The organism is Streptomyces sp. NPDC025651, assembly GCF_055558735.1.
The window spans coordinates 114,748-171,573 of sequence record NZ_JBVHLZ010000001.1; the positions used below are offsets into that span (position 1 = coordinate 114,748).

At 71.3% G+C, this 56,826-nt stretch carries 51 protein-coding genes and 1 tRNA gene (2 of these 52 cut by a window edge); 31 read left to right on the forward strand and 21 right to left on the reverse strand.

What is annotated here, in order from left to right:
• From ACZ4D5_RS00425 to ACZ4D5_RS00465, 9 genes are all read left to right on the forward strand, one after another.
• Positions 1–41: the final stretch of a hypothetical protein gene (locus ACZ4D5_RS00425; protein WP_467771454.1), read on the forward strand. 1,006 nt of this gene lie to the left of the window's left edge; the window shows 41 of its 1,047 coding nt (coding positions 1,007–1,047); its start codon lies beyond the left edge, outside the window; its stop codon occupies positions 39–41.
• A gap of 285 nt (positions 42–326) precedes the next feature.
• The gene (locus ACZ4D5_RS00430; RefSeq protein WP_467770099.1) at positions 327–1,670 is read left to right on the forward strand and encodes a nitrate/nitrite transporter; all 1,344 of its coding nucleotides are present in this window, start codon (positions 327–329) and stop codon (positions 1,668–1,670) included.
• 154 nt (positions 1,671–1,824) lie between these two features.
• Entirely contained in the window at positions 1,825–2,988 is a 1,164-nt protein-coding gene (locus ACZ4D5_RS00435; RefSeq protein WP_467770100.1) for a uroporphyrinogen-III synthase, read from the forward strand.
• A 317-nt stretch (positions 2,989–3,305) separates the two neighbouring features.
• Complete coding sequence (locus tag ACZ4D5_RS00440) at positions 3,306–3,902, forward strand: CGNR zinc finger domain-containing protein (protein WP_467770101.1); 597 nt, start codon at positions 3,306–3,308, stop codon at positions 3,900–3,902.
• 141 nt (positions 3,903–4,043) lie between these two features.
• Complete coding sequence (locus ACZ4D5_RS00445) at positions 4,044–4,625, forward strand: sigma-70 family RNA polymerase sigma factor (protein ID WP_467770102.1); 582 nt, start codon at positions 4,044–4,046, stop codon at positions 4,623–4,625.
• Positions 4,622–5,419: a zf-HC2 domain-containing protein gene (locus tag ACZ4D5_RS00450; protein ID WP_467770103.1), complete on the forward strand. Its 798-nt coding sequence runs from the start codon at positions 4,622–4,624 to the stop codon at positions 5,417–5,419. The genes ACZ4D5_RS00445 and ACZ4D5_RS00450 overlap by 4 nt, the downstream gene beginning before the upstream one ends.
• Before the next feature lie 99 nt (positions 5,420–5,518).
• Complete coding sequence (locus ACZ4D5_RS00455) at positions 5,519–7,861, forward strand: HelD family protein (protein WP_467770104.1); 2,343 nt, start codon at positions 5,519–5,521, stop codon at positions 7,859–7,861.
• A gap of 355 nt (positions 7,862–8,216) precedes the next feature.
• Entirely contained in the window at positions 8,217–9,647 is a 1,431-nt protein-coding gene (locus tag ACZ4D5_RS00460) for an NAD-dependent malic enzyme (RefSeq protein ID WP_467770105.1), read from the forward strand.
• Positions 9,648–9,945: 298 nt separating this feature from the next.
• A complete protein-coding gene (locus ACZ4D5_RS00465) occupies positions 9,946–10,227 on the forward strand; it encodes an HU family DNA-binding protein (protein WP_030680681.1) in 282 nt (93 codons plus the stop codon).
• An 89-nt stretch (positions 10,228–10,316) separates the two neighbouring features.
• On the opposite strand, the gene murA is transcribed toward ACZ4D5_RS00465, so the two are convergent.
• On the reverse strand, positions 10,317–11,666 hold the full coding sequence (murA, locus tag ACZ4D5_RS00470; protein WP_362339822.1) for a UDP-N-acetylglucosamine 1-carboxyvinyltransferase: 1,350 nt from the start codon (positions 11,664–11,666) through the stop codon (positions 10,317–10,319).
• Between the two features lie 253 nt (positions 11,667–11,919).
• Between murA and ACZ4D5_RS00475 the strand changes: the two genes are divergently transcribed.
• Complete coding sequence (locus tag ACZ4D5_RS00475) at positions 11,920–12,513, forward strand: YqgE/AlgH family protein (RefSeq protein WP_467770106.1); 594 nt, start codon at positions 11,920–11,922, stop codon at positions 12,511–12,513.
• A 9-nt stretch (positions 12,514–12,522) separates the two neighbouring features.
• Here ACZ4D5_RS00475 and ACZ4D5_RS00480 read toward each other — a convergent pair whose 3' ends face one another.
• The gene (locus ACZ4D5_RS00480; protein ID WP_467770107.1) at positions 12,523–13,647 is read right to left on the reverse strand and encodes a LysR family transcriptional regulator; all 1,125 of its coding nucleotides are present in this window, start codon (positions 13,645–13,647) and stop codon (positions 12,523–12,525) included.
• Between the two features lie 128 nt (positions 13,648–13,775).
• On the opposite strand from ACZ4D5_RS00480, the gene ACZ4D5_RS00485 reads away from it, so the two are divergent.
• From ACZ4D5_RS00485 to ACZ4D5_RS00515, 7 genes are all read left to right on the forward strand, one after another.
• Entirely contained in the window at positions 13,776–14,951 is a 1,176-nt protein-coding gene (locus tag ACZ4D5_RS00485) for an MFS transporter (RefSeq protein WP_467770108.1), read from the forward strand.
• Positions 14,952–14,966: 15 nt separating this feature from the next.
• Positions 14,967–15,266 (forward strand): DUF3039 domain-containing protein, encoded by a 300-nt coding sequence (locus tag ACZ4D5_RS00490; protein WP_079036916.1) that lies wholly within the window; start codon positions 14,967–14,969, stop codon positions 15,264–15,266.
• Between the two features lie 99 nt (positions 15,267–15,365).
• On the forward strand, positions 15,366–16,991 hold the full coding sequence (locus ACZ4D5_RS00495; protein WP_467770109.1) for a beta-N-acetylhexosaminidase: 1,626 nt from the start codon (positions 15,366–15,368) through the stop codon (positions 16,989–16,991).
• Positions 16,992–17,289: 298 nt separating this feature from the next.
• Positions 17,290–18,195, forward strand: a complete 906-nt coding sequence (locus ACZ4D5_RS00500; RefSeq protein WP_467770110.1) for an FAD binding domain-containing protein — start codon at positions 17,290–17,292, stop codon at positions 18,193–18,195.
• A complete protein-coding gene (locus ACZ4D5_RS00505) occupies positions 18,192–20,198 on the forward strand; it encodes a (2Fe-2S)-binding protein (RefSeq protein ID WP_467770111.1) in 2,007 nt (668 codons plus the stop codon). The genes ACZ4D5_RS00500 and ACZ4D5_RS00505 overlap by 4 nt, the downstream gene beginning before the upstream one ends.
• Positions 20,195–22,516: a xanthine dehydrogenase family protein molybdopterin-binding subunit gene (locus ACZ4D5_RS00510; protein WP_467770112.1), complete on the forward strand. Its 2,322-nt coding sequence runs from the start codon at positions 20,195–20,197 to the stop codon at positions 22,514–22,516. The genes ACZ4D5_RS00505 and ACZ4D5_RS00510 overlap by 4 nt, the downstream gene beginning before the upstream one ends.
• A gap of 42 nt (positions 22,517–22,558) precedes the next feature.
• Positions 22,559–23,101 (forward strand): AAA family ATPase, encoded by a 543-nt coding sequence (locus tag ACZ4D5_RS00515; RefSeq protein ID WP_467770113.1) that lies wholly within the window; start codon positions 22,559–22,561, stop codon positions 23,099–23,101.
• Between the two features lie 63 nt (positions 23,102–23,164).
• Here ACZ4D5_RS00515 and ACZ4D5_RS00520 read toward each other — a convergent pair whose 3' ends face one another.
• From ACZ4D5_RS00520 to ACZ4D5_RS00535, 4 genes are all read right to left on the reverse strand, one after another.
• Positions 23,165–26,521, reverse strand: a complete 3,357-nt coding sequence (locus tag ACZ4D5_RS00520; protein ID WP_467770114.1) for a S8 family peptidase — start codon at positions 26,519–26,521, stop codon at positions 23,165–23,167.
• Between the two features lie 213 nt (positions 26,522–26,734).
• Entirely contained in the window at positions 26,735–27,391 is a 657-nt protein-coding gene (locus ACZ4D5_RS00525) for a hypothetical protein (protein WP_467770115.1), read from the reverse strand.
• A 123-nt stretch (positions 27,392–27,514) separates the two neighbouring features.
• Positions 27,515–27,586 (reverse strand) — tRNA-Cys (locus ACZ4D5_RS00530).
• A gap of 125 nt (positions 27,587–27,711) precedes the next feature.
• Positions 27,712–28,314, reverse strand: a complete 603-nt coding sequence (locus ACZ4D5_RS00535) for a hypothetical protein (protein WP_467770116.1) — start codon at positions 28,312–28,314, stop codon at positions 27,712–27,714.
• 191 nt (positions 28,315–28,505) lie between these two features.
• Here ACZ4D5_RS00535 and ACZ4D5_RS00540 point away from each other — a divergent pair, with 191 nt between their 5' ends.
• The gene (locus tag ACZ4D5_RS00540; RefSeq protein WP_467771455.1) at positions 28,506–29,084 is read left to right on the forward strand and encodes a DinB family protein; all 579 of its coding nucleotides are present in this window, start codon (positions 28,506–28,508) and stop codon (positions 29,082–29,084) included.
• A gap of 50 nt (positions 29,085–29,134) precedes the next feature.
• On the opposite strand, the gene ACZ4D5_RS00545 is transcribed toward ACZ4D5_RS00540, so the two are convergent.
• From ACZ4D5_RS00545 to ACZ4D5_RS00555, 3 genes are all read right to left on the reverse strand, one after another.
• Complete coding sequence (locus ACZ4D5_RS00545) at positions 29,135–30,001, reverse strand: GNAT family N-acetyltransferase (protein WP_467770117.1); 867 nt, start codon at positions 29,999–30,001, stop codon at positions 29,135–29,137.
• 72 nt (positions 30,002–30,073) lie between these two features.
• Positions 30,074–30,322 (reverse strand): hypothetical protein, encoded by a 249-nt coding sequence (locus tag ACZ4D5_RS00550; protein ID WP_467770118.1) that lies wholly within the window; start codon positions 30,320–30,322, stop codon positions 30,074–30,076.
• Positions 30,323–30,346: 24 nt separating this feature from the next.
• Positions 30,347–30,784 carry an ATP-binding protein gene (locus ACZ4D5_RS00555; RefSeq protein WP_467770119.1) on the reverse strand — a complete coding sequence of 146 codons (438 nt, stop codon included), beginning with the start codon at positions 30,782–30,784 and terminating at the stop codon, positions 30,347–30,349.
• A 69-nt stretch (positions 30,785–30,853) separates the two neighbouring features.
• Here ACZ4D5_RS00555 and ACZ4D5_RS00560 point away from each other — a divergent pair, with 69 nt between their 5' ends.
• From ACZ4D5_RS00560 to ACZ4D5_RS00570, 3 genes are read left to right on the forward strand one after another with little or no spacing between them, the layout of a single operon-like run.
• Positions 30,854–31,606, forward strand: a complete 753-nt coding sequence (locus tag ACZ4D5_RS00560; protein WP_467770120.1) for a helix-turn-helix domain-containing protein — start codon at positions 30,854–30,856, stop codon at positions 31,604–31,606.
• Positions 31,603–31,875, forward strand: coding sequence for a DUF397 domain-containing protein (locus ACZ4D5_RS00565; RefSeq protein WP_467770121.1), 273 nt, complete (start codon positions 31,603–31,605; stop codon positions 31,873–31,875). Before ACZ4D5_RS00560 ends, ACZ4D5_RS00565 begins: the two co-directional genes overlap by 4 nt.
• Before the next feature lie 44 nt (positions 31,876–31,919).
• Positions 31,920–32,366 (forward strand): hypothetical protein, encoded by a 447-nt coding sequence (locus tag ACZ4D5_RS00570; protein ID WP_467770122.1) that lies wholly within the window; start codon positions 31,920–31,922, stop codon positions 32,364–32,366.
• Here ACZ4D5_RS00570 and ACZ4D5_RS00575 read toward each other — a convergent pair.
• Positions 32,327–32,992 (reverse strand): hypothetical protein, encoded by a 666-nt coding sequence (locus ACZ4D5_RS00575; protein ID WP_467770123.1) that lies wholly within the window; start codon positions 32,990–32,992, stop codon positions 32,327–32,329. The genes ACZ4D5_RS00570 and ACZ4D5_RS00575 overlap by 40 nt on opposite strands.
• A 180-nt stretch (positions 32,993–33,172) precedes the next feature.
• Between ACZ4D5_RS00575 and ACZ4D5_RS00580 the strand changes: the two genes are divergently transcribed.
• From ACZ4D5_RS00580 to ACZ4D5_RS00595, 4 genes are all read left to right on the forward strand, one after another.
• The gene (locus ACZ4D5_RS00580) at positions 33,173–34,651 is read left to right on the forward strand and encodes an MFS transporter (RefSeq protein ID WP_467770124.1); all 1,479 of its coding nucleotides are present in this window, start codon (positions 33,173–33,175) and stop codon (positions 34,649–34,651) included.
• Between the two features lie 111 nt (positions 34,652–34,762).
• Complete coding sequence (locus ACZ4D5_RS00585; RefSeq protein WP_467770125.1) at positions 34,763–36,562, forward strand: DEAD/DEAH box helicase; 1,800 nt, start codon at positions 34,763–34,765, stop codon at positions 36,560–36,562.
• Positions 36,563–36,886: 324 nt separating this feature from the next.
• Positions 36,887–37,528, forward strand: coding sequence for an IclR family transcriptional regulator (locus ACZ4D5_RS00590; protein ID WP_055702359.1), 642 nt, complete (start codon positions 36,887–36,889; stop codon positions 37,526–37,528).
• A 166-nt stretch (positions 37,529–37,694) separates the two neighbouring features.
• Positions 37,695–38,495: a S16 family serine protease gene (locus ACZ4D5_RS00595; RefSeq protein ID WP_467770126.1), complete on the forward strand. Its 801-nt coding sequence runs from the start codon at positions 37,695–37,697 to the stop codon at positions 38,493–38,495.
• Between the two features lie 148 nt (positions 38,496–38,643).
• On the opposite strand, the gene ACZ4D5_RS00600 is transcribed toward ACZ4D5_RS00595, so the two are convergent.
• The 6 genes from ACZ4D5_RS00600 to ACZ4D5_RS00625 form a co-directional block, all read right to left on the reverse strand.
• Positions 38,644–39,249 carry an ArsR/SmtB family transcription factor gene (locus tag ACZ4D5_RS00600; RefSeq protein WP_467770127.1) on the reverse strand — a complete coding sequence of 202 codons (606 nt, stop codon included), beginning with the start codon at positions 39,247–39,249 and terminating at the stop codon, positions 38,644–38,646.
• Positions 39,250–39,329: 80 nt separating this feature from the next.
• The gene (locus ACZ4D5_RS00605) at positions 39,330–40,298 is read right to left on the reverse strand and encodes a glycine betaine ABC transporter substrate-binding protein (RefSeq protein WP_467770128.1); all 969 of its coding nucleotides are present in this window, start codon (positions 40,296–40,298) and stop codon (positions 39,330–39,332) included.
• Positions 40,295–41,158, reverse strand: a complete 864-nt coding sequence (locus tag ACZ4D5_RS00610) for an ABC transporter permease (protein WP_467770129.1) — start codon at positions 41,156–41,158, stop codon at positions 40,295–40,297. Before ACZ4D5_RS00610 ends, ACZ4D5_RS00605 begins: the two co-directional genes overlap by 4 nt.
• The gene (locus tag ACZ4D5_RS00615) at positions 41,155–42,363 is read right to left on the reverse strand and encodes a betaine/proline/choline family ABC transporter ATP-binding protein (RefSeq protein WP_467771456.1); all 1,209 of its coding nucleotides are present in this window, start codon (positions 42,361–42,363) and stop codon (positions 41,155–41,157) included. The genes ACZ4D5_RS00610 and ACZ4D5_RS00615 overlap by 4 nt, the downstream gene beginning before the upstream one ends.
• A gap of 73 nt (positions 42,364–42,436) precedes the next feature.
• Positions 42,437–43,084: an ABC transporter permease gene (locus tag ACZ4D5_RS00620; protein ID WP_467771457.1), complete on the reverse strand. Its 648-nt coding sequence runs from the start codon at positions 43,082–43,084 to the stop codon at positions 42,437–42,439.
• Positions 43,085–43,129: 45 nt separating this feature from the next.
• Positions 43,130–43,600, reverse strand: a complete 471-nt coding sequence (locus ACZ4D5_RS00625) for an Lrp/AsnC family transcriptional regulator (protein WP_362339844.1) — start codon at positions 43,598–43,600, stop codon at positions 43,130–43,132.
• Between the two features lie 121 nt (positions 43,601–43,721).
• On the opposite strand from ACZ4D5_RS00625, the gene hppD reads away from it, so the two are divergent.
• Positions 43,722–44,870: a 4-hydroxyphenylpyruvate dioxygenase gene (gene hppD / locus ACZ4D5_RS00630; protein WP_467770130.1), complete on the forward strand. Its 1,149-nt coding sequence runs from the start codon at positions 43,722–43,724 to the stop codon at positions 44,868–44,870.
• Between the two features lie 61 nt (positions 44,871–44,931).
• Here hppD and ACZ4D5_RS00635 read toward each other — a convergent pair whose 3' ends face one another.
• Positions 44,932–46,455, reverse strand: a complete 1,524-nt coding sequence (locus ACZ4D5_RS00635) for a tetratricopeptide repeat protein (protein WP_467770131.1) — start codon at positions 46,453–46,455, stop codon at positions 44,932–44,934.
• Positions 46,456–46,563: 108 nt separating this feature from the next.
• Here ACZ4D5_RS00635 and ACZ4D5_RS00640 point away from each other — a divergent pair, with 108 nt between their 5' ends.
• Positions 46,564–47,934, forward strand: a complete 1,371-nt coding sequence (locus tag ACZ4D5_RS00640) for an FAD-binding oxidoreductase (protein ID WP_467770132.1) — start codon at positions 46,564–46,566, stop codon at positions 47,932–47,934.
• A 49-nt stretch (positions 47,935–47,983) separates the two neighbouring features.
• Here the strand turns inward: ACZ4D5_RS00640 and ACZ4D5_RS00645 are convergent, their stop codons facing one another.
• Positions 47,984–48,457: an SsgA family sporulation/cell division regulator gene (locus ACZ4D5_RS00645; protein ID WP_467770133.1), complete on the reverse strand. Its 474-nt coding sequence runs from the start codon at positions 48,455–48,457 to the stop codon at positions 47,984–47,986.
• A gap of 268 nt (positions 48,458–48,725) precedes the next feature.
• Between ACZ4D5_RS00645 and ACZ4D5_RS00650 the strand changes: the two genes are divergently transcribed.
• The gene (locus tag ACZ4D5_RS00650) at positions 48,726–50,285 is read left to right on the forward strand and encodes an RDD family protein (protein ID WP_467770134.1); all 1,560 of its coding nucleotides are present in this window, start codon (positions 48,726–48,728) and stop codon (positions 50,283–50,285) included.
• 67 nt (positions 50,286–50,352) lie between these two features.
• On the forward strand, positions 50,353–51,060 hold the full coding sequence (locus tag ACZ4D5_RS00655) for an RDD family protein (protein ID WP_467770135.1): 708 nt from the start codon (positions 50,353–50,355) through the stop codon (positions 51,058–51,060).
• 70 nt (positions 51,061–51,130) lie between these two features.
• Here the strand turns inward: ACZ4D5_RS00655 and ACZ4D5_RS00660 are convergent, their stop codons facing one another.
• The gene (locus ACZ4D5_RS00660; RefSeq protein ID WP_467770136.1) at positions 51,131–51,409 is read right to left on the reverse strand and encodes a hypothetical protein; all 279 of its coding nucleotides are present in this window, start codon (positions 51,407–51,409) and stop codon (positions 51,131–51,133) included.
• Between the two features lie 457 nt (positions 51,410–51,866).
• Here ACZ4D5_RS00660 and ACZ4D5_RS00665 point away from each other — a divergent pair, with 457 nt between their 5' ends.
• Together ACZ4D5_RS00665 and ACZ4D5_RS00670 are read left to right on the forward strand one after the other, a co-directional pair.
• Positions 51,867–54,287 carry an immune inhibitor A domain-containing protein gene (locus tag ACZ4D5_RS00665; protein ID WP_467770137.1) on the forward strand — a complete coding sequence of 807 codons (2,421 nt, stop codon included), beginning with the start codon at positions 51,867–51,869 and terminating at the stop codon, positions 54,285–54,287.
• A 147-nt stretch (positions 54,288–54,434) separates the two neighbouring features.
• Positions 54,435–54,770: a hypothetical protein gene (locus ACZ4D5_RS00670; RefSeq protein ID WP_467770138.1), complete on the forward strand. Its 336-nt coding sequence runs from the start codon at positions 54,435–54,437 to the stop codon at positions 54,768–54,770.
• 54 nt (positions 54,771–54,824) lie between these two features.
• On the opposite strand, the gene ACZ4D5_RS00675 is transcribed toward ACZ4D5_RS00670, so the two are convergent.
• Both ACZ4D5_RS00675 and ACZ4D5_RS00680 read right to left on the reverse strand, forming a co-directional pair.
• Positions 54,825–55,409, reverse strand: coding sequence for an isochorismatase family protein (locus ACZ4D5_RS00675; RefSeq protein WP_467770139.1), 585 nt, complete (start codon positions 55,407–55,409; stop codon positions 54,825–54,827).
• A 132-nt stretch (positions 55,410–55,541) separates the two neighbouring features.
• Positions 55,542–56,826: the 3' portion of a nicotinate phosphoribosyltransferase gene (locus ACZ4D5_RS00680; RefSeq protein ID WP_467770140.1), read on the reverse strand. Its footprint extends 44 nt past the window's final position; only the last 1,285 of its 1,329 coding nucleotides appear in the window; its start codon lies beyond the right edge, outside the window; its stop codon occupies positions 55,542–55,544.

Sequence of the window (56,826 nt, forward strand, 5' to 3'; positions counted from 1 at the left end):
AGCAGGTCGAAGTCGAGGAGATCCAGTCCGTCAACCGGTAGCCGAGAGCCTGGTCGAGGGCCGGATCCGAAGCAAGGTGCGGGAGTGGGAGGTCTGACCGGTGGAGGAGGTGCCCGCACCGGTCGGCAATGGCCCGAAGGGAACTGTCGGGCGTACGCGCCTTTTCCCGTAAGCCCGCACCCCCTCCCCGTCCCTCACCACCCCGCCCCACCCCGAGTGAGAGCAACGTTCCCCGTCGGTCACCGTGGGCCACAGGGCTGAAATGCGGTCTCCCTACCTTCTGGAGCGTCGGCCGTTGCGTGGCGACTACTCCGTGGAGGCGTGTGATGTGGATCGAGCGGTGGGAGCCGGAGGACGAGAGGTTCTGGAAGGAGGAGGGAGGGGAGCGGGTCGCCCGGCGGAATCTGGTGTTCTCGGTGCTCTCCGAGCACATCGGGTTCTCCGTGTGGAGCCTGTGGTCCGTCATGGTCCTGTTCATGGGACCCGAGTACGGGATCGACGCGGCGGGGAAGTTCTTCCTGGTGTCGATGGCGACCCTCGTGGGGGCCGTCGTGCGGGTGCCCTACACGTTCGCCGTCGCCCGGTTCGGGGGGCGCAACTGGACCGTCATCGCCGCCTCCCTCCTGCTGCTGCCCACCGTCGCCGCCTTCGTCGCCATGGAGCCGGGGACCTCGTACTCCACCTTCATGCTGTGCGCCCTGCTCACCGGCGTCGGCGGGGGCAACTTCGCGTCCAGCATGACCAACATCAACTCCTTCTTCCCGCTGAAGCGGAAGGGGTGGGCCCTCGGGCTCAACGCGGGGGGCGGCAACATCGGGGTGCCGGTGGTGCAGCTCGTCGGGCTCGCCGTCATCGGCGCGGGCGGCGGGCCGCGGGCCGTGCTCGGGATCTACATCCCCCTCGTCGTCGTGTCCGCGCTCTGCGCCGCCCGCTACATGGACAGCATCTCGTCCGTGCGCAACGACACGGGGGCGGTGAAGGCCGCCGTGCGGGACCCGCACACCTGGATCATGTCCCTTCTGTACGTGGGGACGTTCGGGTCGTTCATCGGGTACAGCTTCGCCTTCGGGCTCGTCCTGCAGACGCAGTTCGGCAGGACCCCGCTGGAGGCCGCCCAGCTCACCTTCATCGGCCCGCTGCTCGGCTCGCTGATCCGGCCCGTGGGCGGACGGCTCGCCGACCGGTTCGGCGGGGCGCGCATCACGCTGTGGAACTTCGCCGGGATGGGCGCCGCGACCGGCGTCGTCGTGGCCGCCTCCGTGCGGGAGTCGTTGCCGCTGTTCGTCTGCGCCTTCATCGCCCTGTTCGTGCTCACCGGGCTCGGCAACGGATCCACGTACAAGATGATCCCCGGCATCTTCCAGGCGAAGGCCGAGGCGAAGGGGCTGGCGGGGGAGGCGGCCGCGGCGTACGGGCGGCGGCTCTCCGGGGCCGCCATGGGGCTCATCGGGGCCGTCGGCGCGCTCGGCGGGCTCGGCATCAACCTCGCGCTGCGGCAGTCCTTCCAGACGGTCGGGTCGGGGACCGGGGCGTTCGTCTCCTTCCTCGCCTTCTACGCGGTGTGCTCGGCCGTGACCTGGGCCGTATACCTTCGCGGGCAGTCCGCCCCGCGTACCGCTCCCGGGGCGGACCCGCAGGAGAAGCCGCAGCTCAGCTACGCCGAGGTGTGAGGTCCGACGTAACACGGCGGACATCGGGATGATCCGGGTCTGTCACGCGCCGTTGACAGGCTCGGTCGTCCGCCGCCCATCAGGTCAGGAGCGGGACGAGAAGAGCGGACACGAAGAGCGGACACGAAGAGCGGTACGAGACGGGGACAGATCCATGAACGCCACTCCCACGCAGGCCCCGACGGCGGCAGCGGCGCACGGCCCCCTCGCCGGATTCACCGTCGGCGTGACCGCGGCCCGGCGCGCCGACGAGCTCGGCGCGCTGCTGCAGCGGCGCGGCGCGACCGTGCTGCACGCGCCCGCGCTGCGCATCGTGCCGCTCGCCGACGACAGCGAACTCCTCGCCGCGACAAAGGAGTTGATCGACCACGCCCCGGACGTCGTGGTCGCCACCACCGCCATCGGCTTCCGCGGCTGGATCGCGGCCGCCGACGGCTGGGGGCACGGCGAGGACCTGCTCCGCTGCCTGCGCGACGTCGAACTGCTCGCCCGTGGCCCGAAGGTGAAGGGTGCCGTGCGCGCCGCGGGGCTCACCGAGGAGTGGTCGCCCTCCTCCGAGTCCATGGCGGAGGTCCTCGACCGGCTGCTCGGCGAGGGTGTCGCGGGGCGGCGCGTCGCGCTGCAGCTGCACGGGGAGCCGCTGCCCGGCTTCGTCGAGGCTCTGCGGGCCGGGGGAGCGGAGGTCGTCGTGGTGCCCGTCTACCGGTGGCTTCCGCCGGAGGACCTCGCGCCCGTGGACCGGCTGCTCGACGCGACGGTCGGGCGGAGCGTCGACGCGCTGACGTTCACCAGCGCCCCCGCCGCCGCGTCCCTCCTCGCCAGGGCCGAGGAGAGGGGCATGAGCGCGGAGGTCATCGCCGCCCTGCGCCACGACGTGCTGCCCGCCTGCGTGGGGCCCGTCACCGCGCTGCCGCTGCAGTCGCTCGGCGTGGACACCGTGCAGCCGGAGCGGTTCCGCCTCGGCCCGCTCGTCCAGGTGCTCTGCCAGGAACTGCCGTCCCGCGCACGGGCGTTGCCCATCGCCGGGCGCCGTGTGGAGATCCGCGGCCACGCCGTCCTGGTCGACGACGAACTGCGGGCCGTGCCGCCCGCCGGCATGGCGCTCCTGCGGGCCCTGGCCCGCCGCCCCGGCTGGGTGGTGGCCCGCGCCGAACTGCTGCGCGCGCTGCCCGGCGCGGGCCGCGACGAGCACGCGGTGGAGACGGCGATGGCCCGCCTGCGCACGGCACTCGGCGCGCCCAAGCTGATCCAGACGGTGGTCAAGCGCGGCTACCGCCTCGCGATCGACCCGTCGGCGGAGGCGAAGTACGGGGACTGAGGCGACGCGCCGTCGATGTGCCGCACGGCCTCGGCGCAGACGTGGCCGTCGCTGCGGGCGAGCCCGGCATGACGGCGCCCCCGAAGGAGCACAGGAACCACTGGCCCTGACTGCCCGTCACCTGTCACTGCGTCAACTCGCCTGTCATGGGTAGGAGTCAACCGGCATGGCCGCCCCGCGGTCATGGCTCCACCTCGCACCCCCGTACGTGACCGTCTCTCCCGGTGGGAGGGGTTCCGGACCCGGCGGCAGAAGGGCACTGTAGGGGTACGCAACGGCACTCACTCACCGGTGACCCCCAAGGCGGTGACAGGCGCATGGCGTTGGGCGCGGCCCCGGCTCCGTACGAGCTGCGATTCGACTCCGGGCGGATCTGCCTGGACCTCGTGGCGACGAACCACCCCGTGGAACGGCTCGACTCCGTGGAGAGGCTGCGCGCCTGGCTCGCCGGTGCCGGCCTCGTCCCCGCGGGTGCGCGGCTGCCGGGGGTGGGCCCTCCCTGGCTTGCCGGATTCCGTGAACTGCGCGGCCACATAGCCCAGTTGGTACGCGGCGAGATCGAGGGCCGCCCCGCCGACGCCGTCGCCGCCCTCGACCGCGTCAACGCGCTGGCCGCCGCCGCGGCGCCCCCGGCCCCGTGCGCGGTGCGCGGCACCGACGGCACCCTGGTGCGCACCCTGCGCGGCGACCCGGGCTGCGCGGCGCTCGTCGCCGCCGTCGCCAGGGACGCCGTCGACCTGCTCACCGACCCCGTGGCGCGCGCCCTGCTCCGCCAGTGCGAGGGCGACAGCTGCCCGATCGTGTACCTCGACACGTCCCGCGGGCGGCGCCGCCGCTGGTGCTCCAGCGAGGTGTGCGGCAACCGCGAGCGGGTGGCGAGGCACCGCCGCAGGGCCGCGCTCTCCCGGACCTGAGCGAAGGAACGTACCTGCGGGGACGGAGGAACGTACCTGCGGGGACGGACGAACGTACCCGCGAACCGCCCCCGCGTTGAACACCGCCCGCCCCGCCTACGTACCTCCGGCATGAGACCCGCCGAAGCGCGGACAACGGAGGTGCGCGTGCGCAAGGATTCCGCCGTGGCCGATGAACGCCCGCAGCCGCCTCGACATCGCCTCGGTCAACCACCGGGCCCGGACGAGGAGTTGATCCGCGCGCTCTACCGCGAGCACGCGGGTCCGCTTCTCGCCTATGTGCTCCGCCTGGTGGCGGGAGACCGCCAGCGCGCCGAAGATGTCGTACAGGAAACGCTCATCCGTGCCTGGAAGAACGCCGGTCAGCTCAACCGGGCGACCGGTTCGGTACGCCCCTGGCTGGTGACGGTCGCCCGGCGCATCGTCATCGACGGCCACCGCAGCCGGCAGGCCCGGCCGCAGGAGGTCGATCCGTCGCCGCTGGAGGTCATCCCCGCGGAGGACGAGATAGACAAGGCACTGTGGCTGATGACGCTCTCGGACGCGCTGGAGGACCTGACTCCCGCGCACCGGGAGGTACTTGTGGAGACCTACTTCAAAGGGCGTACGGTCAACGAGGCGGCAGAGGCCCTCGGCATCCCCAGCGGCACGGTCCGTTCGCGGGTGTTCTACGCGCTTCGCTCGATGAAGCTGGCGCTCGAGGAGCGGGGGGTGACGGCATGACCGAGTCCTACGGCCGCCATGGCGCGCGGCAGGACGACGACACCATCCACGAGACCGTCGGCGCGTACGCCCTCGGCATCCTGGACGACGCGGAGGCCACCCGGTTCGAGGAACACCTCGCGGTGTGCGGGATCTGCCAGCACCAGCTGGACGAGTTCTCCGGCATGGAGCCGATGCTGGCCGCCCTCGCGGACCTGCCGGGTCCGGGCGGTGTCCCCGAGATCGGCGAACAGCTCACGGCCCGGCCGAGCCCCCGGCTCGCCGAGCGCCTCGTGGACGAGGTGTCGGTCGAGCGGGAGCAGAAGCGCAGGCGCGGCCTGTACCTGGTCGCGGCGGCGGCCGCCCTGATCATCGGCGGCCCGATCACGGTCCTCGCGGTGACCGACGACGGCGGCTCCAAGGAGGTGGCGGCCGACCCGCACCCCTCCAGCCCGGCCGAGGACGCCTTCTTCCATCACATGGAGGAGAAGTCGAAGGCCACGGACCCGGCGACGAAGGTCAGCGCCACGGTCGGCACGGAGAGCAAGGCCTGGGGCACCCACACCGTCCTGGAGCTGAAGAACGTCAAGGGCCCGCTCAAGTGCTCCCTGATCGCCGTCGGCAAGGACGGCAGCAAGGAGACGGTCAGCACCTGGTCGGTGCCCAAGTGGGGGTACGGCATCAAGGACAGCCCGAACAAATGGGCGCGCAGTCCGCTGTACGTCCACGGGGGCGCCGCGATGGACCGCAACGACATCGATCACTTCGAGGTGACGACGTTCGAGGGCGAGCGCCTGGTCAAGGTCGACGTGTAGCGCACAACAAGCGCACGACAAGTGCACAGCGGGGGCCCCTTTCGCCTAAGGTGGACGGCTGCTCGGTACGGGCAGCAGCACGGTGTGAAAGGGGCCTCGGTGGCCGACGTACGCGACCGCGAGATCAGCGTCGAACAGGAACATCTCGACCAGGTCTACCGACGCCTCGAGGAGAAGATCCACGAGGCCGAGTTCCTGATGAACGACGCGGCCAAGCGCTCCCAGGTCGGTACGCCCGGCGCGCTCGCCGAGCGCGACGCGCAGGTCTTCCGCGCCGGCGTCCATCTGAACCGGCTCAACAACGAGTTCGAGGACTTCCTCTTCGGCCGCATCGACCTGCTCCGGGGCAAGGACGGCAAGAAGGGTCCCGACGGCGCGTACACGGCGGTCGAGCCCGCGGAGGGCGCGGTCCGCGAGGACGAGAGCGGCAAGCACGCGGACATCGCGGAGACCCTGCACATCGGCCGCATCGGCGTCCTCGACGCGGACTACTCCCCGCTGGTCATCGACTGGCGCGCGCCCGCCGCCGCGCCCTTCTACCGCTCGACCCCGGTCGACCCGGGCCGGGTCGTGCGCCGCCGCGTCATCCGCTCCAAGGGCCGCAAGGTCCTCGGCGTCGAGGACGACCTGATGCGCCCGGAGCTCACCGCCTACCTCGACGGCGAGGCGCTGCCGGTGATCGGCGACGGCGCCCTGATGGCCGCGCTCGGCCAGGCCCGCAGCCACTCGATGCGGGACATCGTGGCGTCGATCCAGGCCGAGCAGGACATGGTGATCCGCGCGCCCGCCGCCTCGGTGACGTACGTGGAAGGCGGCCCCGGCACCGGCAAGACGGCGGTGGCGCTGCACCGTGCGGCCTACCTCCTCTACCAGGACCGCCGCCGGTACGCGGGCGGCATCCTCATCGTCTCCCCGACCCCGCTCCTGGTCGCCTACACCGAGGGCGTCCTGCCCTCCCTCGGCGAGGAGGGCCAGGTCGCGATCCGCGCGGTCGGCTCCCTGGTGGACGGGGTGGAGGCGACGGAGTACGACAGCCCGGCGGTGGCACGGGTCAAGGGCTCGTCGCGGATGCTGAAGGTGCTCCGCAAGGCGGCGAGGGGAGCGCTGGAAGGGGTGGCCTCCCCCCTCCCCGCCCCGCGGCAGGGGCAGCTGTCCTTCGGCGAGGAGGCCGAGGAGTCCGCACAGCCCCAGGCAACCCCCACCCGCCTCCGCGTCGTCGCCTTCGGCCGCCGTCTCGAACTGGACGCCGACCAGCTGAACCGCATCCGCCGCAACGCCCTCGGCGGCACCGCCCCCGTCAACCTCCTGCGCCCGCGCGCGAGGAAGCTCCTCCTGGACGCCCTGTGGTCCCAGTCGGGCGCGGCGGGCCGCCACACGGACCCGGAGCTCGCCGCCGAGCTCCGCTCCTCCTTCGACGACGACATCACCTCCGAGGACGACTTCATCCACTTCCTCGACGCCTGGTGGCCGGAGCTGACGCCCCGCGCCGTCCTCACGGCGATGGGCGACGAGAAGCGCCTGGGCCGCTGGGCCCGCCGCGTCCTGAACCCCGGTGAGGTCCGCAAGGTCGCCCGCTCGCTGCGGCGCGAGAACCTGTCCGTGCACGACGTGGCGCTCCTCGACGAGCTCCAGGCGATCCTCGGCACGCCGCACCGCCCCAAGAAGAAGCGGGAACTCGACCCCCTCGACCTGCTCACCGGCCTGGAGGAGCTGATGCCGCAGCGCGAGGAGTCCCAGCGCGAGCGCGCCGAACGCCTCGCGGCGGAGCGCACCGAGTACGCCCACGTCATCGTCGACGAGGCCCAGGACCTCACCCCCATGCAGTGGCGCATGGTCGGCCGCCGCGGCCGGCACGCCACCTGGACCGTGGTCGGCGACCCGGCCCAGTCCTCCTGGTCCGACCCGGACGAGGCGGCCGAGGCCCGCGACGAGGCCCTCGGCACCCGCCCGCGCCGCCGCTTCACGCTCACCGTCAACTACCGCAACCCCGCCGAGATCGCGGAGCTGGCCGCGAAGGTCCTCGCCCTGGCGATGCCGGGCGCGGAGTCCCCGTCGGCGGTCCGCTCCACCGGCGTGGAGCCCCGCTTCTCGGTCGTACGGGACAAGGACCTCGCCGCGTCGGTGCGCGAGGAGGCGGCGCGGCTCCTGGAGCGGGTCGACGGCACGGTCGGCGTCGTCGTGGCGATGAACCGCCGCGAGCAGGCGGCCCGCTGGCTCGCGGGGCTCGGGGAGCGCGTGGTGGCGCTCGGCAGCCTGGAGGCCAAGGGCCTGGAGTACGACGCGACGCTCGTCGTCTCGCCCGCGGAGATCGCGGACGAGTCCCCGGCCGGCCTGCGTGTCCTGTACGTGGCGCTGACGCGCGCGACCCAGCAGCTCACGGTCCTGTCGGGCGAGCGCGACGAGCCGGACGCGGACGGGGTGCCGGACCTGCTCCGGGACTGAACACTTTTGCTCGGTGAGACGGGAATTGCCTTACGGGGATCGTTTGTTACCTTGGATGTGGCACCGGCTCGATCCAAGCCCCCGGGCCCAACCTTCGTCGCTACGAGCGACCACTTGCCGCGAGGCGAGCATGGCGGGTCGGTGTCATGAACGTTGAAGAGGCCCACGTCACCAAGTGACGTGGGCCTCTTTCTGTTTCCCGTGACTTCTCGTATGGTGGAAACAAGTTTCCGAAACTGCAGCGCACTGGCCGATGAACAAAACGTTCTCAATCCGGGGCGACTACCACGTACTCGGTGGTAGGTGCGACCATCGGACGGCAAGAGCTACAAGGTGAAAGCAGAGGAAGTCGGCCATGGCAACGGCGCCCAGCGTCTCCTACTCGAACACGGTCCGGTTGGAGGTGCCCGCGAGCGGCACCGCGGTCTCCCAGATCACCACGGCCGTCGAGTCCCACGGAGGCTCGGTGACCGGCCTCGACGTCACGGCATCCGGCCACGAGAAGCTCCGGATCGACGTCACGATCGCGGCGACCTCCACGACGCACGCCGACGAGATCGTCGAGCAGCTGCGCACCATCGAGGGCGTCACCCTCGGCAAGGTCTCCGACCGTACGTTCCTGATGCACCTCGGCGGCAAGATCGAGATGGCGTCCAAGCACCCCATCAGGAACCGTGACGACCTCTCCATGATCTACACCCCGGGCGTCGCCCGGGTCTGCATGGCGATCGCCGAGAACCCCGAGGACGCCCGCCGCCTCACCATCAAGCGCAATTCCGTTGCGGTCGTAACGGACGGCTCGGCCGTGCTCGGCCTCGGCAACATCGGCCCGAAGGCCGCGCTGCCGGTGATGGAGGGCAAGGCCGCCCTCTTCAAGCGCTTCGCGGGCATCGACGCCTGGCCGATCTGCCTGGACACCCAGGACACCGACGCCATCGTCGAGATCGTCAAGGCCATCGCCCCCGGCTTCGCGGGCATCAACCTGGAGGACATTTCCGCGCCCCGCTGCTTCGAGATCGAGGCCCGCCTGCGCGAGGCCCTCGACATCCCCGTCTTCCACGACGACCAGCACGGCACCGCGATCGTCGTCCTGGCCGCCCTCACCAACGCCCTGCGCGTGGTGGGCAAGGGCATCGGGGACGTCCGCGTGGTCATGTCCGGCGCCGGCGCGGCCGGCACGGCCATCCTGAAGCTGCTGCTCGCCGCGGGCGTCAAGAACGCCGTCGTGGCCGACATCCACGGCGTCGTGCACGCCGACCGCGAGGACCTGGTGTCCCACGACGCCGACTCGCCGCTGCGCTGGATCGCCGACAACACCAACCCCGAGGGCCTCACCGGCACCCTCAAGGAGGCCGTCGTCGGCGCCGACGTCTTCATCGGCGTGTCGGCCCCGAACGTGCTGAACGGCGACGACGTCGCGGCCATGGCCGACGGCGCCATCGTGTTCGCGCTCGCGAACCCGGACCCCGAGGTCGACCCCGCAATCGCCCGCCAGACGGCGGCAGTTGTGGCCACCGGACGCTCGGACTTCCCGAACCAGATCAACAACGTCCTGGTCTTCCCCGGCGTCTTCCGCGGCCTGCTCGACGCCCAGTCGCGCACGGTCAACACGGAGATGATGCTGGCCGCCGCGGGCGCCCTCGCGGACGTCGTCGCGGAGGACGAGCTGAACCCGAACTACATCATCCCCAGCGTCTTCAACGACAAGGTCGCGGGCGCCGTGGCCGGTGCGGTGCGCACCGCGGCGAAGGCCGCGGGGGCCTCTGTGACGGGTCCCACGGCCTAGCGCCACGGCGCGTCGCCGGACGCGGGCCCGACGGGCCCCTCTAGGGTGGCTTGGCAGCAAGCCCCTCCAGCCCCTTCTTTTGAGGGGCGGCGGAAGCTTTTCGTGTGACCTCCAAGGGCGCCGGATTCGCTTTCCCGCCGCAGGTGGGGGCAGGATGCGTAATCGGGCGCGAGGGTCTGACGTCAGACCCGGGTCCGGGCACTGTCCAAGGGCCCTGGCAGCATCGTCTTCGCTGTGCCCATCATGCGGCTCTGCCGCGTGGCACGCCTCAACGGCAAAAGAACACGGGAGTACAAACATGAACCGCAGTGAGCTGGTGGCCGCGCTGGCCGACCGCGCCGAGGTGACCCGCAAGGACGCCGACGCCGTGCTGGCCGCGTTCGCCGAGACCGTCGGCGAGATCGTTGCCAAGGGCGACGAGAAGGTCACCATCCCCGGCTTCCTGACCTTCGAGCGCACCCACCGTGCCGCTCGCACCGCCCGTAACCCGCAGACCGGCGAGCCGATCAACATCCCGGCCGGTTTCAGCGTCAAGGTTTCGGCTGGTTCCAAGCTGAAGGAAGCGGCCAAGGGGAAGTAACCCGCTCGGGGCCGTGAGGCTCCGTTGGTACGCAGAAGGGGCGGCCACCCGGACCGGGTGGCCGCCCCTTCGTCATGTCCGCGTGCGGGCTAGCCGAGCGCCGCCTTGCCGGGGAGCTCGACCTTCGCGCCGAGCTCGACCAGCTTCTCCATGAAGTTCTCGTAACCGCGGTTGATCAGGTCGATGCCGTGGACGCGGGACGTGCCCTGCGCCGCGAGGGCCGCGATGAGGTACGAGAAGCCGCCGCGCAGGTCGGGGATGACCAGATCGGCGCCCTGCAGCTTCGTGGGGCCGCTGACGACCGCCGAGTGCAGGAAGTTGCGCTGGCCGAAGCGGCAGTCGGAGCCGCCCAGGCACTCGCGGTAGAGCTGGATGTGCGCGCCCATCTGGTTGAGCGCGGAGGTGAAGCCCAGACGGGACTCGTAGACCGTCTCGTGGACGATGGAGAGGCCCGCGGCCTGCGTCAGGGCGACGACCAGCGGCTGCTGCCAGTCGGTCTGGAAGCCCGGGTGCACGTCCGTCTCCAGGGCGATGGCGTTCAGCGAGCCGCCCGGGTGCCAGAAGCGGATGCCCTCGTCGTCGATCTCGAAGGCACCGCCCACCTTCCGGTAGGTGTTCAGGAACGTCATCATCGAGCGCTGCTGGGCGCCGCGGACGTAGATGTTGCCTTCGGTCGCCAGGGCCGCGGAAGCCCAGGAGGCGGCCTCCAGGCGGTCCGAGAGGGCGTGGTGGTTGTATCCGCCGAGGCTGTCGACACCGGTGATCCGTATGGTCCTGTCGGTGTCCATGGCGATGATCGCGCCCATTTTCTGCAGGACGCAGATCAGGTCCTCGATCTCCGGCTCGACCGCGGCGTTCGAGAGCTCGGTCACACCCTCGGCGAGCACGGCGGTGAGCAGGACCTGCTCGGTGGCGCCCACGGACGGGTACGGCAGGCGGATCTTGGTGCCGCGCAGGCGCTGCGGGGCCTCCAGGTACTGGCCGCCCTCGCGCTTCTCGATGGTCGCGCCGAACTGGCGGAGCACCTCGAAGTGGAAGTCGATGGGCCGGCCGCCGATGTCGCAGCCGCCGAGGCCGGGGATGAAGGCGTGCCCGAGGCGGTGCAGGAGCGGGCCGCAGAAGAGGATCGGGATGCGCGAGGAGCCGGCGTGGGCGTCGATGTCGGCCACGTTCGCACTCTCGACGTGCGACGGGTCCATGATGAGCTCGCCCGGCTCCTCACCGGGACGGACCGTCACGCCGTGCAGCTGCAGCAGGCCGCGTACGACGCGGACGTCCCGGATGTCGGGGACATTGCGCAGCCGGCTCGGAGCGCTGCCGAGCAGCGCGGCGACCATGGCCTTGGGCACGAGGTTCTTCGCGCCGCGGACACGGATCTCGCCCTCCAGCGGGGTGCCGCCGTGGACAAGCAGTACATCGTCAATGCCGGTGACGGTCATGAATCTCGCGTTCCGATTGGATGGACGGGGGGACCAAAGGGCAAGCGTAATGGCCGCGTACCCCCCTTCTGTAAGGCCAAGGGCGTGCAGAACACGTCATGAGTTCGCCACAACACGAACCGTGCGGAACTGGACACTCCGGGTCACCGCCGCGGATATGCGCTCCAGATGCGCTCATGCGCCCTGAACTGCGTTGGCTCACGTACGGCCATTACCTCCCCGCTCAGGGCGAAGATGCGGGATCATGTGGTTCATGACCGAGGTGTCCTCGCTCACAGGGCGGCTTCTCGTGGCGACACCGGCCCTGGCGGACCCGAACTTCGACCGTGCGGTGGTGCTGCTCCTCGACCACGACGAGGAGGGCTCGCTCGGCGTGGTCCTGAACCGCCCGACCCCGGTGGACGTCGCCGACATCCTGGAGGGCTGGGGCGAGCTGGCCGGCGCGCCCGGCGTCGTCTTCCAGGGCGGCCCCGTCTCCCTGGACTCGGCGCTCGGGGTCGCGGTGATCCCCGGCGAGGAGGCGGGCGCCTCCCGGCGGCGCCCGGGCAGGGGAGACCCCACCGGCTTTCGCCGGGTGCACGGCGCGATCGGCCTCGTCGACCTGGAGGCCCCGCCGGAGCTCCTCGCCTCGGTGCTCGGCTCGCTGCGGATCTTCGCCGGTTACTCGGGCTGGGGCCCCGGCCAGCTGGAGAGCGAACTGGGGGAAGGGGCCTGGTACGTGGTCGAGTCCGAGCCGGGGGACGTCTCCTCGCCGGATCCGGAGCGGCTGTGGCGTGCGGTGCTCAGGCGCCAGCGCAGTGAGCTGGCGATGGTGGCGACCTATCCGGACGACCCGTCGATGAACTGACGGGGCGGCTCAGCCCGGCTGGCCGCACTGTTTGAGGTAGCGCTCGGCCAGGGGGTGCGCGTCCCTGGCCGGGATCGCCAGGTGGACGGCGACGGGCGGGGCGTTCTTCAGGCGTACGTGGCGCAGGGACGGGTGCGCGTGCCTGCGGGCCACCGGCTCCGGGGCCACGCCCACTCCATGGCCGGCCGCGACGGCCTCCAGCCACTCGTCGAAGTTGTCGGCGGTGCAGGCGAGGCGAGGGCGGCGGGAGGAGGGCCACAGCTCGGGGCGGGTGGTGCCGGTGACGGTGTTCACGACCAGCGGCAGGTCGGCGAGTTCGGCCCAGTCCACCACGCGGCGCCCGGCGAGCTCGGCCGCGCCGCGGGCGACGACCGCGACGCGGGGCTCGTGCAGGAGCAGGCGGGTGCGCACCGCGCCGCCGGGCGGGACGTCGCCTCGTACGACCGCGACGTCGCAGGCCCCTGACGCCAGGCCCGCCAGCGGGCTGTCGCGCCGGACCAGGCGGACGCCCGCGCCGGTCGCCGCCTTGAAGGAGTTCGTGAGCGGGACGCAGGCCTCGGGCAGGACCGAGGTGAAGCCGAGCCGCAGCAGGGGAGGTTCGGCGCCCGCCGCGGTGCGCAGGGTGGTGTCGATGCGGGCCAGGAGCGGGGCGAGGTCGTCGCGCAGCCGCTGCCCCGCCTCGGTGAGCTCGACGTGCCGGGTGGTCCGTTCGAGGAGACGCGCCCCGAGGCTCTCCTCCAGGGCGCGCACGGTGCGGGTCAGCGCCGGCTGCCCGATCCGAAGCCGGTCGGCCGCGTGCGTGAAGCTCAACTCGTCGGCGACGGCGAGGAAGCCGCGCAGGTGCCGCAGCTCGACGCCGTCGAGAGCGGCGGGGGCCGCCGCGGGCGGGGGCGCGGTGCCGGCGTGGGCCCGGGGCGCAGGTGCCGACGCGGCCGGGGTCGGGAGCGCGGGCGGAGTCGTGGCCGTGGCCCGGGTCGCGGTCCCGGCGCCGGGAGTCGCTCTCCTGCGGCGGGCTGGTTCCGAGCCGCGGCGGGCGGGGCCCGCGTCGCGGTGGGTCGGCCCTGTGCCGCGCGGCGGTTCCGTGTGCCGGTCCGCCGTGTCCGGCGGCGGATTTCCATCCCGTACGTGATCCATGCCTCCCGAGCATAAATGGGCGCCGCGGGCATTTCCCCCGGGATCCGGAGGGTGCCTACGTTTCCTGCTCGTCCGGAACTCGTCGGGAAGCGGCGTGCGGAAGCGCGGAAGCAAGGGAGTTGGGTCGCGTGCGCAAAGTGTGGCTGTTGATGGTGGGGGCCTTCACGTTGGGGCTCGACGCCTATGTGATGGCCGGGCTGCTGCCGGTCGTCGCCAAGGACCTGGGGACCACCGTCTCGCTGGCGGGGCAGATGGTCACCGTCTTCACCCTCGCCTACGCGGTGAGCGCGCCGCTCGTCGCCGGGCTCCTCGCCGGAGTGCGGCCGCGGGTGCTGATCGTCGCCGCCCTTGCCGTCTTCACGCTCGGCAACGGACTCACCGCGCTCGCGCCGGGCCTCGCCGTCCTGCTGGTCTCGCGCGCGGTGGCGGGTGCGGGCGCCGGTGTCTACTCGGCGCTGTCCACGGCGGCCGCCGCGTCGCTGGCGGGACAGGAGCGGCGCGGCCGTGCGCTCGCGCTGGTGATGGGCGGGATGAGTTCGGGCACGGTGCTCGGTGTCCCGCTGGGCGTGCTGCTCGCCGACCACACGTCGTGGCGGGCCACGATGTGGCTGGTGACGGGCCTCGGCGCGGTCGCGCTCGTGGGCCTCGCGGTGGGGCTGCCCGAGGTTCCCGCGGGGCCCGCGGTCCCGGTGCGGGCGCGGCTCGGCGCGCTCACCGACAAGAAGGTGCTGCCCGTCGTGAGCGTCTCCTTCCTGGGGGCGGTGGCGAGCCTCGGCCTGTACACCTATCTCGCGCCGGTGCTCGACTCGTCGGGTGGCGTCGGCGAGAGCGAGGTCGCGCCGTACCTGTGGGCGTGGGGGATCGGCGGCGTGCTCGGCAGCGTGCTCGCGGGGCCGCTGGTGGACCGCACCGGCCGGGTGGTCGCGCTCGTCACGGGAATCATCTCGACCCTGGTCGTCGCGATCGGCCTGCTGCCGCTGCTCGGCGCCGCCGCCTTCCCCGCGCTCGTCGTCTGGGGCGCCGCGGGCTGGGCGTTCCAAGTCCCGCAGCAGCACCGGCTGCTCGCCCTGAACGCCGAGCGCGGCACCGTGGCCCTGGCGCTCAACAACTCCGCGCTCTACCTCGGCAGCGCGGTCGGCTCGGCCGTGGCGGGCCTCGCGCTCTCCGCCGGTCTCGCGCCCCGGCACCTGCCGTGGGCGGCCGCCGCCGTCGCGGCGCTCGGCCTCGTCCTGCACCTCCTCGGGCTCCGTGCCGCCAGGGAACCCGCGGGTGCGCGGGCCTGTGCCGGGGCACCGCGCGCGTAGGTACCCTTGGCCCTTATGAGCACTCTTGAGCCCGAGCCCGAGCGCGGGGCAGGTACGGGGACCCTCGTTGAGCCGACGCCTCAGGTGTCGCACGGTGACGGCGACCACGAGCGCTACGCGCACTACGTCCAGAAGGACAAGATCATGGCGAGCGCGCTCGACGGCACGCCCGTCGTGGCGCTCTGCGGCAAGGTGTGGGTCCCCGGCCGCGACCCGAAGAAGTACCCCGTCTGTCCCATGTGCAAGGAGATCTACGAGTCCATGGGCGCCGGCGGCGACAAGGACAAGGACGGCGGCAAGGGCGGCAAGAAGTAGCCCCTTTCGTCCCCTTGTGAGACCCCTTCGCCCGAGGGGCGTTGCGCCTGCCGCAACGCCCCTTTTGCGTTGCGCAATCGCATGGCAGCCTCTGGCCCCATGACCTTTGAGCAACTCATCCCGGCGCCCGCACGCGCCGAGGCCACGCAGGGCTCCTCCTTCGTCATCGACGCGTCCACCACCCTGGTCGCGGGTCCTGGCACCGAGTCCACCGCACGCTGGCTGCGTGCCACGCTCGGCGGCTCGCTCGGCCTGTCGCTGCACCCCGGCGACGAGGGGGCGGCCGGTGCCGTCTCCCTGCGCGTCGACGGCTCGTTGGAGCCGGAGGCGTACAAGCTCACCATCGACAGCGACCGCGTCGAGATCACCGGCGGCGCGGGCGCGGGCGTCTTCTGGGGCGCCCAGACACTGCGCCAGTTGCTCGGCCCCGACGCCTTCCGGCGTGCGCCGCTGCGACCGGACGCGGAGCACTCCGTCCCCGCCGGTGTCATCGAGGACGCGCCCCGCTTCGGCTGGCGCGGCATGATGCTCGACGTGTCACGGCACTTCATGCCGAAGGACGGGGTGCTGCGCTACCTCGACCTGCTCGCCGCGCACAAGCTCAACGTCTTCCACTTCCACATCACCGACGACCAGGGCTGGCGCGTGGAGATCAAGCGCCACCCGAAGCTCACCGAGGTCGGCTCCTGGCGGTCCCGCACCAGGTGGGGCCACCGCGCCTCCCCCCTGTGGACGGAGCACCCGCACGGCGGTTACTACACCCAGGACGACATCCGCGAGATCGTCGCGTACGCGGAGTCCCTGCACATCACCGTCGTCCCGGAGATCGACATCCCCGGGCACTCGCAGGCCGCCATCACCGCCTACCCGCACCTCGGCAACAGCGACGTCGTCGACACCGAGGCGATGACCGTCTGGGACTCCTGGGGCGTCAGCAAGAACATCCTGGCCCCGACCGAGGACGTACTCCGTTTCTACGAAGGGGTCTTCGAGGAGATCCTCGACCTCTTCCCGTCCACCTTCGTCCACGTCGGCGGCGACGAGGTCCCCAAGGACCAGTGGAAGGCCTCGCCGACCGCCCAGGCCCGCATCAAGGAGCTGGGCCTGGCCGACGAGGACGAGCTGCAGAGCTGGTTCATCCGGCACTTCGACACCTGGCTGACCGCGCGCGGGCGGCGGCTCGTCGGCTGGGACGAGATCCTGGAGGGCGGCCTCGCCGAGGGCGCCACCGTCTCCTCCTGGCGCGGCTACCGGGGCGGCATCGACGCGGCCAAGGCGGGCCACGACGTCGTCATGTGCCCCGAGCAGCAGGTGTACTTGAACTTCCGTGAGGACGGCGGGCCCGACGAGCCGATGCCCATCGCCTACGTCCGCACCCTGGAGGACGTCTACCGCTTCGAGCCCGTCCCCGCGGAGCTCACCGAGGAGGAGGCCGCGCACGTCATCGGCACCCAGGCCAACGTCTGGACCGAGGTGATGGAGAACCAGGACCGCGTCGATTACCAGGTGTTCCCGCGCCTCGCCGCCTTCGCCGAGGTGGCCTGGCGGGAGCTCCCGGCCCCCGCCGAGCGGGACTTCGCCGACTTCGACCGGCGAATGAGCGCGCATTACCCGCGACTTGACGCCCTCGGCGTCGACTACCGTCCGCCGAGCGGTCCTTTGCCGCGACACCGGCGACCGGGTGTGCTCGGACGCCCGATCGAGGGGGCGCCCCCAAACGTGTGAGGCGACCGCCCGGTGCGTGCTCCCGGCGGTCCACGCTGGGAGCGTGGGCCGCCGGGCGCGACCGGCGCCGTGCAGAGCGCGTGAAATCGGCATATCCCCCTGGTCTCCGGACGAATGCCTCCTAGCGGACCCCCGCGTCGGGGCCCGGGGAAGATGTGCCAGAGTTGCCACGTCCGGGTTGTGAGCACGTACCGTACGGCGGAACAGGCGTAACGGTGACACGTCGCGAACGGCGAGCACCTCATGTACGCGACGTACGTGAGGTACGCGGCCGGGCATCGGGAAGGGGCAGCCGGTTTTGACCACGCACGCGCCGCAGTCGGCACAGACACCGCACTCGGTGAAGCTGCCCGCCACGCTCGACGAGGCAGTGGCGGCACTCACCGCCATGCCCGCCGCCGTGCCCGTCGCCGGCGGCACGGACCTGATGGCCTCGGTCAACTCGGGGCAGCTGCGCCCCGCCGCCCTCGTCGGCCTCGGCCGCATCAGCGAGATCCGCGGCTGGCAGTACCAGGACGGGCACGCGCTGCTCGGCGCCGGTCTCACCCACGCCCGCATGGGCCGCCCCGACTTCGCCGCCCTGATCCCCGCCCTGGCCGCCGCCGCGCGCGCCGCGGGGCCGCCGCAGATCCGCAACGCGGGCACCCTCGGCGGCAACATCGCGTCGGCCGCGCCCACCGGTGACGCGCTGCCCGTGCTCGCCGCGCTCGAAGCCGTCCTGATCGTCGCGGGACCCGGCGGCGTCCGCCGCGAGGTCCCCGTCTCGCACCTGCTCGCGGGCATGGAGATGCTCCGCCCCGGCGAGCTCATCGGCTTCGTACGCGTACCGCTGCTGCACGCCCCCCAGGTCTTCCTCAAGGCGACCGGACGCACCGGCCCCGGCCGGGCCATCGCGTCCGTCGCGCTGGTCCTCGACCCCGCGCGGCGCGGGGTGCGGTGCGCGGTCGGCGCCATAGCGCCGATGCCGCTGCGGCCCCTTGAGGCCGAGGAGTGGGTGGCCTCGCTGATCGACTGGGACGGGGAGCGCGGCAGTCTCGTGCCGGAGGCGGTGACCGCCTTCGGTGAGTACGTCGCCGCCGCGTGCGTCCCCGAACTGCCCCCGGCGGCCGACGGCACCGAACAGCCGCTGCCGCCCGCCGTACTGCACCTGCGGCGCACCGTCGCCGCACTGGCCCGACGAGCACTGGGGAGGGCGCTGTCGTGAGCGACGACCGGCACGACGAGGACCTGGCGGGCGGCGGCTGGCAGCCGCATCCGCAGGGCGAGTACGACTCGGACGCCACGGCGTTCGTGCAGCTCCCCGAGGGCATGCTGGACGTGCCGCTCGCCGCGCCCGGGCACGGCTATGTCCCGCCGCAGATAACGGTCGCCCCGACCACCGCCGACGCCACCGACCCCGCCGCCACGGGCGCGTGGGTCATGCCGCCCGAGGTGACCGGCGCGGCCGGCGGCGGCCGCGCCGTGCGGTGGCCCGACGCGGGCACGGTCCAGGAACAGCAGCCGGAGGCCCCGGCGCAGGCCCCTGCCGAGCACCAGGGGTACGACCCCCGGGCGACCGGCCAGTGGAGCTTCGCCGAGGCGGAGGCCGCGGAACGGTCCTACGGGCAGGGCTACGGCCAGGAGTACGGCCAGGCCGCCGAGCAGGCGTACGACTACGGGCACGCGGCCGCGGCTCCCTCGTCCGACGTCACGGGGCAGTGGTCCATCCCGGTCGCCGACGGTGATCTTCCGGACGAGTCGGGCGAGTTCACGACGTCCTCGCTCGCGGCGCAGTGGGGAGGGGGCGTGCCTCCCGCGACCCTGCCCGGCGGGGCGCCCGCGCCGTGGGCGACGGGGGTCGGCGCGGGTGCGCCCTGGGGGACGCAGCCGCAGGAACAGGGTGTCGAGCAGCCGCAGGAGGCTCCTGCTCCTGCCCCTGCCCCTGCTCCGGAGCCGGAGGGCAGGCCGGAGAGCCGGTTCGAGCAGACGACGCTGCTGCGGGCGATCAGCGTGACCGATGAGCGGCCTGTCGCCGAGCCTCCCGCCGAGCCCGTGGAGGAGCTCGCGGGGGAGGGTGTGCCTGCCGTCGAGGCCGTGGAGCACGTGGACGAAGTGGCGGACGCGGAGGCGGAGTCCGCCGAGTTCGCCGAGGCCGTTGAGGCGGCAGAGGCCGCAGAGATCCTTGAGGCTGCTGGGCCTCTGGATTCCCTTGAGCCTGCGGACAGTTCGGCCGAATCGGCTGAAGCATTCGAAGCGGCTGAAACGGCTGAAACGGCCGAATCGGCTGAAGTGATCGAACCGGCCGAGGTGGTCGAACCGGTCGAATCAGCCGAACCGGTTGAATCGGCCGAACCGGTTGAAACGGTTGAAACGGTTGAACCGGTCGAGAGTGGCGAGGGCCTTGAAGGTGCCGAAACGGGCGCGGCCGGTGAGCCGGACGTAGCGGCTGCAGCGGCCGCAGCGGCGGAAACGGCCCCAGAAGCCCTCGACGCCATCGAAGCCCCCGACGCCCTCGCGGCCGCCGGAGCCGTCGAAGCCCCCGAAATCGCCCCCGCCCCCCTCCACGACGACCACCCCCTCGTCTCCTACGTCCTGCGCGTGAACGGCACCGACCGTCCCGTCACCGACGCCTGGATCGGCGAGTCCCTGCTCTACGTGCTGCGCGAGCGACTCGGCCTCGCGGGCGCCAAGGACGGCTGCTCGCAGGGCGAGTGCGGGGCCTGCAACGTCCAGGTGGACGGCCGCCTCGTCGCCTCCTGCCTGGTGCCCGCCGCCACCACCGCGGGCAGCGAGATCCGCACCGTCGAGGGCCTCGCCGTCGACGGGCAGCCCTCCGACGTGCAGCGTGCGCTCGCCGCGTGCGGCGCGGTGCAGTGCGGCTTCTGTGTGCCGGGCATGGCCATGACCGTGCACGACCTCCTGGAGGGCAACCCCGCCCCCACCGACCTGGAGACCCGCCGCGCCCTGTGCGGCAACCTCTGCCGCTGCTCCGGCTACCGCGGTGTGCTCGACGCCGTGCGCGAGGTCGTCGCCGAGCGCGAGGCCGTCGCCGCCGCCGAGCCCGCGGCGCAGGACGAGCACGCGGACGAGGCGCGCATTCCGCACCAGGCGGGGCCGGGCGCCGGCGGCGTCCACGGCGGCATGTACGACGGCGGAACACCCGGCGGCGGGTACGAGGGACCCGCCGGACCACAGGGACCCTACGGCCAGGACGGGGGCCAGGCGTGAGCAACGAATCCATCACCGCGGCCACGTCAGCCGCGGCGCCCTCGGGCGGCCCCGAGCAACTGCCGCACGGCATCGGCTCGTCGCTGCCTTCGGCGCAGTGCCGCGCCAAGACGGAAGGCACCTTCCCCTACGCCTCCGACCTGTGGGCCGAGGGCCTGCTGTGGGCGGCGGTCCTGCGCTCCCCGCACGCGCACGCGCGCATCGTGTCCATCGACACCAGCCACGCGCGCGAGATGCCGGGCGTCCGCGCGGTCGTCACGCACCAGGACGTCCCGGGCGAGCAGTCGCACGGCCGCAGGACGCCGGACCGGCCGGTCTTCGCCTCCGACGTCGTACGCCACCACGGCGAGCCCATCGCGGCGGTCGCCGCCGACCACCCCGACACCGCGCGCATGGCGGCCGCCGCCGTCATCGTCGAGTACGAGGTGCTCGAACCGGTCACCGACCCCGAGAAGGCCTTCGAGGCCGAACCGCTGCATCCCGACGGCAACCTGATCCGCCACATCCCGCTGCGGCACGGCGACCCGGAGGCGGCGGGCGAGTTCGTCGTCGAGGGCCTGTACCGCATCGGCCGCCAGGACCCCGCGCCGATCGGTGCGGAGGCGGGCCTCGCGGTGCCGCGGCCGGACGGGGGAGTGGAGCTGTACACCGCCTCCACCGATCCGCACGCCGACCGCGACCGCGCCGCCGCCTGCTACGGCCTCACCCCGGACCATGTGAAGATCGTCGTCACGGGCGTGCCCGGCGCGAGCGCCGACCGCGAGGACGCGAGCTTCCAACTCCCGCTCGGGCTCCTGGCGTTGCGGACCGGCTGCCCGGTCAAGCTCACCGCGACGCGCGAGGAGTCCTTCCTCGGCCACGCCCACCGCCACCCCACGCTCCTGCGCTACCGCCACCACGCGGACGCCGAGGGCCGCCTGGTGAAGGTGGAGGCGCAGATCCTGCTCGACGCGGGTGCGTACGCGGACACCTCCTCGGAGGCGCTGGCCGCGGCCGTCTCCTTCGCCTGCGGTCCGTACGTCGTGCCCAACGCCTTCATCGAGGGCTGGGCGGTGCGCACGAACAACCCGCCCTCCGGGCATGTGCGGGGCGAGGGCGCGCTGCAGGTGTGTGCCGCGTACGAGGCCCAGATGGACAAGATCGCCAAGAAGTTGGGGATCGACCCGGCCGAGGTGCGGCTGCGCAACGCCATGGCGACGGGCGACATCCTGCCCACCGGCCAGACGGTGACCTGCCCGGCCCCGGTCGCCGAACTCCTCACGGCGGTACGGGACTTCCCGCTGCCCGACCTGCCCAAGGACACCCCCGAGGAGGAGTGGCTGCTGCCCGGCGGCCCCGAGGGCGCGGGCGAACCGGCCGCGGTGCGCCGCGGCGTCGGCTACGGCCTCGGCATGGTCCAACTCCTGGGCGCCGAGGGCGCGGACGAGGTCTCCACGGCCACCGTGAAGGTCCAGGACGGCCGGGCCACGGTCATCTGCGCGGCCGTCGAGACCGGCCAGGGCTTCTCCACGCTGGCCCGGCAGATCGTCCAGGAGACGCTCGGCATCGACGACGTGCGCGTGGCTCCCGTCGACACGGACCAACCCCCGGCGGGCCCGAGCTGCCGAGGACGCCACACCTGGGTGTCGGGCGGCGCGGTGGAGCGCGCGGCGAAGATGGTGCGTACGCAGCTTCTCCAGCCGCTCGCCCACAAGTTCGGCATGTCCACCGAGCTGCTGCAGATCACCGACGGCAAGATCACCTCGTACGACGGCGTGCTCTCCACGACCGTCACCGAGGCCATGGACGGCAAGGAGCTGTGGGCCACGGCCCAGTGCCGCCCGCATCCGACGGAGCCGCTGGACGCGAACGGCCAGGGTGACGCGTTCGTGGGCATGGCGTTCTGCGCGATCCGCGCGGTGGTCGACGTGGACATCGAGATCGGCTCGGTCCGCGTCGTCGAACTGGCCGTCGCCCAGGACGTGGGCCGCATCCTCAACCCCGCCCAGCTGAAGGCCCGTATCGAGGCGGGTGTCACACAGGGCGTGGGCGCGGCCCTCACGGAGAACCTCCGCACGCCGCGCGGCCTGGTCCGCCACCCGGACCTGACCGGCTACGCCCTGCCCACCGCCCTGGACACCCCCGACATCCGCATCGTGAAGCTGGTGGAGGAGCGGGACGTCGTGGCCCCCTTCGGCGCGAAGGCGGCCAGCGCGGTCCCGGTCGTGACGTCCCCCGCGGCCATCGCGTCGGCGGTCCGCGCGGCGACGGGCCGCCCGGTCAACCGCCTCCCGATCCGGCCGCAGGCGGCGGTGGCGCAGGAGGCCGCGGCGCGATAATCCTGAGGCGGCGGCGCCCGGCGCACTGGCACGATGGGGGGCATGACTACCTCTGACCCCGGTGGCGTCGTCGTCATCACCGGCATCATGGCGTCCGGAAAGTCCACGGTGGCGCAGGCGTTGGCCGAGCGGCTCACGAAGGCCGTGCATGTGCGGGGGGACGTCTACCGCCGGATGATCGTCTCGGGCGGCGTGGAGTACGAGCCCGATGCCGGGGGCGAGGCGGAGGCCCAACTCCGCCTGCGCTACCGCCTGTCGGCGTCGACCGCCGACGCGTACGCCGAGGCGGGCTTCACCGCGGTCGTCCAGGACGTCATCCTGGGCCCGGAGTTGAAGACCTACGTCGAACTGGTCCGCACCCGCCCTGCGTACGTCGTCGTGCTCGCCCCGCGCCCCGACGCGGTCGCCGCCCGCGAGGCGGGACGCGGCAAGACGGGGTACGGCGCGTGGACGGTGGAGGACCTGGACACGGGCCTGCGCGAGACCACGCCGCGGATCGGACTCTGGCTGGACAGCTCGGAGTTGACGGTGGAGCAGACCGTGGACGCGATTCTGGAGCGGATCGAGGAAGCGCGGGTGGGCTGACGCCCTGGCAGGGCCGAAGCCCGGGTGAGGTCACCCCACCCGGGCTTCGGCGTGCGCCGACCGCTACTTGCCGAAGTAGGCGTCGTACACGGACAGCGTCGACTTGTTGCCGTCCTTGTCCGTGATCCTGGCCCGGAGCGAGACTGACTTGTTCTTCGCCGGGTTCTTCACGGATACCTTCCCGTCCCGGACGGGCGTCTTCGTCCAGGTCCGGCCCTGGTCGTAGGAGACGTACACGGAAAGGGACGTGAGGTTGCCCGCGCCCGCCGCCGAGCCCTGGACCTTCACCGGCACGGACTGGGGCGCGCCCGCGGGGGCCCGGCTCGCCAGGTCGAGCTTCGGGGCGAACCGGACGGTGGAGGCGGGGAGTCGGGCGCTCTCCACCCTTTTGGAGCGGAACGTCCAGCTCACGTCGACCCGGGACGAGGCCCTGGCGACCTTCGGGCTGCGCTTCACGGAGGCCGTCAGCCGGTACTCGGCGTCGTCCGCCGGGACCTTGAAGGTCTTGGAGCCGGTCATCGGGTCGTCGTTCTCGGCGAGCTTCGTGCCGTTGCGGTAGAGCGTCGACTTCGCCGAGGAGTACATCGACCAGCCGGGGTGTCCCTCGCCGTCGGCGAAGACGCTGATGCGGGCGCCGAGTCGATCGCCCTCACGGAAGACGCCCACGTCCTTGCCGAGGGCGGGGCCGTGGACACCGGTGTTGCACGTCTTCGTGTACGTACGGCCCGCCTCGATGGTCTGCGGGGTGATCTCGTGTGAGGTCTCCGGGATCGTTTCGTCCTGGTCATCCTTGTCGTACTGCTCGCATTCGATGCCCCACTTCACTCCGTCCAACGTGGTCACATGCACCGTCTGGGTGCGGGGCAGCTTCCTCCTCGGGAGGATGTGCGACGTGCCGCCGGACCCCGGGAGGTAGCCGGCGGGGAGGATGTATCCCACCCGGTCGGGGGCCGACGCCCCCATGGCGACCTTCACCGGGGTGAAGTCGCCGGGCTTGAGGTGTTTGGTGTAGCCGGTCGTGAGCTTCTTGACCTTGCCGCCGAAGGCCATCTCGTAGCGGGTGCCCGTGCCCTTCGTCCAGGTGGCGAGCCACTGCTCCGCGAGGCCCTCGCGCACCTCGGGGCCGAGGTGCGCGGTGCGCAGCCCCTTGACGGAGCTGATGTCGACCCCCGAGTCGGTGCCTCCGTACGAATAGGAGGGCGCGGCGTACACCAGCTTGGCGTCGCGGTCCGCGAACGTGATGTCGACCGGCTTCGCCTTGCGGGCGTCGAGCGTCACCGTCATGTTCTTGTCGACGGTCAGCCGGGGCTGTACGAGCCAGTCGATGCCTTTGCCGCTGTTGTCCGGGTCGACGTAGATCGACCAGTCGAGGAGGTAACTGCCCTTGGCGACACGGACCTTGCCGGCGCCGGAGTTGTCGCCGGGGAAGAGCTGGCGGCCCTTGTCGGCGCCGGTGGTGGCGTATATGAGGGGCGAGTAGTGCGGTGCGGGCCGACCGTCCCGGCCGACGGTCTTCAGCGTCACGTCGTACCGCTCGACCTCCCGGTCCACCACGGCCGCGGTACGCACGGACTGGCCGCCGCCGCTCGCGACGACGTACGCGGAGTAGGTGCCGTTGACCGAGCCGCCGGGCCGCGTGTCGGCGGTCAGGTCGACGGATGCGGTGCCGCCGGCCGGGACCGTGACCTTCTTCGCGCCGAGGGTGAAGGAGTCGGCGGGGGCGGGGCTGCCCTTCGGGTCGGTGGCCTCGACGGTGAGGCCGAGGGTGAGGTCGTCCTTGCCGAGGTTCTTGTACGTCACCTTCTTGGTGACCGGCTCGTCGTCGGTGTGCGGCCACAGCCGCGTGCCGAAGTCGAGGGAAGCGGGCTCGGCGATCACGGACTGCTTGATGGCCCTGTCGACGGCGATACGGCCTGAACCCTGCTGGAACGGCGTGTACTTGCCGCCCTTGGTGGACGCGGTGAGCGCGCCCTTGAGCTCGGCGTGCTTCCAGTCCGGGTGCCGCTGCTTGAGCAGCGCCGCGGCGCCCGCGACGTGCGGGGTCGCCATCGACGTACCCGAGATCGTCAGGTAGCCCTCGGGGTTCTGGCCGACCTCCTTCTCGATGGCGGAGCCGGGGGCGGCCGCCGCCGTGATGTCCACGCCCGGCGCGGTCACGTCGGGCTTGATCGCGCCGCCGCCCGCGCGCGGGCCCCGGCTGGAGAAGTCGGCGAGCTTGTCGTTGTCGTCGACGGCGCCGACGGTGAGGGCGGCGTCGGCGCTGCCGGGGGAGCCCACGGTGCCGGGTGCCCCGTCGTTGCCCGCCGAGATGGCGAAGAGGATGCCCTTGTCCTTGGACAGCTTGTTCACGGTGGCTTCGAGCGGGTCGACACCCGGGGTGTCGCCGCCGCCGAGGCTGAGGTTGACGACGTCGGCGCCCTGGGCGGCCGCCCATTCCATGCCTGCGATGACGCCTGAGTCGTCGCCCGTGCCGTCGTCGGCGAGGACCTTGCCGCTGAGCAGCTTGGCGCCGGGCGCGACGCCCTTGAACTTCCCGCCGGACTTGGCGCCGGTGCCCGCCGCGGTGGACGCGACATGCGTGCCGTGGCCGACGCGGTCCTTGGCGTCGGCCTCGGTCGAGAAGTTCTTCTCGGCGAGGATCTGCCCCTTGAGGTCGGGGTGGGTGGCGTCGACGCCCGAGTCGAGTACGGCGATCTTGACGCCCTTGCCGTCGTAGCCCGCGTCCCACGCCTTGTCGGCACCGATCTGCCGGACACTCTTGTCGAGGGTGGCCTTGCGGGTGCCGTCGAGCCAGACGTGGGCGATGCCCGGGGCCTCGCCCCTGCCGCTGGTGAGGGCGGACCAGAGCTTGCCCGCGTCCTGCTCGGGCGTGGTGAGGGCCTCGGCGTTCAGTGTCTTCAGGGCCCTGCGGACGGTGGTGTCGCCGGCGGCGCGGACGTCCGCCTTGGCGTGGGCCGCCGCGCCCTTGTAGCCGACGATCAGCTTGAGGCCCTTCCGCTGGGCCGCACGGTTGCGCTTCTTGCTCAACTCCGTGACGTCGAACAGGCGTTGGTCGATCCGGCTGTCGGCTATCAGGCGCTGCGCGTCGGCGGGGAGCACGAAGGTGTGGCCCGTCGGCGCGCGGTGTGTCCGGACGGGGATGCGCTCGCGGCCCTTGGCCGGGGCGAATCGTGTGACGCGGCCGTCGGTGTCGACGGTGACGCGGTCGCCGGTGATGAGGGTGAGTCGGTGGCCGGTCCTGCCTTGTGAGGTGGCGTTCTTGCCTTGTGCGGCGGTGGCGCTCGTGGTGGTGGTGGCGGTTGCGGTCCGTGACGGTCCGTCCTGCTCGGCCGACGCGGGGCTGGTCATGCCTGCCGCGAGGGCCACGGCGGCGGCCGTGGCGATGGTGGCCGCGCACGCTCTCTTCGCGTGATTGCGCAAGATTCCCCCTGGAATCGAGTGGACTCGTGGCACCGAAGTGCCGTTCCGGGAGTATGTGGGCACGGCCATGCCTGATCCCAACTCCGTTACGAGATCGAGGAGTTGGGGTTATATGTTCGTGTGGTTCCCAAGAGAAACTGAGAGATGCTTCACGGGAACCCGGGGGGCTGGGGGCTCGGGACCCTGGGGGTTGGGGAGGGTTACCAGATGTCGTCATCGGTGGTGCTGTCTTCGGGTCCGTGGGCGCCGCTCGGCCTGCGGGCGCCGCTCTGAGAACTCGTTGTGGGATTTCAGCACTGTGACGTGGGTCCGGTACGCCGCGCCCTGCTCGTTCCCCCGCCAGTCCGCGCGTACGTAGCCGATCGCGCGGCACGGCCACGTCCGCTCGCCGCCCGCCTCCCGGCAGAGGAGGTCGAGGCGGATCTCCAGCTCGCCCCTGTGCTGCCGCGTCGTCCTGACCTTCAGGGTCTTGGTGGTGCCGGGGGCGGTGTGCCGCCAGATCAGTACGCCGTCGTCGTCGGCGCCGATGACGTCGGCGGGGGAGTCGTCGAGATGGGTCGTGACGCGGGCCTCCTCGACCGGGGAGCCGCCGGTCTGCCGGAGGGCGACGAGGATGTCGGGATAGCCGTTGCCGCCGCTGTGGACATCGGTTTCGACAACGGTGAAGACGGGGCAGTCGGCCTGGTCGCGCCGCTCGCGTTCGTGGGTCGACTGGGCCCGCATGATCTCGACTTGGGCGAGCGCGGCGCCCGCCTGGGCGTCGGCTGCGAGGGCGGCCTGCCTGGCGACGCGGACCTGCCACCAGGCGGCGCCGGCGGCGGCTGCCGCGACGACGGCGGAGGCCGTCGCGATGTAGTCCCCAGCTTCCACCCGGCACCCCTGCCTCATGGCCCGCGCGTCTGTCGTCGTGACGGACTCACCCTAGTGAGAAGGGGAGCACGAGGTCGGGGGGAACGGGCGAGGGGCGGCCCGTGGGGACCGCCCCTCGGGCGGAGGCCGTGGCGGGAATCGAACCCGCGTTACTGGATTTGCAGTCCAGCCCCTCAGCCACTCGGGCACACGGCCAAGTCGTCGACCTGACCTCTCGAACGTAGCCGTGGCCTGCCGGAACCCTCAAGGGATCACGGGGTGCCGCAATGGGACTGCCATGCGGCGTTCATGAACGGGGGTGGGCGTCGGCTTCCGGTGCGCTACGACGCCTCCTCGACCCGGTCGACGAGCAGCTCCGCGACCGGCTGGACGTCACCGGGCTCCTTGAGGTCTTCTCCCGTGACGCCGACCACCACTTCGCCGACGCGCATCGTCACCCGGGTCGCGTGGAAACCCGACTCGTGCGTGGACCATGCCTCGGTGTCCTGCGCGCCCGCGTCGATCTTCGCGGGCTGTGACCCTGCGCCGCGGCCCGCGCCGACCAGATTCCGCATGACCGACTTCGCCCCGCCCTCGGACTCGAAGGACAGGACGACCACATGGGCCTTGTGCTCGCGATCCCCCTCGGCCCGGTTCACCGTGCCTTCGTCGTACGTGTCGGACCCGACGGCGACCACTTCGGCGCGAGCGCACTTCGCGGCCATCGACGTGCACTGCTCGACGGCCTCCTCGCCCTTGAGCACCTCGGGGTCGGCCTCGCCGCGCCACCCGCGGGGGAGGTCCTCGCGGTCGGGCATGGCGTCACGCATCTGCTCCGCCGTGAGCCCGACGGCCGCCTCACCGCCGTCACTCCTCGTACAGGCGGAGAGGCCGACCGCCGCGCAGACGATCGCCAGAGCTGTGCCCCGCAATCCTGTACCCACGGCAACTCCCCCTGCCCATAGGCCATGTGAGGTGAGATCAGTGAACCCCGTCGTCCCCTCGGGCACCACTGTCGTGGCGCACGCCTTTTGCATATAGGTCAGAGCCTGGCCTATAGGGCTTCTAGCGTCGGGGTCGTACGACGGAGCGGCGACGACGTGAGGTGGAGACCATGACCGAGGCATCGACGAGCGTGACGGCGAACGAGGCGACGAGTGTGACGGCGAACGGGGCGGCGGACAAGGCTGCGAACGGGGCGGCACCCGTCGGCGAGCGCGCGGACCTGCTCGACGCCCTTGCCAAGCACCGCGAGTTCCTCCGCTTCACCACCCGCGACCTCACCGACGAGCAGGCCGGGCTGCGCACCACCGCGAGCGAGCTGTGCCTGGGAGGGCTGGTCAAGCACGTCACCTCGGTCGAGCGCGTGTGGGCCGACTTCATCCTGAACGGTCCTTCGGCCTCGGGCGGCGTGACCGACATGACCGAGGAGGACTGGGCCCGGCGCGCCGACGAGTTCCGGATGCTGCCCGGCGAGACTCTCGTCGGCGTGCTCGACGCCTACGCCGACGCCGCCCGCCGCACCGACGAGTTGGTCGGCTCCCTGCCCGGCCTGGACGTGAGTCACCCGCTGCCGGAAGCCCCGTGGACCGAGCCCGGCACCCGGTGGTCGGCCCGGCGCGTACTGCTGCACATCATCGGAGAGACCGCCCAGCACGCGGGGCACGCCGACATCATCCGCGAGTCCTTGGACGGTGCCCGGAGCATGGGCTGATCGCCCCCGGCAAGCGTCGTGGCCCTGGCCGGGCCGCCGCCCGAACATTCTCAGGCGGCTCGGATGACGTCCAGCCGTTCGGGCGACGGCTCGTATCCAGCCGCCCTGTAGGTGGCGACGGCTGCGGCGTTCGAACTCGGGGTGGCGACGAGCGCACTTGAGGCGCCCATCTCGCGCAGTGCCGCCGCGGCGGCGACGCAGATCGCCGCCCCGTGGCCGCGACCACGATGGTCGGCGTGGACACCCATCGGCTCCAGCAGGCCGGGCTTGCCGGGCCCGGCCGACCAGATCGTCACCGCGGCCACCGCGTTGTCCTGGTCGTCGTAGCCGATCAGACAGCGGGCGTCGGCGTAGACCGGCCCGGCCGCCAGGACGTGCCAGTTCTCCTCGGTGAACCACGGGCTGGCGAACGCCGAGCGGTGCACCGCGGTCCGCGTCCCCGCCGTCCGAGGACCGGCCACCTCGATCCGCAGGCCGGAGTCCTTCACCGGCTCGGAGAGATCGCGGCGCAGCGGCGTCCACGGATCGTCCAGATGCCAGCCCGCCTCCACGAGGATCTCGCGGAGCAGGGCGCCGTTGGGGATCTCGAGACCGACCTTCCCGGGCGGCAGGACCCCGCGCTCCGGATCGTCGAGGTCCGCGAGGAGCCGACGCGCCAGAGCCTCGTCCTGTCGCAGGTCCGGCGCGGTCGTGAGGCGCAGCACATCGGGGGCGTCCAGGTAACCGACGGCGATGATCCGCCCGTCCGTGCTCCAGGTGCGGACCGCGGCGGCCAGCTTCTCCGCGCCCAGCGCCCAGGCCCAGCCGAGGTCTCCCGGATGGAGTTGCAACGGTGTCCGGTCGTCCTGCCATGCGCGGAGCGCGTCCACGGCCCCGGTCAGTCCGTCGACGCCGGGCTCGTTCAAAACGATCGTCATAGCCCCGCATCCCACACCATCGCGGCAACCGGCCGCACCCGGATTTCCCTCGGCCCGGCAGAGCAACAGACCCTAGGCGGCTGGTTGTTCCTGGGCGCGGCACGCGACGCAGCGGCCCGGATCCGGTGCGCGGAAGGCGCGGTCGCAGCTTTCGCAGTTCTGGAGAGGGTCCGGGCGAGTGGGGCGTACGGGGTCGGGGGCGGCCGGGAGCGGTGGTGGCAGGAGTTCCGTGAGGCGGTGGGCCAGCAGGGCCGCCGCGATGCGGACCTCGCCCTCGTTCCTTACGTTCTTGATGTCGCGCCTCACCGAACGCGGGGCCACCAGGGCGTGGAAACCTCGATGCGGTCAAGTGGGACGAGGGAGGTCGATTTCCGCCCAGATCGTTTTGCAGGGGCGCGGGGTCAGGGCCGTTCCCCAGCGGTCGGCGAGGGTGTCGATCAGGAACAGGCCGCGCCCCGACTCGGCCTCATGCGGAGGGAGTTGGGGTGCGGTCGGTGGGCGGTGGCCCGCCCGTGCGTCCGTCACCTCGATACGGAGCGTGTTCGTCCCGGAGAGCGTCAGGGTCAGGCGGAAGCTCCTTCCGGGTACGTGACCGTGCGGCACGGCGTTGTTCGCCAGCTCGGCGACGATCTGCTCTGCGGTCTCGTACGGGCTTCCCCAGCTGCGGAGTTTCTCTCCCGCCAGCAGTCGGGCCAGCCGTGCGCCTCTGCGGGTCGCCGAGAGCAGGATCGTGAACTGGTGTACGGGCGTGGGGGTTTGGGTGCGCGTGGTTTCTCGGTTCACGTCACTCAGCGTGGCCCCTCTGGGTACGAGTGCGCGTTGGGCTTGGACGGTACGTCGGAGGTGGGCGCGGTGGAAGAACGCAACGACGGTGTGGATGAACCTGGTTGGGACGTGGATCCCGGTGACGAGATCAGTTCCGTCGTCGAGATGGTCGGTCAGCATCTGAAGCTGCGGCGGGAGGCGGCGGGGCTGCGGGTGGCCGAGTTCGGGGAGGCGATCGGGTACGGGGAGGACTTGATCCGGAAGATCGAGCGAGGGGCGCGGATTCCTCGTCCCGAGTATCTGGACGAGGTGGACGAGGTGCTGGAGGCGGGTGGGCTTGTCTCCGCGATGAAGAAGGAGATGCGGGAGGCGAGGTATCCGAAGAGGGTTCGGGAGTTGGCGAAGCTGGAGGAGCGGGCCGTCGAGTTGGGGTTGTACAGCAATCACAGCATCCATGGGCTGTTGCAGACCGAGGGTTATGCACGGGCGCTGTTCGCGATGCGGAGGCCTGCGTACTCGTCGGACGAGGTGGAGCGTGCGGTGGCGGCGCGGATGGCTCGGCAGTCCATCTTTGAGCGTTCGCCCGCTCCTGAGCTCAGCTTCATCCAGGAAGAGGTGACGCTCAGGCGGCCGCTTGGAGGGAGAATGGTTCTGCGTGCGCAGCTCGAACGTCTGCTTGAGGTAGGGAAGTTGCGGAACGTCGAGATTCAGGTGATGCCGATCGACCGCGAGGAGCACGCCGGAGTGGATGGCGGGATCGAGCTGCTGAAGTTCCGGGCCCAGGCTCTTTCGCCACCGGAGTCGCTGGCCTTCATCGAGCAAGCGCTGGGAGAGACATGATTCGCAAGGCCTCTGCCGGGGACGCCGCTGAGCTGAACTGGTTCAAGAGCAGCTACAGCAGTGGCAGTGAAGGCGACAGTTGCGTCGAGGTCGCCCTGGAGTGGCACAAGAGCAGCTACAGCGACAGCAGTAACGGCGAGGACTGCGTAGAGGTAGCCACCACCCCCTCCACCATCCACATCCGCGACTCCAAGACCCCCACCGCCCCCCACTTCACCGTCACCCCCACCACCTGGCGTTACTTCGTCACGTACGCGTCAGGGAACTGACACACAGACACCGCCAGTTGATCACCCGGACGTACAGTCCGGGCGTGACCAACTCCAGCCACGAACCCGTCTTCAAGCGCAGCGCCTGGGGCACCAACCACTACGCCTTCAACCCCAACAACCCCATCGGCCTCGCCCTCATCATCGCGGCGTTGCTCTTCGCCGGCGGCAGCGTGATCTACCTGTACTCCAGCTCCCGCTGGAGCGAGGGCGAGCTGCGCGATGCCGTGTACGCCGTCACGGAAGACCTCGACGGCTCGTACGACGGCAGTCCGGAGGGGTACGAGAGCGGCTACAGCGGCGGCTACGAGGAGCGGATACAGCGGGAGCTTGAGGCCACCGACGGTGCGCCGAAGACCGGGCTCCGGGTGAACGAGACGTCCGAGGACCGCTACGAGGTCAGCGCCACCCACACCGATGCCGTCTACTGCATGCACGTCGCGCGCAAGGACTACCTCATCAGCGCCTCCGCCGACGAAGGCTCCTGCTGACCTGGCTGTTGCCCCGCCCGCCTCCTCCTCCAGTACGCCACCGTCACCGCCGCAAGGAGCGGTCCCCACAGCAGCAGCGGCAGATAGCTCGCGTAGAAGAGGAATCCCTCCCAACCACCTTGATCTCCGGGGTAGTCCGCAGGGGACTCGTCCCCGCGGATCGTGACGCCGCGCATGTCGCTGATCAGTGCCGTCGTCCACATCGCCGTCACGGCGAGCGCGCCGAGCGCCGCCGGGATCACGGCGGCCGGTGGCCTGACCCTGCGGCCGCCGAGCAGGGGCATCCAGCGCGGGACCACCTCGCCCCACGCCGCCACCAGGCCGACCGCGGTGAACGCGATCAGTTCGGACAGGACCGAGAGGAGGAGCACGTACAGCTCGCCGGGGAGCCAGGAGGGCAGGTCGCCGTCCTTCCCGTCGGCGCTCCCGGCGAAGGCTCCGCCCAGTCGCCAGAGGCTCGACGGCAGGACGGCGAGCGGAATGGCGTACGCGGCTCTCCGGGCCCAGAGCGGGACTCCCGGCACGGGCGCGTGCGCCTTGCGCCAGGCCGTGCGCAGGCGGCCTGCGGACGGGGGCGATGACGGGGGCGGTGACGCGGGCGGTGTGGTGAGCGATGTCGTCGTCATGGCCCGAAGGCTGCCAATCGCGGGCCCGCCCGGGGATCGCCCGCCGGTCCGAAGTCGCGGGACAAGGCTCCGCCGCGCGGGGGAGCCCCTGTGCGACCACGGGTCGTACGACCAAGGAACCAAGAATCCTCCGCCCCTGGACAGGGGTAAAAGCCGCCCACGCCTCTTACCCTGACCTGCATGACCGACACTGGCGTCGCCGCCGAATCCGCTGAACCCGCCGAATCCATAGCCCCGCCCGCCCCGCAGGGAACCGGCGGCGTCCTCGGCAAGCCCTACCGTGCCCTCAGCATCGGCATCGTCTCCGTCGTCCTGCTCATCGCCTTCGAGGCGACCGCCGTCGGGACCGCGATGCCCGTGGCCGCGCGGGAGCTCGACGGGGTCTCGCTGTACGCCTTCGCCTTCTCCGGGTACTTCACGACGAGCCTCTTCGGCATGGTGCTCAGCGGTCAGTGGGCCGACCGGCGCGGGCCCCTCGGGCCGCTCGCCGCCGGGATCTCGCTCTTCGCGGCCGGGCTGCTGCTGAGCGGGACCGCCGGGGCCATGTGGCTGTTCATCCTGGGGCGGGCCGTGCAGGGGCTCGGCGGCGGGCTCGTCATCGTCGCGCTGTACGTCGTCGTCAGCCGCGCCTACCCCGAGCATCTGCGGCCGTCCATCATGGCGGCGTTCGCGGCCAGCTGGGTCGTCCCCTCGGTCGTGGGACCGCTGGTCTCCGGCACCGTCACCGAGCACCTCGGGTGGCGCTGGGTCTTCATCGGCATCCCGGTGCTCGTCGCCGCCCCGCTCGCCCTCGCGCTGCCCCAGATCCGGCGCACCGCCTCCGGGCCCGTCGACCCGGACGCGCCCCCCGCCGCCTTCGACCGCCGCCGCATCCGCCTCGCGCTCGGCATCTCGCTGGGGGCGGGTCTCCTCCAGTACGCCGGGCAGGATCTGCGGTGGCTGTCCCTGCTGCCCGCCGCGGTGGGGGCGGCCGTCCTCGTACCCGCCGTGCTCGGACTGCTGCCCCGCGGCACCTACCGCGCCGCCCGCGGGCTGCCCTCCGTCGTGCTCCTGCGCGGCGTCGCCGCCGGTTCGTTCATCGCCGCCGAGTCCTTCGTGCCGTTGATGCTCGTCACCCAGCGGGGGCTGAGCCCCACCATGGCCGGGCTCTCGCTCGCCGTGGGCGGGGCGACCTGGGCCCTTGGTTCGTACGTCCAGTCCCGGCCCCGCATGGAGCCCCACCGCGGGCGGCTCGTGGCCGCGGGCATGGTGCTCGTCGCGGCCGCCATCGCCACCGCGCCGGCCGTCCTCGTCGAGGCCGTGCCCGTGTGGATCGTCGCGGTCGCCTGGGCCTTCGGCTGCTTCGGCATGGGCATGGTCATCGCCTCGACGAGCGTGCTGCTCCTGAGGCTCTCGCCGCCCGAGGACGCGGGGTCGAATTCGGCCGCGCTGCAGATCTCCGACGGCCTCTCGAACGTCATCCTGCTCGCCGTCGGCGGCGCCGCCTTCGCGGCCCTCGGCGGGGGCACGGTGGGCGCGACACACGGGGCGGCGGGCGAGGCCGCGGGATCCCACCCGGCCGCCTTCGTCGCCGTTTTCCTGCCCATGGCGGCGGTCGCCCTGGTCGGGGCCTGGGTGGGCACGCGGCTGAAGGAACGTACGCCTCGGACGTCCGTGTGAGACCCGTCCCACCCACCTCCGGCACCGCCTCGATCTCACGGGTACGTCAACCCGTCACCGGTAAGGTGGCCCGGTTGTCGTACGTACCCGAGAAGTCAAAACCCGGAGACCGTGACTACCACCAGCGCCGCCGCCAACTCCTCCCACCACCTCTCTCCCGCCTTCCCAGGACGGGCCCCCTGGGGTACCGCCAACAAGCTGCGTGCCTGGCAGCAGGGCGCGATGGAGAAGTACATCCAGGAGCAGCCGCGAGACTTCCTGGCCGTCGCCACCCCCGGCGCCGGCAAGACGACGTTCGCGCTCACGCTCGCGTCGTGGCTGCTGCACCACCATGTCGTGCAGCAGGTCACCGTGGTCGCCCCGACCGAACACCTGAAGAAGCAGTGGGCCGAAGCGGCCGCCCGTATAGGCATCAAGCTGGACCCGGAGTACAGCGCCGGTCCGCTCAGCAAGGAGTACCAGGGCGTCGCCGTGACCTACGCGGGCGTGGGCGTGCGGCCGATGCTGCACCGCAACCGCAGCGAGCAGCGCAAGACCCTCGTGATCCTCGACGAGATCCACCATGCGGGAGACAGCAAGTCCTGGGGTGAGGCCTGCCTCGAAGCCTTCGAGCCCGCGACGCGCCGCCTCGCGCTCACCGGCACGCCCTTCCGCTCCGACACCAACCCGATCCCCTTCGTCACGTACGAGGAAGGCAACGACGGCATCCGGCGCTCCGCCGCCGACTACACCTACGGCTACGGCAGCGCGCTGGGCGACGGCGTCGTGCGGCCCGTCATCTTCCTCTCGTACTCCGGCAACATGCGCTGGCGCACGAAGGCGGGCGACGAGATCGCGGCCCGCCTCGGCGAGCCCATGACCAAGGACGCCGTCTCGCAGGCCTGGCGCACCGCGCTGGACGCGCGCGGCGAGTGGATGCCGAACGTCCTCAAGGCCGCCGACAAGCGGCTCAGCGAGGTCAGGAAGGCCATCCCCGACGCGGGCGGCCTCGTCATCGCCTCCGACCAGGACTCCGCGCGCGCCTACGCCAAGCTGATCCGCGAGATCACCGGGACCAAGGCGACCGTCGTCCTCTCCGACGACACCGGCGCCTCCCAGCGCATCGACGACTTCAGTGCCGGTACCGACCGGTGGATGGTCGCGGTCCGCATGGTGTCCGAGGGCGTCGACGTGCCGCGTCTCGCGGTCGGGGTGTACGCCACCACCATCTCGACGCCGCTCTTCTTCGCGCAGGCCGTCGGCCGTTTCGTGCGGTCAAGGCGGCGCGGGGAGACGGCCTCCGTCTTCCTGCCGACCGTCCCCGACCTGCTCACCTTCGCCAACGAGATGGAGGTCGAGCGCGACCACGCCCTCGACAAGCCGAAGAAGGAGGGCGAGGAGGACCCCTACGCCGAGTCCGAGAAGGAGATGGACGAGGCGAACAAGGAGCAGGACGAGGACACCGGCGAACAGGAGCAGTTCTCCTTCGAGGCCCTGGAGTCCGAGGCCGTCTTCGACCGCGTCCTCTTCGACGGCGCCGAGTTCGGCATGCAGGCGCACCCGGGCAGCGAGGAGGAGCAGGACTATCTGGGCATCCCCGGCCTCCTCGAACCCGACCAGGTGCAGATGCTGCTCCAGAAGCGGCAGGCCCGGCAGATCGCCCACAGCAAGAAGAAGCCGGACGAGGAGGCCGACCTCCTCGAACTCCCCGCCGAGCGGCGCCCGGTGGTCTCCCACAAGGAGCTCCTCGGGCTCAGGAAACAGCTGAACACGATGGTCGGCGCGTACGTCCATCAGAGCGGGAAGCCGCACGGCGTGATCCACACCGAGCTGCGCCGCACCTGCGGCGGGCCGCCGAGCGCGGAGGCCACGGCGGGACAGCTGCGGCAGCGCATCCAGAAGGTCCAGGAGTGGGCCACCCGCATGAAGTGACCGCCGGGTACTCGCGAGTAGGGAGCGGCGCGTTCCGAGTGGGGAGGCCGTGTGCGGAGGTCGTGCACGCCTCTTCCCGCCCGCCCTGTGCGTAACGGGGCAATGGGGGCGCCAGGGACGTTGACGTGCCCGGATTCTGGACGAAGTCTTCCGCTGAGCGGGACGGCCTCGCTACTGTCCCCGCAACGCACACGCCCCGTGGCAGCGCCGCCGCGGAGCGCAGCCGGTGTTCCGACCGGCGGCCTCTGACGCGCGTCGCCCACGGGACCGGCGGCGCATCCGCCGCGTAGGGGGCCGCCGACCCTCACCTAAGGAGTGGGCGTCGTGACCGCGGAGACTTCCCAGACGCTCGACCGAGGACTGCGCGTCCTCAAGCTGCTGGCCGACACCGACCACGGACTCACGGTCACCGAGCTGTCCAACAAGCTCGGCGTGAACCGCACCGTGGTCTACCGCCTGCTCGCCACGCTGGAGCAGCACGCGCTCGTCCGCCGGGACCTGGGCGGCCGCGCCCGCGTCGGCCTCGGCGTGCTGCGCCTGGGCCGCCAGGTGCACCCGCTGGTGCGCGAGGCCGCGCTGCCCGCCCTGCGCTCGCTCGCCGAGGACATAGGCGCGACGGCGCACCTGACCCTCGTCGACGGCACGGAGGCGCTGGCCGTCGCGGTCGTGGAGCCGACCTGGACGGACTACCACGTCGCCTACCGCACCGGCTTCCGTCACCCCCTGGACCGCGGAGCCGCGGGCCGCGCCATCCTCGCCGCCCGCCAGGGCCTGGTCACCGACCCCGGCTACGCCCTCACCCACGGCGAGCTGGAGGCCGGCGCGAGCGGGGCGGCGGCGCCGCTGGTGGGTGTGACGGGGATAGAGGGCAGCGTAGGCGTGGTCATGCTCGCGGACTCGGTACCGGAGCGGGTGGGCCCCCGGGTGGTCGACGCGGCCCGGGAAGTCGCCGACGCCCTGCGCTGAGGCCGCGCGGGCGAACGGTGTCACGCGGCTCGGCCGATCGCTGGCTGCGCCGAGCCCGTCCTCAAACGCCGGACGGGCTGGATACATCTGCACGGGCTGGATACGTCCGCGCTCGCTGCCCGGGTGCGAGACGAGCTGGATTTGCCGCGCGGGTTAGATTGATCCCGTGTTCTCTCGTTTCACGCGCCCCCAGGCCCTCGCCGTCTGCGCCCTCCCCGTGGTGGCCCTGCTCGCCGTCGCGGGGCTCGCGCCGCTGCCGTTCGCCGTGGCCCAGCCGGGCGGCACGACGAACGTCCTCGGGGAGCACGAGGGCAAGCCGGTCCTCACGATCACCGGCGCCCCCACGCGGCCGACCACCGGCGAGCTGCGCATGACGACGATCGTCGCCACGGGCCCGCAGATGGACGTGTACCTGGGCGACGTGATCGACGGCTGGTTCCGCACGGACCGCGCGGTGATGCCGAAGGACTCGGTCTACCCCGTCGGCGACAACGAGAAGGAAGTCGAGAAGCACAACCTCGGCGACATGAAGGAGTCGCAGGACGACGCGACGAAGGCGGCGCTGAACTACCTGAAGGCGAACGGCGTCGACCACACCGACAAGGTGGAGGTCAAGGCCGACCTCGGCAGGATCGGCGGCCCGAGCGCGGGCCTGTTCCTCTCGCTCGGCATCATCGACAAGCTGGACGGGAACGGCAGCGGCCGCGACCTCACGGGCGGCCGCAAGATCGCGGGCACCGGCACGATCACGGCTGACGGCAAGGTCGGCCCGGTCGGCGGCGTGTCCATGAAGACGCAGGGCGCGCGGCGTGACGGCGCGACCGTCTTCCTGGTCCCGAAGGCCGAGTGCAAGGACGCCGAGGCGGAGCTGCCGAAGGGGCTTCAGCTGATCCCGGTCACGACGCTGTCGGGCACGGTCGACGCGCTGCGGGCCCTGGAGAAGGGCGAGAAGGTCCCGAGCTGCTGACGAGCTTGAGGCCCAACTCGACGAGGGTCCAGCCGAGTTGTGTACGCAGCTGAGGGTGCCGGCTGCGCGGGGGCGCCGCCTCGTGGAGCTCGGCGGCGCGGGTGTGGTGCAGGATCAGGTGGATGTCGGGGTGCATGGCGTTCCCCTCTCAGGTGTCGTCGGCCATCGGCCGGGTCGGGAAGATGTGGGAGTGGACGCGGACCTGGGCGACGTCCGGCGTGCCTTCTTCCGGCGCCAACTCGCGGTAGCTCTCGATGAGTTCACTGACCTTGTGGCTCAGCTCGCCGGCGAGTGCGGGCGTCAGGGTCAGGGTGTAGTCGCTGGTGTCCGCGGCCTCGTCCCACTCCTGTGACCACTCGTGCCGGGTGGCGATCCAGGTGGTCACCTCCTGCGAGCGCTGTGCGGCGTACTCGTACAGGAGGGTGCTGAGTGCGCCCTGCACCTCCGGGTCGCGGTCTCGGATGAGGTTCTGGTCGGTGCGTGTCCCCTGGTGGGTGGAGCGCCACCACCGCTCCCTGCCCTTGCCGCGCTCCGGGTCGTCCTCGACGAAGCCGTACTCCGCGAGCTGACGCAGGTGGTAGCTGGTCGCTCCACTCGACTCGCCCAGCCGGGAGGCGAGTTGGGACGCGGTGGCCGGGCCGTCCAGGCGCAGCGAGCTGAGCAGACGCATGCGCAAGGGGTGGGCGAGCCCGCGCAGTGAGCGCGGGTTGAGGTGGTGGACCTTGCGGGGCGGTGGCTGCGGGTCTGCCGTCATGTTCGGCAGCGTAGAGTTGCAAAGACTCCGTTGCAACAGTTTTTGCAACGGAGTCTTTGCAACTCCGGAGGGTGGCCGCGTCACTCCTTGACGAACCCCTCCTCGATCAGCCAGTCCTTCGCCACCTCGTGCGGGTCCTGCCCCTCCACGTCCACCTTGGAGTTGAGGTCCTGCGCGACCGTGTTGTTCAGCTTCTTCGTGATGGGGGCGAGGACCTCGGCCATCTCCGGGTGCTTCTCCAGGGACTTGCTGTTGATCTCCGGCGCGGCGTTGTAGTTGGGGAAGAAGTGCTTGTCGTCCTCCATCACCGTCAGGTCCATGGCCTTGATGCGGCCGTCGGTGGTGAAGACCTCGCCGTACGTGCAGGACCCCTTGGACGCCTGCGTGTAGATGATGCCGGTGTCCATCTTGGTGATGTTGGACGCCGGGACGCTCATCCCGTACGCCTTCTGCATGCCGGGCAGACCGTCGTCCCGGGACGCGAACTCGCTCTCCACGCACAGCGTGACGGCCTTCGGGTCGGACTTGGACAGGGCCGCCACGTCCGAGAGCGTCTTCGTCTTGTACTTCGCCTCGTTCTTCTGGTTCATGGCAAGCGCGTACGTGTTGTTGAGCGCGGCAGGCGGCAGCCAGGTGATGCCGTTCTTCAGGTCCGCGTCGTGCACCGCCCGCCACTGCTTCTGCGGGTCGTCGATGGGCTCGGAGTTGCCCTGGTAGGTGATCCAGGCGGTGCCCGTGTACTCGTACATGGCGTCCGCGTCGCCGCCCTTGACGGCCTCACGCGCGCCGATCGAGCCCTGGATGCCGGTGCGGTCGAGCACGTCCGCGCCGGCCGCCTCGAAGGCGATGCCCATGATCGCGCCCAGGATCAGCTGCTCGGTGAACTCCTTGGAGGTGACGGTGAGATCGGCGCCCTTGAGGGGCAGGCCCTTGCCGATGGAGCCGGGCTTGACGTCGTCCACCATCGGGCTGCCGCTGGTGAGCCCGCACCCGGCGAGCAGCGCCACGCCCAGGGCGCCGACGGCGTACGTACGCAACGTGACCCTCATGACCGCACCTCCAACCCGCGCGGGCGCAGGACCAGTTCGGCCAGCGAGGCCAGCCAGTCCACCAGGAGCGCGAGCGCGATCGTCAGGATCGAACCGAGCATGAGGACCGGCATCCGCTGATTGGTCATGCCCGTGGTGATCAGGTCGCCGAGGCCCCCGCCGCCGCCGAAGGTGGCCAGCGTCGCCGTGCCGACGTTCAGGACGAGCGCCGTGCGCACGCCCGCGAGGATCAGCGGTACGGCCAGGGGGAGTTCGACCTTCGTCAGGACGCCGAGCGGCGACATGCCGATGCCGCGCGCCGCTTCGAGGAGGGTCGGGTCGTTCGCCTTCAAGCCCGCGATCGTGTTGGACAGGACCGGCAGGACGGCGTAGATGATGATGCCGATCAGGGCCGCCTTCTCGCCGATGCCGAGCCAGATCACCAGGAGTGCCAGGAGGCCGATCGCGGGCGTCGCCTGGCCGATGTTGGCCAGCGCCATCGCGGCGGGCGCGGCCTTCCGCAGCCGCCTGCGGGTCAGCAGGATGCCCAGCGGGATCGCGATGATCAGGACGAAGAAGGTGGAGATCGCGGTCAGTTGGACGTGCTGGCGAAGGCGCAGCCACACGTTGCCGTTCGCCAGCGCGTTCCTCGAGATCGAGTCGAGGTCGGCCTGCTGGAACCACCACCAGGTCAGCAGCAGGACCACCGCGAGCACGGCGGGCAGGAACGTGAGCTTCTGCCAGGTGACCCGGCGCGGCTGCGCGTCGGGGACGTCCGGGGGAGGGGCCTCCTGCTCGCCCTCGCCCACGTCGCGGAAGGCGAGGCCCTTGACCTCGTGCTCGCCCCGGGGGCGGGTCTCGTCGCGCGGGGACGGCCTCATGCCTTCGCCTCCCCTCCGTCGCCCTCCTGCTCCTGGTGGGTCAGCCTCTGGCGCTGTTCCTCCAGTTCGTGCTGGTGCTCGACGGCTTCGAGGCGGTCGGCCTCCAGCATCTCGTGGACGGAGTTCATCAGCGTCTCCATGTCGACGACGCCGGTGTACTCGCCGCGCCGCCCGGTCACCGCGACCCGGCCCGCGTTGTCCGTGAGGACGGCTTCGAGCGCGTCGCGCAGGGTGGCGTCGCGGGTCACCGTGTCGTGCACGAGGGTGCCCGCGCGGGCCAGCGAGCCCTTGGCGCGCATCAGGTCCCCACGCCTGAGCCACTTGTAGGGGCGGCCGCGCTTGTCGAGCAGGAGCAGTTCGTTGGTGCCGCCGCCGCGGAGCTTGTCGAAGATGTCCTGCAGCGGGTCGTCGATCGTCACCGTCGGCACGTCGGCGATCTCCACATCCCGTACGCGGGTGAGGTTCAGCCGCTTGAGCGCCGCGCCCGCACCCACGAACCCGGAGACGAAGTCGTCGGCGGGGTTGGTGAGGATGGCCTCCGGAGTGTCGAACTGCGCGATGTGCGAGCGCTCCCGCAGGACGGCGATGCGGTCGCCGAGCTTGATGGCCTCGTCGAAGTCGTGCGTGACGAAGACGATGGTCTTGTGCAGCTCGTGCTGGAGCCGGATCAGCTCGTCCTGGAGGTGGTCGCGGGTGATCGGGTCGACGGCGCCGAACGGCTCGTCCATCAGGAGCACCGGCGGATCGGCGGCCAACGCCCGTGCCACGCCGACGCGTTGCTGCTGGCCGCCGGAGAGCTGGCGCGGGTAGCGGCCGTGGAACTCGGCCGGGTCGAGCCCCACCAGATCCAGCATCTCCTCGACGCGCGACTTGATCCGCGACTTCCCCCAGCCCACCATCTTCGGCACGAGGGCGATGTTCTGGGCCACCGTCATGTGCGGGAAGAGACCGGACGACTGGATCGCGTAGCCGACCTTGCGGCGCAGCTTCACCGGGTCGATGTCGGTGACGTCCTCGCCGTTGATGCGGATGCGGCCGCTGGTCGGCTCGATGAGCCGGTTGATCATCTTCAGGGTCGTCGACTTCCCGCAGCCGGACGGGCCCACGAAGATGACGATCTCGCCCGCCTTGATCTCCATGTTGACGCTGTCCACGGCCGGGTCGCCGCTGCCCGGATAGCGCTTGGTGAGGTTCTCCAGCTCGATCGTCGCTCCGGACGTGGTGGCGGGGGCCGGTCCTCCGGCCTCGTCCGTCGTCGCGTTCTCGGTGGCGGTGGTCTCAGACACGGATACCCCTCGGAATGGTCAGCCGGCCGATCAGGACGTACGCGGCGTCGAAGAGCAGCGCGAGGACGATGATCCCGAGCGTGCCCGCGAGCACCTGGTTGAGCGCGTTCTTGCTGCCGAGCGAGCCGATGCCGCGGAAGATCTCGTTGCCGAGGCCGGGCCCCGACGCGTACGCGGCGATGGCCGCGATGCCCATCAGCATCTGCGTGGAGACGCGGATGCCGGTCAGGATCGGCGGCCAGGCGATCGGCAGCTCCACCTTGAACAGGCGGGCGATCCTGGACATCCCGATGCCCTTCGCCGCGTCGACGAGCGAGGGGTCGACGCCGCGCAGCCCGACGATGGAGTTCCGCACGATCGGCAGCAGCCCGTACAGCGTCAGCGCGATGACGGTCGGCGCGACGCCGAGCCCCACGACGGGGATCAGCAGGCCGATCATGGCGAGCGAGGGGATGGTCAGGATGGTGGAGGTCGTCGTCGTGGCCAGGTTGCCCGCCCACTCGCTGCGGTAGGTGAAGACGCCGATCAGTACGCCGATCACGGTCGCGACGACCATGCACTGGAAGACGGCGCTCGCGTGCTGGTACGCGTCCGTCAGCAACTGTTGGTGACGGTTGCCGAGGTAGTCCCAGAAATTCACTGAAGTGCTCACCTCGTCTTTCCGAGTCCTGCCGAAGTCCCGGACTCAGGAGTCTTCGGACGCCTGCTCCACCAGCGGGATGATGCGCAGCGGAACAGGGTTCTCCATGACGATCGCCGTGGAGGCCCGGACGATGCCATCAAAACCCACCACCCGGTCGATCACACGTTGGAGATCCGCGTTCGACCGGGCCACCAGACGGCAGAGCATGTCGCCGTGGCCCGTGATGGTGTGCAGTTCGAGGACCTCGGCCACGGACGCCAAATGCGCCCGCACGTCCGCCCCCTGGCCCTGTTTGATCTCCAGCGTCGCGAAGGCCGTCACGGGGTAGCCGAGCGCCGCCGGATCGACCTCCGGTCCGAACCCCCGGATGACTCCATTGGACTGAAGGCGGTCCATGCGCGCCTGCACCGTGCCGCGCGCGACGCCGAGCCTGCGGGACGCCTCAAGAACCCCGATACGCGGCTCCCGCGCCAGGAGCACGATGAGCCTGCCGTCCAGATGATCGATCGCCATGACGCCTCCATGATGGTCATGATGTACAGATAGCCCGCCCATCCTGGCCATCCGCTGGGCAGATTGACCACTGAAAACGAGAACTATTGCGCACCTTGTGGATCGGCGGGAGCCTCAGGACATGACTGAGACCACCACCCACACCACCCCCGACACCGCGCGCGAGGCCGACCCCTTCCCGGTCAAGGGAATGGACGCGGTCGTCTTCGCCGTGGGCAACGCCAAGCAGGCGGCGCACTACTACTCCACCGCGTTCGGCATGAAGCTCGTCGCCTACTCCGGACCGGAGAACGGCAGCCGCGAGACCGCGAGTTACGTGCTCACGAACGGCGCCGCCCGCTTCGTCTTCACCTCCGTCATCAAGGCCTCCACCGAGTGGGGCACCTTCCTCGCCTCGCACGTGGCCGAGCACGGCGACGGCGTCGTCGACCTCGCCATCGAGGTCCCGGACGCGCGCGCCGCGTACGCGTACGCCGTCGAGCACGGCGCCCGCGGGATCACGGAGCCGTACGAGGAGAAGGACGAGAACGGCACGGTCGTGCTCGCCGCCATCGCCACCTACGGCAAGACCCGCCACACCCTGGTCGAGCGCACCGACTACGACGGCCCTTACCTGCCCGGTTTCGTGACCGCGAACCCGATCGTCGAGCCGCCGGCCAAGCGGACCTTCCAGGCGATCGACCACTGCGTCGGCAACGTCGAGCTCGGCAAGATGAACGAGTGGGTCGGCTTCTACAACAAGGTCATGGGCTTCACGAACATGAAGGAGTTCGTGGGCGACGACATCGCGACCGAGTACTCGGCGCTGATGTCCAAGGTGGTCGCGGACGGCACCCTCAAGGTGAAGTTCCCGATCAACGAGCCCGCGATCGCCAAGAAGAAGTCGCAGATCGACGAGTACCTGGAGTTCTACGGCGGCGCCGGCGTCCAGCACATCGCGCTCGCCACGAACGACATCGTCGAGACCGTGCGCACGATGCGGGCGGCGGGCGTGCAGTTCCTGGACACCCCCGACTCGTACTACGACACCCTCGGCGAGTGGGCGGGCGAGACCCGCGTGCCCGTGGAGACCCTGCGCGAGCTGAAGATCCTCGTCGACCGCGACGAGGACGGCTACCTGCTGCAGATCTTCACCAAGCCGGTCCAGGACCGCCCGACGGTCTTCTTCGAGATGATCGAACGCCACGGCTCGATGGGCTTCGGCAAGGGCAACTTCAAGGCCCTGTTCGAGGCGATCGAGCGGGAGCAGGAGAAGCGGGGCAACCTGTAGGGGCCCCGTAAGGGGCGCGGGGAACTGCGCGACCAGCCACGACGCACCCGCGGAAAACCAATCAGCGAGGCTTTCGGGCAGGCGCTGAAGCCGCAGGCTCCGCGCTCTGCTTGGGCGTCGCCGCAACAGGCCGTGGCCCCACCGTTTGCCGACGCGGTGGGGCCACCGGCCTCGGCGCGTACATCTGGGCCGGCCCGCCCTCCGGCGGGTCCCCCAGCGCCTCCAACGCCTCCTTGGCCACAGGCACCCGCAGCGGCGAGAAGTACGGATTGATCCGCAGCGCCTCGCCCAGGTGCCGCCGCGCCGCCCCGTAGTAGCCCAACTCCCGCTCGATCTGGCCCCGATGGAAGGCGAAGAGGGCGCTGCGCGGCCCCTTCTCCATCGCCTTCGTCACGAGCTTCAGGCCCGCCTCGCCGTCCCCGGCACGGTGCAGGGCCCAGCCCAGCGCGTCCGCCGTCTCCGGGCTGCCGTGCCGCTCGTACTCCGCGGTCAGCCGCTCCACCGCCGCGTCCGCGTCCCCGTGGTCCGCCTCGAAGAGGCCGAGGATCCGTTCGTTGTTGACGCCGCCCACGCTCTCCTGCCTCACCCGCGCCCGCAGCACGTCGTACTGCGCGCGGGCCGCCGGAGCAAGACGCAGCGACTCGTACAACTCGCCCAGTTCCAGGGCGTATTCGGGCAGCGGCTGCTTCGTCATCGCCGAGCGGTAGGCGTGCAGCGCGTCCGACGAGCGGCCGAGGGCGGCCAGGGCGCGGCCCCGGCCCGCCAGCGAGGGGTGGTGGTCGGCGTCGGCGGCGAGCGCCGCGTCGTAGTAGCGCAGCGCCTCCGCGGGTTCGCCCCGCTCCCAGGCGAGTTCGGCCACGCGGTGCAGGCACGCCGCCTTCTCCGCGGGGGCCTCGGCGAGCGCCGCGGCGTCGGTGAGCGCGGCGTTCGCGTCCTCGCGCCAGCCGCGGCTGCGGTAGACCTGCCCGGCGCGCGTCATGACCGCGGGGCCCGAGCCCAGCTCCTGCAGGGACTCCAGGGCCCTGCCCACGCCCTTCGCGTCACCGAGCCCGCTGTAGGCGTCGATCAGCGCGGGATAGGAGGTCCACCGCTTCGGCGCCTGCTTCGCCGCCAGCTCGCCCCACTTCCTCGCGGCGCGGAAGTCGTGCCGCGCGTTCGCGAGGACCGCGAGCCCCGTCAAGGCCTCCGCGTTGCCCTCGGGCCGCGCCTTCAGCGAGGTGCGCAGCGCACTCTCGGCCTTGGGGTAGTACGCGACGTCGGCGGTCCGCACGCCCTGTGCCACGTACGCCTGGCCGAGAACCGCCCAGGACTGGTCGTCGCCGGGGTGCGCCCGCACATGCGTCTCGCGCTCCCCGATCAGCGCGGTCAGATCCGGCAGGGCCGCGGGCGCCCCCGCCCCCACGGCCGCCATCGCACGCCCCGCGGGACCGAGGGCGGGCGGCGCCGCGTCGCCGCCGCCCGGGGGCAGCAGCACCAGGACACCGCCGAGCACCGCGCTCCCCGCGACGGCCGCGATCAGCACACGCTTCACCGACGGCTTCATGGTGGACTTGGAAGGCTCCATGGCGTACTTGGAAGGCTCCATGACGCTCACTGTGCGGCAATCACTTCAATACGAAGAGCACATCCCGGCGGCGCGGAACGGCGTCGCACACGGGTTCACACCGATGGCCCCGAGTGCGAGGCTGTGATCATGAGCCGCACCCTGATCGAACGCCTGGAGGAGGGCCTCCCGGCCGAGGCGGTCCTCACCGACCCCGACGTCACCTCCTCGTACTCCCACGACATGGCGAGCTTCTGCGACGCGGGCGTCCCCGCCGTCGTGGTCCTGCCCCGCACCGTCGAGCAGGTCCAGCACGTGATGCGCACGGCCACCGAGCTGCGCGTCCCCGTGGTCCCGCAGGGCGCCCGCACCGGCCTGTCCGGCGCCGCGAACGCCGGCGACGGCTGCATCGTCCTGTCCCTGATCAAGATGGACCGCATCCTGGAGATCAACCCCGTCGACCGCATCGCGGTCGTCGAGCCGGGCGTCGTCAACGCCACGCTCTCCCGCGCGGTGAACGAGCACGGTCTGTACTACCCGCCGGATCCCTCCAGTTGGGAGACCTGCACCATCGGCGGGAACATCGGCACCGCCTCCGGCGGCCTGTGCTGCGTGAAGTACGGGGTCACCGCGGAGTACGTCCTCGGGCTCGACGTCGTCCTCGCCGACGGACGGCTCATGAGCACCGGGCGCCGCACCGCCAAGGGTGTCGCGGGGTACGACCTGACCCGCCTCTTCGTGGGCTCCGAGGGCAGCCTCGGCATCGTCGTCCGCGCCGTCCTCGCGCTCAAGCCGCAGCCGCCCCAGCAGCTGGTCCTGGCAGCCGAGTTCGCCTCGACGCAGGCCGCCTGCGACGCCGTCTGCCGGATCATGGAGGGCGGTCATGTCCCGTCCCTGCTCGAACTGATGGACCGTACGACTGTGAAGGCCGTGAACGCGCTGGCCGGCATGGGACTGCCCGAGACCACCGAGGCGCTGCTGCTCGCGGCCTTCGACACCCCGGACCCCGCGGCGGACCTCGCCGCCGTCGGCGCGCTCTGCGAGGCCGCGGGCGCCACCCAGGTGGTGCCGGCCGAGGACGCGGCCGAGTCCGAGATGCTCCTGCACGCGCGGCGGCTCTCGCTCACCGCACTGGAGGCGATCAAGGGCACCTCGATGATCGACGACGTGTGCGTGCCGCGCACCAGGCTCGCGGACATGCTCGACGGCGTCGAGCGCATCGCCGAGAAGTACGACCTGACCATCGGGGTCTGCGCGCACGCGGGCGACGGCAACACCCACCCCACCGTCTGCTTCGACGCGGCAGACCCCGACGAGGGCCGGCGCGCCCGCGAGTCCTTCGACGAGATCATGGCCCTCGGCCTGGAGCTCGGCGGCACCATCACCGGCGAGCACGGCGTCGGGATCCTGAAGAAGGAGTGGCTGGCACGCGAGATCGGCCCGGTGGGAGTGGAGATGCAGCGGGCCGTCAAGGCGGCCTTCGACCCGCACTCACTCCTCAACCCGGGCAAGCTGTTCTGACGCTCCTCGTGAAGATCCCACTCCGCTCCCGCCCCCGTGGCGGCGGAGTTCACTCACCGTCCTTGGACTCGTCCGAGGGCCACGGGTCGCGCAGCCAGAGGTCGTCGGCCGGGGTGGGGGCGAGCAACTCGGCGAGGCCGTCGTCGATGCCGAGCTGCTCGGCCTCAGAGCCCGGGGGGACCACCCGCAGCGTCCGCTCCAGCCAGGCGGAGACGGCGGCGGCCGGCGCCTCCAGGAGCGCGTCGCCGTCCGGTGAACTGAGCGCCATCAGGACGACGCTGCGCCCCTCCACCTTCGTCGGCCAGACCCGCACGTCGCCGTGGCCGCACGGCCTGAACACCCCCTCCACCAGGAGCTCGCGGGCGAACGTCCAGTTCACCGGGTGCTCGGAACCGATGTGGAAGGCGATGTGGACGGCGTAGGGGTCGTCGGTGCGGTAGCTGAGGCGGGCCGGGACGGGGATGGCCCGTTCCGGCGAGAGGACCAGTTTGAGCTCGAGCTCGCGTTCCACCACAGAGTGCATGTCGTGTGCTTCCTTCCTCGTAGGGGCCCTTGGGAGCGGACCCGTACGAGTGGAGAGCGCGTGATCCCCGAAGCATTACGCGGGTTCCGGAAAATTTCTTCGCGCGACTTTCGAAGAGGTGACCAGGAGGGGGCGCGGGGGTCGCGGGAGATGTGTGGGGAGCGTGCCCGGAAAGTGGTCCGAAGGGCGGGACCCGCCCGGTGGGACACGGAGGTCTGATAGATGTGGAGCCCTCAAAAGACCCCCGAGCAGATACGGGACGACGGACATGAGCGCCCCAACTCCGGCCCCAGGCGACGACCGGCCGCGCGAAGGCTACTACCCGGACCCGTCCATTCCCGGATATGTCCGGTACTGGAACGGTGCCGCCTGGGTACCCGGCACGAGCCGTCCCGCCCCGTCCGACGGAGAACCCCTGCCGGCCCCGCCCGGCGCGGGCGCCGCGGCCCCGGCATCCCCCGCGCCCGCGGAGGAGACGGGCCCCGTCTTCTTCGACGAGGAGCCCGCCGCCGAACCCGAACCCGCCCCCGCCGCCGACGACTCCGCCCGGCACGGCGCGCGGCCCGAGCCCGCCTCCGCCTGGCAGGCCGACGCCACCCGGCAGTCCGGCCTCGGCGGCGAGCAGGAGCGCCGGGTGTCCTGGGGCGCCGCGGGACAGGCCGACCCGCGGGTGCCGAGCGACGCCGCGCCCCGCGCGGAGACCCCCAAGGCCGCCGCGGCTCCGCAGACCCCCGAGGCGTCGGGGGAGGACAGCAACCCCGGCACCGTCACCATCCGCGCCGTCAAGCCGGGTGCCGTCAAGCCGGGTGCCGCCAAGCCGGGTGCCGCGCAGCCCGGTGCCGCCAAGCCGCCCACCGGCGAAGGCACAGTGACGTTCCGTCGGCCGACCGGCCCGGTCAAGCCCGCCGCCTCCGCCGCGGGCAAGCCCGGCGGGCAGGCCACGCCCGCCGCCTCCGCCGGTACGGACGGCACCATGGCGATCCGCGCGATCCGCCCCAAGTCCGGGCAGCGGGGCGGGCAGACCGCCGCCGCGCAGGCCTCCGTACAGCAGGCACCCTCCGTACCGCAGCAGCAGAACCCCTCCGTGCCGCCCCAGGCAGCCGCACCGGCCCCGGCGGTCCAGCAGCCCCAGCCCCAGCCGGACGCCGCGCCCCCGCAGGGCGGCGCCCCCGCCCCCGTCACCTCCGGGCCCGGCGGCGGCTCGCCCTCCTGGGCCCAGCAGGTGCACCAGCTCGCGCAGTCCCCGGCCGCCCCGGGCCCCGCCCAGCAGGGCGAGGGACAGCCCGTCGTGCCGTGGAAGCCGGTGACCGAGGACCCGTTCCTCGCGGCCGCGAGGAACCAGGCCGCCGCCCGGCCCGCGGGGCTCGGCAGGCGCCTCGCCGCGCGGCTCGTCGACACCGTCGTCCTGGCCGCCGTCACCGGCGCCGCCGCGCTGCCGCTCGGCACGAAGGCCGCCGACCACATCGACAGCAAGATCGACGCGGCGAAGCTGTCCGGCGAGAAGACCACGGTCTGGCTGCTCGACGGCACGACCACGGGCTACCTCGGCCTCATCCTCGCCGTCCTGCTGCTCTTCGGCGTCGTCTACGAAGCGCTGCCCACCGCCAAGTGGGGCCGCACCCTCGGCAAGAAGGTGTGCGGCATCGAGGTGCGGGACATCGAGGAGCACGAGGCGCCCACCTTCGGGGCGGCGCTGAAGCGCTGGCTGGTGTACAGCGTGCCGGGCGTCCTCGTCGTCGGCGTCGTGGGCGTCCTGTGGTGCCTCTTCGACCGGCCCTGGCGCCAGTGCTGGCACGACAAGGCGGCGGGCACGTTCGTCGCGGGGTGAGCACCGGGTAACCCGGTCAGCCGCTCGCCGGATGCGGAGAGGGGAGCGGCGCGGTCGACTCGGGACCATGAGCACCGAACCGCCGCAATACCCGCCGCCGGACGACGACCCGTTCAAGAAGCAGCCGCCGCAGCAGCCCCCACAGGGCGGCGGCTCACCGTACGACACCCCGCCCCCGGGCGGCGGTTCCCCCTACGGGGCCCCGCCACCGGGCGGAGGAACGCCGCCTCCGGGCGGTGGCTCCCCCTACGGAACGCCGCCCCCGCCCTACGGAGGCGACCCCTACGGCGGTGGCCCCGGCGGCTACGGCGGGCAGGACCCCCTCGCCGGAATGCCTCCGCTCGCCGACAGCGGGAAGCGTGTGCTGGCCCGCATCATCGACATGATTCTGGTGGGCATCGTCGTCGGGCTGCTGTCCTGGCTGTTCGGCACCGCCGAGTACGACATCGACCCGGACAAGGTGAACACGGGCAAGTCGTTCGGCCAGTCCCTGCTGGCCGCCGTGCTCTACATCGCGTACGACACCTTCATGATCTCCAAGACCGGCCAGACGCTCGGCAAGAAGTGGCTGGGGCTGCGCGTCGCGAACCTCAACGACGGGGCCACGCCGACCATGCAGACCGCGCTCGCCCGCGCGGCGGTGCTCTGGCTGCCGTTCGCCTTCTGCTGCGCCTGCATCTGGACGGCGATCTGCGGCGGCTGGAGCTTCTTCGACAAGCCCTACAAGCAGGGCCTGCACGACAAGGCCGCCAAGACGGTGGTGGTCAGCGTCTGACAGGGGGTGCCTGGTGCGGCGGCACCTCTCGACCGGCGGGCCCGTGATCCACGGGTCCGCCGGTCCGCGTTCACGGACCCGCGGGCTCGTGGACGGACTCGGCGAGCACCGCGCGCTGCGCCGGGACGCGCTCTTCCGCGGAGCGGACCGCGGGTGTAGAGGCGGCCGCGGGTGCCGGTTTCGGCAACGGGACCGTCATCGCGACGAGTAACCCGAGGCCGAGCGCGGCCAGGGCTATCACCATGATTCCCACGCCTGAACTCGTCTGGGACAGAAGCAGCATGGCGAGCGTGGAGAAGACGACGGTCACGGCGCCGTAGGCGATCTGCGCGGCGGTCGGACGAGGCATGGGACGAGGCATGACGGGATCCGTCCTCAAGACAGCAGATGGTGATCTGGTCGTTTGCGAATCAAAGGGTGCTCGACGGCGGCGACTTGGGATGTGCCGCCTCGCGCTGTAGCGCACCGTCGATTGACTCTATTCCGCTGTCTGCCCGACGGGAACGGGCGGTAAGCGTGACCTAACCCACGGTGCCGGAGCACAGGGGGCGCACGGGTTCATGGCGTCCATCAAGTGGACGGCACGGCGCGCCTGTTGACCTTTGCCGTGGCCGAGTGCCCCGTGTCCGGATAGCGGAGCGCCGGGTCTGCATAGTGCACTTGGCCTGTTCAAGTCAAGGTCTGTCTTTTCTCCCGTACTTCCGGTCGAATGTCGTCACTTGTGACGCGTACATCGCGCGCGGACCTCCTCCGACCGGGATCTCGGTCCGCCATTTTCGCGCGGGCGCGGGGGAGGACAGCATCAAGTGACAGTCAGCAGACGGACGTTCAGAGCGACCGCGGCTGCCGTGGCGATGGCCGCGGCGGCCGCGACCTTCGCGGCGACGACGGGTACGGCCTCGGCGGCCGGTGACGGCACCTCGGGCGGGGCGCCGGCCATCGACCGGCAGGACCCCTCGAGGGCCAAGGCCGAGGTCGACCACGACCTCGAAGGACCGTTCAGCAAGCAGCAGGCGCAGCAGCGCAAGGCCGCCCTGCAGCAGGTCGTCGCGGGCGACGCCAAGGTCCAGAAGAAGGGCGCCTCCAAGGTCGTCAAGCTCGACGACAAGAAGTACGTCGAGCTGGGCCGGGAGAAGACCGACAAGATCTTCACGATCCTGGTGGAGTTCGGGGACAAGGTCGACGACACGACCATGTACGACCCGGACGGCCCCGAGGGCCCGGAGCAGCCGGTCAAGAAGTACGGCGGCAAGCCCGGACCGCTGCACAACAAGATAGCCAAGCCGGACCGTGCGAAGGACAACAGCACGGCCTGGCAGGCGGATTACAACCAGAAGCACTTCCAGGACCTGTACTTCGGGAAGGGCAAGGACTCCAAGGGCAAGCAGAAGGAGTCCCTGAAGACCTACTACGAGAAGACCTCGTCCGGCCGCTACTCGGTCGACGGTGAGGTCTCCGACTGGGTCAAGGTCGACTACAACGAGGCCCGTTACGGCTCGAACTACTGCGGCGACACCAACTGCCCGAACGTCTGGGACGCGGTCAAGGACGGCGTGACCGCCTGGACCAAGGACCAGAAGGCCAAGGGCCGCACCGACGAGCAGATCAAGACGGACCTCGCCAAGTACGACCAGTGGGACCGTTACGACTTCGACAACGACGGCAACTTCAACGAGCCCGACGGCTACATCGACCACTTCCAGATCGTCCACGCGGGCGAGGACGAGTCGGCGGGCGGCGGCGCCGAGGGCGAGAACGCCCTGTGGGCCCACCGCTGGTACGCCTACGGCAACGACGCGGGCAAGACCGGACCTTCGCACAACAAGGCCGGCGGCACCCAGATCGGCGACTCGGGCATCTGGGTCGGCGACTACACCATGCAGCCGGAGAACGGCGGCCTCGGCGTCTTCGCCCACGAGTACGGCCACGACCTCGGCCTGCCCGACCTGTACGACACCACGGGCAAGGGCGAGAACTCGGTCGGCTTCTGGTCGCTGATGTCGGCCGGTTCCTGGCTCGGCACCGGCAAGGACTCCATCGGCGACCTGCCGGGCGACATGACCGCCTGGGACAAGTTCCAGCTGGGCTGGCTCGACTACGCCAAGGCCAAGGCGGCCACGACCTCCGAGCACAAGCTGGGCGTCGCGGAGTACAACACCCGCCACCGCCAGGCGCTCGTCGTCGACCTGCCGAAGAAGTCCGTCACCACCACCGTCGTGAAGCCCACCGAGGGCGCCAAGCAGTGGTGGAGCGACCAGGGCGACGACCTCAAGAACACCCTGACGCGATCGGTCGACCTGACCGGCAAGTCCAAGGCCGAGCTCTCCCTCGACGGTTGGTGGGACATCGAGGCCAACTACGACTACCTCTACACCGAGGTCTCGACGGACAACGGCGCCAACTGGACGCCGATCGACGGCACCGCGGACGGCAAGCCGATCACCCGTGACGCCGGTGACAAGCCCGCGTTGACCGGTGCCTCGGCCAAGTACAAGAAGCTGGTCTTCCCGCTCGACGCGTACGCGGGCAAGAAGGTCGACGTCCGCTTCCGCTACTCCACGGACGGCGGCGCGGGCGGCAAGGGCTTCGCGGCCGACTCCCTCGCGATCACCGCGGACGGCGCCAAGCTCTTCGAGGACGGCGCCGAGGGTGACGACAACGGCTGGACGGCGAAGGGCTTCTCGCGCATCGGCGAGTCCTTCACCAAGAAGTACGACCAGTACTACCTCGCCGAGAACCGCCAGTACGTCTCCTACGACAAGACCCTCGAGGTCGGCCCGTACAACTTCGGTTCGAAGGCCCGCCCCGACTGGGTCGAGCACTACCCGTACCAGACCGGCCTGATGGTCTGGCAGTGGGACACCTCGCAGAAGGACAACAACACCAGCCAGCACCCCGGCCAGGGTCTGATCCTTCCGGTCGACGCGCACGCGAAGCCGCTGAAGTGGCAGGACGGCACGCTCCTGCGCAACAAGATCCAGCCGTTCGACGCCCCGTTCAGCAAGTACGCGACCGACAAGCTGACGCTCCACAACGCGGACGTCGCGCTCAAGATCAAGTCCCAGAAGGGCGTCCCGGTCTTCGACGACCGCAAGGGCACCTACTGGTACAAGGAGAACCCCACGGGAAGTGTCAAGGTCACTGACACCAACACTCAGATCAAGATCATCAAGCAGCCCAAGGACGGCTCGACGATCACGGTCCAGGTGGGTCCCTCCACGAAGTAATTAGCGTTATCGCAGTTCAAGCCATGATCGGCCGTCGCCCTCTAGCGGGCGGCGGCCGATCGTGTTTAGGTGCGTGCTGTGGATTTCTTATTGACACGGAACCCGGCCAGGGGTCTCGTGCGATGTCTCACGGGGGTGTGACGAAGCATGTCCGCAGGAGGTTTCTGCAAGCTGCCGAACGGCAGCGTGGTGGTGGCGCTGACCCTGCCGAACCCGTCGCCGGCGGGCGGCACGGTCCGCATGATCGTGCACGCGGTGAACCGCGCGAGGGCCCTGACGCGGCTGCGGAACCTGGGCCTGCGGGCGGTCTACCTCCGCGGCAACGCGGAGCCGCCGACGCCGGACGAGATCACGGCGGTCCTGCACCATCCGGACGGCCTGATATGGCGGACGGCACCGGATGACGCGGCGGAGCTGTGGCATCCGATCCGGGCGCTGAAGAGGCAGGGCGGGCCCGGAAGAATCAGCCCCTCCGGTGTGTAGAAACAGCCCCTCCGGCGTTTGGGGAGCGGGGTCCGGGGCGGAGCCCCGTGTCGTTCACATGACGGGCTTCCCGGTGAGCTCGACCCCGGCCGAGCGGAGCTCGGTCAACGCCCGCTCCGTGGTCGCCTCGGCGACCCCAGCCGTGAGGTCCAGCAGCACGGTGGTCCTGAACCCCTCCCGGGCCGCATCCACCGCCGTGGCCCGCACGCAGTGGTCCGTGGCGATGCCGACCACGTCGACCTCCGTGATCTCCCTGGCCCGCAGCCACTCCGCCAACGAGACGCCGTTCTCGTCGACGCCCTCGAAGCCGCTGTACGCCGCCGCGTAGGCACCCTTGTCGAAGACCGCGTCGATCCCGCCCGAGGCGACCGCGGGGGCGAAGTTCGGGTGGAAGCCGACGCCCTCCGTGCCCGCCACGCAGTGCGGCGGCCAGGAGTCGACGTAGTCGGGGTGGTCGGAGAAGTGGTCGCCGGGATCGATGTGGTGGTCGCGGGTGGCGACCACGTGGCGGTAGCCGGCCGGAGCCTGGCCGATCAGCTCGGTGATGGCGGCGGCCACGTCGGCGCCGCCGGCGACCGCGAGGCTGCCGCCCTCGCAGAAGTCGTTCTGCACGTCTACGACGATCAGTGCGCGGCGCATGGGGGGTGTCCTTCTGCTGGGGAGACTACGAGCGTAGAGACTTCAAGTACGTTGCGGGAGGGGGCAATTGAAGCATTCGACGCCGTGGGGCAGCGCCAGATGGCCGGTCGCGCGTGTCACACGTACTCCGTGTCACGCGTACTCGGTGGGGATGACCGCCTCGCCCCGCGACAGCTGCGTCGCCGAGAGCGGCAGGCGGGCCCGCGCGGCGGCGTGCCGGTCGCGCACCGCGTCCAGCGGCTCGCGGGCGACGACCTCGCCGCCCTTGACCAGCTCGACCAGGAGCTGCCGGTCGACGAGGCCGGGCGGGACGGGACCGGTGCCGATCACCTCGGCCTCGGCGACGCCGTGCTCGTCGGTCCTGCGCGCGGCCCACTTGCGGCCGCCCAGGGAGCTCTTGGCGCCGAGCGACTTCTTCGCGACGGGCTCCAGGGGGGCTTTGGGGTCCGCCGAGTGCGCGCGGGCCACCAGCTTGTAGACCATGGAGCAGGTGGGGTGCCCGGAGCCGGTGACGAGCTGGGTACCCACGCCGTACGCGTCCACGGGCGCCGCCGCGAGCGAGGCGATGGCGTACTCGTCGAGGTCGGAGGTCACGACGATCTTCGTGTTCGTGGCGCCGAGCTCGTCCAGCTGCTGGCGCACCCGGTGGGCCACGAGCAGCAGGTCGCCCGAGTCGATGCGGACGGCGCCGAGCTCGGGCCCGGCGACCTCGACGGCCGTGCGGACGGCCTCGGTGACGTCGTAGGTGTCCACGAGCAGCGTCGTGCCGCGGCCGAGCGAGTCGACCTGGGCCTGGAACGCGTCCCGTTCGTTGTCGTGCAGGAGCGTGAAGGCGTGGGCGCTGGTGCCGACGGTGGGGATGCCGTACCGGAATCCGGCGGCCAGGTCCGAGGTGGTCGCGAAGCCGCCGACGTAGGCGGCGCGGGACGCGGCGACGGCGGCCAGCTCGTGGGTGCGGCGGGCGCCCATCTCGATCAGCGGGCGGTCCCCGGCGGCCGACGACATGCGCGACGCGGCGGCCGCGATGGCCGAGTCGTGGTTGAGGATGGAGAGGATCACGGTCTCCAGGAGCACGCACTCCGCGAAGGAGCCCTCGACCCGCAGGATCGGCGATCCAGGGAAGTAGACCTCGCCCTCGGGGTAGCCCCAGATGTCACCGCTGAAGCGGTACGAGGAGAGCCACTCCAGGGTCGCCTCGTCGACGATGGAGCGCTCGCGCAGGAAGCCGATGACGTCGGCGTCGAAGCGGAAGTTCTCGACGGCGTCCAGGACCCGGCCCGTTCCGGCCACCACGCCGTAGCGGCGGCCCTCGGGCAGTCTGCGGGTGAAGACCTCGAAGACCGAACGCCTCTCGCCCGTCCCCGCCTTCAGCGCGGCCTGCAGCATCGTCAGCTCGTACTGGTCCGTGAAGAGCGCC

What these genes read in the sequence shown, in the direction of transcription:
- ACZ4D5_RS00495 (WP_467770109.1), top strand. Translation starts at nt 15,366, where the DNA reads ATGACCTTTGAGCAACTCATCCCGGCGCCCGCACGCGCCGAGGCCACG.
- ACZ4D5_RS00480 (WP_467770107.1), bottom strand. Translation starts at nt 13,647, where the DNA reads ATGGATCACGTACGGGATGGAAATCCGCCGCCGGACACGGCGGACCGG.
- hppD (WP_467770130.1), top strand. Translation starts at nt 43,722, where the DNA reads ATGACTGAGACCACCACCCACACCACCCCCGACACCGCGCGCGAGGCC.
- ACZ4D5_RS00610 (WP_467770129.1), bottom strand. Translation starts at nt 41,158, where the DNA reads ATGAGGCCGTCCCCGCGCGACGAGACCCGCCCCCGGGGCGAGCACGAG.
- ACZ4D5_RS00435 (WP_467770100.1), top strand. Translation starts at nt 1,825, where the DNA reads ATGAACGCCACTCCCACGCAGGCCCCGACGGCGGCAGCGGCGCACGGC.
- ACZ4D5_RS00575 (WP_467770123.1), bottom strand. Translation starts at nt 32,992, where the DNA reads ATGACGACGACATCGCTCACCACACCGCCCGCGTCACCGCCCCCGTCA.
- ACZ4D5_RS00600 (WP_467770127.1), bottom strand. Translation starts at nt 39,249, where the DNA reads ATGACGGCAGACCCGCAGCCACCGCCCCGCAAGGTCCACCACCTCAAC.
- murA (WP_362339822.1), bottom strand. Translation starts at nt 11,666, where the DNA reads ATGACCGTCACCGGCATTGACGATGTACTGCTTGTCCACGGCGGCACC.
- ACZ4D5_RS00440 (WP_467770101.1), top strand. Translation starts at nt 3,306, where the DNA reads ATGGCGTTGGGCGCGGCCCCGGCTCCGTACGAGCTGCGATTCGACTCC.
- ACZ4D5_RS00545 (WP_467770117.1), bottom strand. Translation starts at nt 30,001, where the DNA reads ATGACGATCGTTTTGAACGAGCCCGGCGTCGACGGACTGACCGGGGCC.
- ACZ4D5_RS00670 (WP_467770138.1), top strand. Translation starts at nt 54,435, where the DNA reads ATGTCCGCAGGAGGTTTCTGCAAGCTGCCGAACGGCAGCGTGGTGGTG.
- ACZ4D5_RS00650 (WP_467770134.1), top strand. Translation starts at nt 48,726, where the DNA reads ATGAGCGCCCCAACTCCGGCCCCAGGCGACGACCGGCCGCGCGAAGGC.
- ACZ4D5_RS00490 (WP_079036916.1), top strand. Translation starts at nt 14,967, where the DNA reads ATGAGCACTCTTGAGCCCGAGCCCGAGCGCGGGGCAGGTACGGGGACC.
- ACZ4D5_RS00635 (WP_467770131.1), bottom strand. Translation starts at nt 46,455, where the DNA reads ATGGAGCCTTCCAAGTACGCCATGGAGCCTTCCAAGTCCACCATGAAG.
- ACZ4D5_RS00640 (WP_467770132.1), top strand. Translation starts at nt 46,564, where the DNA reads ATGAGCCGCACCCTGATCGAACGCCTGGAGGAGGGCCTCCCGGCCGAG.
- ACZ4D5_RS00655 (WP_467770135.1), top strand. Translation starts at nt 50,353, where the DNA reads ATGAGCACCGAACCGCCGCAATACCCGCCGCCGGACGACGACCCGTTC.
- ACZ4D5_RS00645 (WP_467770133.1), bottom strand. Translation starts at nt 48,457, where the DNA reads ATGCACTCTGTGGTGGAACGCGAGCTCGAGCTCAAACTGGTCCTCTCG.
- ACZ4D5_RS00430 (WP_467770099.1), top strand. Translation starts at nt 327, where the DNA reads ATGTGGATCGAGCGGTGGGAGCCGGAGGACGAGAGGTTCTGGAAGGAG.
- ACZ4D5_RS00580 (WP_467770124.1), top strand. Translation starts at nt 33,173, where the DNA reads ATGACCGACACTGGCGTCGCCGCCGAATCCGCTGAACCCGCCGAATCC.
- ACZ4D5_RS00675 (WP_467770139.1), bottom strand. Translation starts at nt 55,409, where the DNA reads ATGCGCCGCGCACTGATCGTCGTAGACGTGCAGAACGACTTCTGCGAG.
- ACZ4D5_RS00460 (WP_467770105.1), top strand. Translation starts at nt 8,217, where the DNA reads ATGGCAACGGCGCCCAGCGTCTCCTACTCGAACACGGTCCGGTTGGAG.
- ACZ4D5_RS00450 (WP_467770103.1), top strand. Translation starts at nt 4,622, where the DNA reads ATGACCGAGTCCTACGGCCGCCATGGCGCGCGGCAGGACGACGACACC.
- ACZ4D5_RS00605 (WP_467770128.1), bottom strand. Translation starts at nt 40,298, where the DNA reads ATGAGGGTCACGTTGCGTACGTACGCCGTCGGCGCCCTGGGCGTGGCG.
- ACZ4D5_RS00625 (WP_362339844.1), bottom strand. Translation starts at nt 43,600, where the DNA reads ATGGCGATCGATCATCTGGACGGCAGGCTCATCGTGCTCCTGGCGCGG.
- ACZ4D5_RS00515 (WP_467770113.1), top strand. Translation starts at nt 22,559, where the DNA reads ATGACTACCTCTGACCCCGGTGGCGTCGTCGTCATCACCGGCATCATG.
- ACZ4D5_RS00565 (WP_467770121.1), top strand. Translation starts at nt 31,603, where the DNA reads ATGATTCGCAAGGCCTCTGCCGGGGACGCCGCTGAGCTGAACTGGTTC.
- ACZ4D5_RS00465 (WP_030680681.1), top strand. Translation starts at nt 9,946, where the DNA reads ATGAACCGCAGTGAGCTGGTGGCCGCGCTGGCCGACCGCGCCGAGGTG.
- ACZ4D5_RS00660 (WP_467770136.1), bottom strand. Translation starts at nt 51,409, where the DNA reads ATGCCTCGTCCGACCGCCGCGCAGATCGCCTACGGCGCCGTGACCGTC.
- ACZ4D5_RS00475 (WP_467770106.1), top strand. Translation starts at nt 11,920, where the DNA reads ATGACCGAGGTGTCCTCGCTCACAGGGCGGCTTCTCGTGGCGACACCG.